Raw genomic sequence first — 56,907 nt, forward strand, 5'->3', positions numbered from 1 at the left:
CACGACGGCCTGAGCCGCCACGAACCGGACGGAACGACTGCGATGGATCTGAACTTCACCCCCGAAGAAGAAGCGTTTCGCGCCAGCGTGCTGGCGTTTCTGCGCGACAAGCTGCCGCGACGTCTCGCCGACAAGGTGCATGGCGGCCGGCGTCTGACGCGCAACGACATGGCCGAGTGGCACGCGATTCTGAACGCGCAAGGCTGGCTCGCGAATCATTGGCCCGAAGAGTACGGCGGCCCGGGCTGGAACCCGGTGCAGAAGTTCATCTTCGAAAATGAATGCGCGCTGGCCGGCGCGCCGCGCGTCGTACCGTTCGGCGTCAACATGCTCGGGCCGGTGCTGATCAGGTACGGCAGCGAAGCGCAGAAGCGTCACTGGCTGCCGCGCATTCTCGATGGTTCGGACTGGTGGTGCCAGGGCTATTCGGAGCCGGGCGCGGGCTCCGATCTCGCGTCGGTCAGGACGACCGCGGTACGCGGCACGGACGCGCAGGGTGAGCATTACATTGTCAACGGCCAGAAGACGTGGACCACGCTCGCGCATTACGCGAACATGATCTTCTGCCTCGTGCGCACCGCGACTGACGTGCGCAAACAGGAAGGCATCAGCTTTCTGCTGATCGACATGAATACGCCGGGCGTCGAAGTCCGGCCGATCATCACGCTCGATGGCGAGCACGAAGTCAATGAAGTGTTTTTCACCGACGTGCGCGTGCCGGCCGACAATCTCGTCGGCGAAGAGAACAAGGGCTGGACCTACGCGAAGTATCTGCTGACCTACGAGCGCACCAATATCGCGGGCGTCGGATTTTCGGTCGCCGCGTTCAACCGTCTGCGCAAGATCGCCGCGCAACAGCGGCGCAATGGCCGGCCGCTCGCCGAGGATCCCGCGTTCGCGGCACGCATGGCGCGCGTCGAGATCGATCTAGAGAACATGAAGACGACCAACCTGCGCGTGATCGCGGCCGTGGCGGGCGGCGGCGTGCCCGGTGCCGAGAGTTCGATGCTGAAGATTCGCGGCACCGAGATCCGTCAGGAGATCTCGTCGCTGACCCGGCGCGCGATGGGCGCTTATGCCCAGCCATTCGTCGAGGACGCGCTGCACGAAGGCTTCGACGGCGTGCCGGTCGGCCCCGCCGAAGCCGCGAGTGCCGCGTCGCAGTACTTCAATAATCGCAAGCTGTCGATCTTCGGCGGCTCGAACGAAATCCAGAAGAACATCATTTCCAAAATGATCCTCGGACTGTAAGAGGCGCACGTCATGAATTTCCAGCACACCGAAGATCGCCGCATGCTGGCGCAAACGCTGAACCGGTTTATCAGCGAGCAGTACGGCTTCGCGACGCGGGACGAGATCCCGCGCTCGACGCAAGGCTTCAGCACCGAATCGTGGGCGCGCTTCGCGGAGCTTGGCGTGATCGGCGCATTGTTCGACGAAGCGAGCGGCGGTTTTGGCGGTGGCGGGTTCGATATTTCCGTGGTGTTCGAGAGTATCGGCCGGGGGCTCGTCGTCGAGCCGTTTCTCGATACGCTGATCGTCGGCCGGGCGATCGCTCGCAGCGGCAGCGACGCGCAAAAAGCGGCGCTCGGTTCGTTGATCGACGGCTCGCGGATCGTCGCGCTCGCGCATGGCGAACCGGACAGTCATTACGAACCGGCTCGGGTCGCAGCGACGCGCGCGCGACGCAGCGTAAATGGCAGCAACGGCACTTGGACTTTGCATGGCGCAAAGGCCGTCGTTCAGCATGGCGAGCATGCTCAGGTGCTCCTCGTCTCGGCGCGCACGAGCGGCGCGGACGATGCCGAAGCCGGCATCACGCTGTTTCTGGTGCCGACGGGCGCGGCCGGTGTGAGCGTGCGCGGCTATCGGAAGATCGACGGAGGACGCGCGGCCGAAGTGAGGTTCGACAATGTCACGCTTGACGACGACTCCGTGCTCGGCTCAGTGGACCAGGGCTTTGCGACGCTTGAATATGCGGTGAGCTGCGGCGTGCTCGCGCTGTGCGCGGAAGCGGTCGGCGCCATGGACGTCGCGAAAGACTACACGCTCGACTATCTGCGCACGCGCAAGCAGTTTGGCGTGCCGATTGGCAGCTTCCAGGCGTTGCAGCATCGCATGGCCGATTTGCTGCTCGAAATCGAGCAGGCGCGCTCAGCGGTGATCAATGCGGCGGCGGCGCTCGAAGGCGAACGCAACGTGCGCGAGCGCGCGGTGTCGGCGGCGAAGTACAGCATCGGCCGGATCGGCACGCGGGTCGCGGAGGAATGCATCCAATTGCATGGCGGGATCGGCATGACGTGGGAGTTGCCGCTTGCGCACTACGCGAAGCGGCTCGTGATGATCGATCATCAGCTTGGGGATGAGGATCATCATTTGGAGCGGTTTGTGGCGTTGGGGGCTCGAAGGCGGTGATCCGCGTGCGCTTGCGAGTGCGAAAGCTACACGCTGGAAGGCTGCTTTTGGAAGTAATCAGGAGCGTCAATCTTTGTGTGGGTTCAGTCTTTTTTGTTTGTCGCTGGGGTCAGCTCTGAACCGTTAGATAGGCGAATGCCCAAAATCATGTTTGAAATGCCTTTTCCGGCGACAGGTCTGCTAGATTGCACTCACCTATTTTTGAGGAGGTGATCGTGCCAAACGAATCAAAAAAGTTGAGCGATGCCGGATGGACTGCATTGCGGATGCGCGAGGGCGCTGTCCTTCACTACTACGACGACGTAGCGGACAACTGCACCTTCGGGATAGGCACGCTCGCGCACTTTGGCCGATGCACCACCGACGAACTGCGGCAACCGGTGACTCTGGCAGAGGTTAACTCCCAACTCGCAGAAGGGATTCGCACCGCGCAAGGTGCCGTCAAAGCCGCGTTAGGGACCATGAGCTAACGCAGGAGCAGTTCGACGCTCTCGTGAGCTATACCTACAACACGGGCGCAACCGGCGCCCGACAGGCGTTAGCGGAAGCAAATCGTGGGCAAAACAGGGAAGTCGCAAACGAAATGGCACGCAACGTCTATGTACATCCTCGCGATGCCCACGGGCGACGGTTACCGGCAGTGAGAGTGCCTGGCTTGGTAACTCGCCGCCGCGAAGAAGCGGCGCCGTTCCTGATGCAGGGCCAACAATGAGGCGTCTGTTTGTCGCGCTTGCGCTTGTTAGCAGTTCCGCACTGGCAACTGCATCCAACCCAGCGGACGTCATCGCAACCCGAAGTGGACTGCCCGCCAGCGAGGTCGACGCGGCTCTGTCGCATTGCAACGCGAATCAGACGAGCATGAATCTGTGCGCTTGGCGCGATCAGATCGTCGCGGAGCAAAAGCTTGAGCGGGTTGTCGAGGGCAAGGCCGCGGTATCGCCGACTTGCAAAGCTGCGATCGAAAAGAGAATCACGGCGTGGAAAAGACGCCGTGACGCCAACTGCGAAAAATCGGCTTCGCGCGAATGGGGCGGCGGGTCGATGTTGCCCACTGCCGTTGCGATGTGCAAAACGGCCGAGACCGAGCGGATGAGTAAAGCGATCCAGACTGCGGGATGCAGATAGACGCGAGGCGGAGCAGTCAGACGCGACAGGCAAGAAAAAAGGACTTACGGCTTTCACCGTAAGTCCTTTTTGATCTTGGTCGGGGCGAGAGGATTTGAACCTCCGACCACCTGCACCCCATGCAGGTACGCTACCAGGCTGCGCTACGCCCCGAACAGAAGAAAAATTATAACAGACACTTCATTCGATTAGAACTGCCCGACACGAACAAAGCGCACAAGCCCATGAACTAGTGGCTCAGCAGATCGATTACGCTCTGCAGTTCCTCGCGCAACTTCTCGACATCGACAGCAACCGTTGCCGCCGATGCCTGCTCCCGCCCCGCGACTGCGGCGGCAACCTCACCCTCTTCGACCACCGCATCCGGCCCACCGCCGCCATGCGAATCGAGCCGGTTGCGCGCCCCATTGATCGTAAACCCCTGCTCGTACAGCAACTCTCGAATCCGCCTGATCAGCAGCACCTCGTGATGCTGATAATACCGACGATTGCCGCGCCGCTTGACCGGCCTCAACTGGGTGAACTCCTGCTCCCAGTAACGCAGCACGTGGGGCTTCACCCCGCAAAGTTCGCTGACCTCACCAATCGTGAAGTAGCGCTTCGCCGGAATCGGAGGCAAGACGACTTTTTCGATCGTCGCTGTCATCGTCAGTTAGCCGTGATGGGTTGCCCGAAAGCGCGCCAGTCGATCAGCGCGCGAAGCTCGCTTCGGCGCCGTTTTCGACGAGCGCCTTCAGCTTTTGACTTGCATGAAACGTCACCACGCGACGCGCCGCGATCGGAATCGCCTCGCCGGTCTTCGGATTTCTGCCGGGACGCTGCGGCTTGTCGCGCAACTGGAAGTTGCCGAAGCCCGACAGCTTGACGCTGTCGCCGCTCTCCAGCGCATCGCGGATCACCTCGAAGAACGCCTCGACCATGTCCTTCGCTTCCCGCTTGTTGAGCCCGACATTGTCGAACAGCAACTCGGCAAGTTCCGCCTTGGTGAGCGTCGGCGTTTCATTGGAAACGACGGCGGGTGATGTCGGAATATCTCGAATCATGGCGCTGCGTTGCGCCGTAAGAAGGGCTTCGAAATCACTCGAGTTCATTTCATTCATATCTATCAAATGGCGCGCCAAGCGTAAAACAATGGATGCGGAAACAGCCGTGCAATTGTTAAATGCGGGTTATCCGCGCAACCGTGCGCCATATACTCGAGCCAGACGTTCCACCAGAGTTTGAATAGCCAGATCGACCGTTTCATCCTGAAGGGTTCCGCCAGTATCTTGCAAGGTCACCCGGAACGCAAGGCTTTTCTCGTGCGCGGCCAGACCACCGGAAGTGTTTGATTTTGGACGAAATTCGTCGAAAAGCGCAACCTTCTGGACAGCCTTGCAGGCCGGTTCGGACAGCGCCTTCTGAAGCTCGTCGAGCAGCGCCTGAACCTCGATTTTCTGATCGACGACAACCGCAATGTCTCGTCGTACCGGCGGGAATTTTGAAACTTCCGACGGAATCGGCAATACGCGGTGCATTAATGCTTCCGCTTCGATTTCAAACAGAATCGGCGCATGCGGCAAATCATATTTTTGCATCCAGCGCGGGTGCAATTCGCCAATCCAGCCCACTGCGCGACCATTCAATTCGATACGCGCGCTGCGTCCTGGATGCAGCGCCGGATGCTCGGCCTTTGCGAACCGCGCGACCGCCGGTGCCACCAGCGCTTCGATGTCGCCCTTGACGTCGAAGAAGTCGACGGCACGCGTCGGTGCGCCCCACTGCTCATCGAGCGCGGGACCATAGGCGAGCGCGCCGATCATCTTCGGCTGGGCGAAGCCTTCGACGGTCAACTCGCCAGCCTTGATCGACGGATCGTGCAGGAACACGCGGCCTGCTTCGAACACACGTACGCGGTCCGCCGCACGACGGTTCAGGTTTGTGCGCAGAACATGAATCAGGCTGCCGAACAGCGTGGTGCGCATCACCGACAGCTGGCTCGCGATCGGGTTGATCAGACGCACCGGGTTGCTGTTGCCCGCGAAGTCCTGCTCCCACTCGGCGTCGACGAAGCTGAAGTTCACCGTTTCTGCGTAGTCGCGCGCGGCGAGCGCATGACGGATCGCGTGGATCGAGCGTTGCGTCTCGTTGGTCGCGCGCATTTCGCTGGTCGCGATCGGCGGGCGCGCCGGAATCTTTTCGAAGCCGTAGATACGCGCGACTTCTTCGATCAGGTCTTCTTCGATTTCGATATCGAAGCGGTACGAGGGCGGCATTACCGAGAACGTGTCGCCGTCACGCTCGAACGACAGGCCGAGGCGCGTGAAGATCTGCGCGATTTCATCGGCGCCGATCGCCACGCCGATGATGCGGTTCGCGCGCGAAACGCGCATCTTCACGGGCGCGCGCTTGGGTACGTTGACGATCTGGTCGTCGACCGGACCCGCTTCGCCGCCGCAGATGTCGAGGATCAACTGCGTGATGCGCTCGATATGATCGACGGTCGTCGCGTAGTCGACGCCGCGCTCGAAGCGATGGCCTGCATCGGTAGAGAAGTTGTATTTGCGCGAGCGGCCACGAATGCTATCGGGCCACCAGAAAGCCGCTTCGAGATAGATGTTGGTGGTGTCGAGCGTGACCGCGGTGCTGTCGCCGCCCATGATGCCCGCGAGGCTTTCGATATGCTGCTCGTCGGCGATCACGCCGACCGTTTCGTCGAGCTCGACCGTGTTGCCGTTCAGCAGCTTCAACGTTTCGCCCTTGCGGCCCCAGCGCACGTCCATGCCGCCGTGGATCTTGTCGAGATCGAACACGTGCGACGGACGCCCCAGTTCGAGCATCACGTAGTTCGAGATGTCGACGAGCGCGGAGATACTGCGCTGGCCGGAGCGCTCGAGACGCTCGACCATCCATTGCGGCGACTTCGCGCGCGCATTGACGCCGCGGATCACGCGGCCCGAGAAACGGCCGCACAGATCGGGCGCCGAGATTTTCACGGGCAGCGTTTCATTGAGCTTGACCGGGGCTGACTTGATGTCGAGCGGGCGCAACGGCGCGCCGGTAATCGCCGACGTTTCGCGTGCGACGCCGAATACCGACAAACAGTCGGCCTTGTTCGGCGTCAGCTTGATTTCAAAAACGGTGTCATCGAGGTTCAGCGTCTCGCGGATGTCCTGGCCGATCGGCGTATCTTCCGGCAGAATCATCAGACCGCTGTGATCTTCAGAGAGCTTCAGCTCGCGCGCCGAGCACAGCATGCCCTGACTTTCGACGCCGCGCAGCTTCGACAGCTTGATCACGAACGGTGCGCCGCCCTCTTCGGCCGGCGGCAGTTGCGCGCCGACCAGCGCGACCGGCACCTTGATGCCGGGTGCAACGTTCGGTGCGCCGCACACGATGTTCAGCGTCGCGCCGGTGCCGGCGTTGACCTGACACACGTTGAGCTTGTCCGCATCCGGGTGCTTGACGACTTCCAGCACCTGGCCGACGACGATCTTCGAGGTCGGTGGCGCGGCCGGCCGCAGGTCTTCGACTTCGAGACCCGCCATCGTCAACGCGTGCGACAGCTCGTCGGTGGTCAGTCGCGGATCGACAAAAGTTCTGAGCCAGGATTCCGGAAATTGCATGGTTCTGTGTACGTTCTGATCAGGTTAGGTCCACGTCCGCCAGATGCTTCGTAGAGCCAGTGGTCTTGCGCCGGTTCAGCGAGCTCTGCCGGGGACGCTCGCGGCGCGCATCAGGTGCGCTACCGCGTTCTATGCTTTGTCGCGCTCGCGCGCGCCGGCTCACGCGAATTGACGCAGGAAACGCAGGTCGTTTTCGAAGAACAGGCGCAGGTCCTGCACGCCGTAACGCAGCATCGTGAGACGCTCGAGGCCGCTGCCGAAAGCGAAGCCGATGTAGCGCTCCGGGTCGAGACCCATGTTACGGATCACGGTCGGATGCACCTGGCCGGAACCCGAAATTTCGAGCCATTTGCCCGCGTTCTTGCCCGTTTCGAACTGCATGTCGATCTCGGCCGACGGTTCGGTAAACGGGAAATACGACGGACGGAAGCGCACGAGAATGTCGTCGCGCTCGAAGAATTTCTTCAGGAAGTCGGTATAGACGCCCTTCAGGTCCGCGAAGCTGACGTTCTCGTCGATCCACAGGCCTTCGACCTGGTTGAACATCGGCGAATGCGTGGCGTCGCTATCCACCCGATACGTGCGGCCCGGCACGATCACCTTGATCGGCGGCGTGTTGGTGCGCGCGTAGCGCACCTGCATCGGGCTCGTATGCGTACGCAGCAGCAGCGGGCGGCCATCGGCATCCTTGCCGTCGACGTAGAAGGTGTCCTGCATCGAACGCGCCGGATGGTTTTCCGGGCTGTTCAGCGAGGTGAAGTTGTACCAGTCGGTTTCGATCTCGGGGCCGTCGGCCACGTCGAATCCGATCGTACGGAAAATCTGCTCGACGCGCTCCCAGGTGCGCATCACTGGGTGCAAGCTGCCTACATTGGCGCCGCGGCCCGGTAGCGTGACGTCGATCGCTTCAGCGGCGAGGCGCTGGTTAAGAAGCGCGTCGGCGAGCGACTGACGACGTGCCGTCAGCGCGGCTTCGACCTGGTGCTTGACGAGGTTGATCCGAGCGCCTTCTGTCTTGCGCGTTTCGGGATCGAGTTTGCCAAGGCCCTTCAACAGCTCGGTCAGCGCACCCGCCTTACCGAGAAAGCGCGCTTTCTCGTTCTCGAGGGTGGTGACGTCGGGGGCTTCTGCGAAGGCTTTTTGCGCGTCGGCGACAATCTGGTCCAGATCCATTGATCCCATCATTTCAACGTCAGTGTTCTATCGAAACAAAACTGGTTCTACCAACAAAAACGGGGCTCGGTGAGGAGCCCCGTTTTTGTTGCAGCGTCACCGAGACTACCGGATGTTCGCTGCAACGAACCACGCAGTTTTAATTGCCAGAAGCGCAATCAGGCTGCAACGGCGGCTTTCACCTGCTGAACGATCGCAGCAAAAGCAGCCTTGTCGAACACAGCCATGTCGGCCAGCACCTTGCGGTCCAGTTCGATCGACGCCTTCTTCAGGCCGTTGATGAACACGCTGTACGTCATGTCGTGCTGACGCACCGCCGCGTTGATACGCGTGATCCACAGTGCGCGGAACACACGCTTCTTGTTGCGGCGATCGCGGTAGGCGTACTGGCCTGCGCGCATGACCGCCTGCTTGGCGATGCGATAGACGTTATTGCGACGGCCGCGGTAACCCTTGGCCAGCTTGATGATCTTCTTGTGACGGGCCCGTGCGGTAACCCCACGTTTTACTCGAGGCATGTTTCGCTCCTATGAGTGTCGGTTAAGGGTTAAGCGAACGGCAGCATTGCGCGAACGGAGTTCAGATCGGAATCATGAACTGCCGTGGAGCCGCGCAGATGGCGTTTGTTCTTGGTGGTCTTCTTGGTAAGAATGTGACGCTTGAAGGCCTGACCGCGCTTGACGGTACCGCCCGGACGCACCACGAAGCGCTTTGCAGCGCTCTTCTTGGTCTTCATCTTCGGCATGACAACTCCATTATTAGATGGATATGGGTGTGCGGTCGGCCAGATGGCCATTTCCCGCCCTTCGAAACCCATTCCACTTGGTATGCAGACCACCGATACCGCCAGCGGCCGCTTTCGGGAACGACTGCGCACTTTCATGCACGACGTTCCGAAACTTTCTAACACCATGCCGGACACGCAGCACAGCATCAAACAACCTTGCGCCACCGGAGCGCGTGCCACATGACACGCCGCCGCTCCGGTCAACTGCTTCGCGCTTACTTCTTTTTCTTCGGAGCGAGCACCATGATCATCTGGCGCCCTTCCATTTTCGGCATCTGCTCGACCTGGCCGACTTCGTCGAGGTCGGTCCGCAGACGTTCGAGCATGCGCATGCCGATTTCCTGGTGAGCCATTTCGCGGCCACGGAAACGCAACGTGATTTTCGTCTTGTCGCCGTCTTCGAGGAAGCGGACGAGATTGCGCAGCTTGACGTTGTAATCACCGTCGTCGGTACCCGGGCGGAACTTGACTTCCTTGACCTGGATGACCTTCTGCTTGAGCTTGGCCTCGTGTTGCTTCTTCGCTTCCTGGTACTTGAACTTGCCGTAGTCCATCAAGCGGCAAACCGGCGGAACCGCTTGCGGGGCGATTTCGACCAGATCCACGTCCTGCTGTTCCGACATGCGGAACGCATCAGCGAGTTTCACGATGCCGAGCGGTTCGTTCTCGACGCCGACCAGTCGCACCTCGGGTGCTGTAATTTCACCGTTGATGCGGTGCGCAGACTTATCAGTAGCGATGTTACGTTTCCTCTAAAAATTAAAAAAAAACGAGCCGGGTACCAAGTGGTTTAGTTGAACGACTGCACGTCCTGGCGCAGACGCTCAATGAAGGCGTCAACAGGCATCACACCCATATCGACACCACCACGGGCACGCACGGCTACCGTTTGCGCTTCACGCTCCTTGTCACCGACCACCAGTAGGTACGGCACCTTTTCCAGCGTGTGCTCGCGTATTTTATAGCTAATCTTCTCATTGCGCAAATCCGCCTCGACTCTAACCCCTTGTTTTTGCAACGATTGGGCTAGCGACTGCGCATATTCGGCCTGACTTTCCGCGATATTCATCACGACGACCTGCATCGGCGCGAGCCAGGCGGGCATTGCACCAGCATGGTGCTCGATCAGAATCCCGAGGAAGCGTTCCATCGATCCGACAATTGCCCGGTGCAGCATGATCGGGCGACGCCGACTGTTGTCTTCAGCGACGTATTCGGCACCCAGACGCTCCGGCAATACCATGTCGAGCTGCAACGTACCGCACTGCCACGAGCGACCGAGCGCGTCCTTGATGTGATACTCGACCTTCGGGCCGTAGAACGCGCCCTCGCCGGGCAGTTCCTCCCAGGTGACGCCGCAGGCGGTCAGCGCCTCGCGCAGCCCCTGCTCCGCGCGATCCCACGTTTCGTCGGTGCCGGCGCGCGCATCTGGACGCAGCGACAGCTTGATCTCGACGTTGTCAAAGCCGAAGTCGCGGTAGACGCTCATCGCCAGCGTGTTGAACGCGATCGATTCGCCGATGAACTGATCTTCGGTACAAAAAATGTGGGCGTCGTCCTGCACGAAGCCGCGCACGCGCATTAGACCATGCAGCGCGCCCGACGATTCGTTGCGATGGCACGAACCGAACTCCGCGTAACGCAGCGGCAGATCGCGATACGAGCGCAGACCGTGGTTAAACACCTGCACGTGACCAGGACAGTTCATCGGCTTGATCGCGTAGTCGCGCTTTTCCGATTCCGTCGTGAACATATTTTCACGATAGTTCTGCCAGTGTCCCGACGCCTCCCACAGCGAACGGTCCATGATCAACGGTGTTTTGATTTCAAGGTAGCCGGCGTCGTTCACGCGACGGCGCATGTACTGCTCCACCTGCTGCCATAGCGTCCAGCCGCGCGGATGCCAGAACACCATACCCGGCGACTCGTCCTGCATGTGGAACAGGTCGAGCTGCTTGCCCAGCTTGCGATGGTCGCGCTTCTCGGCTTCTTCGAGCATGTGCAAATACGCTTCCTGGTCTTCCTTCTTCGTCCAGGCCGTGCCGTAAATGCGCTGCAGCTGCTCGTTCTTCGAGTCGCCACGCCAGTAGGCGCCCGCGACTTTCATCAGCTTGAAGACCTTCAGCTTGCCGGTGGAAGGCACGTGCGGGCCGCGGCACAGGTCCGTGAAGCCGCCATGCGAGTAAAGCTTGATTTCGTCGCCGGCGGGGATCGATTCGATGATCTCGGCCTTGTACTTTTCGCCGATGCCCTTGAAGTACTCGACCGCTTCGTCGCGCGAAACCACGCGACGCGACACTGGCTCGTCTTTCTTCGCGAGCTCCTGCATGCGCTTTTCGATCTTTTCGAGGTCTTCCGGCGTGAAAGGACGGTTGTACGAGAAGTCGTAATAGAAGCCGTTGTCAATGACAGGGCCGATCGTGACCTGCGCCTCCGGGTACAGATCCTTCACCGCATACGCGAGCAGGTGCGCCGTCGAGTGGCGGATGATATCGAGACCGTCTGCGTCCTTCTCCGTGACGATGGCGAGCGCCACGTCGCGATCGATCAGCGCGGACGTATCGACTAACTCCCCGTCGATCTTGCCGCCGAGCGCGGCTTTCGCGAGGCCGGGGCCGATCGAGGCGGCCACTTCGGCGACGGTCACCGGATGCTCGTACTGTCGAACAGAACCGTCAGGCAAACGTATCGAAACCATTGCGTTCTCCGTGGTGCCGACCGGCGGCGGCACATACAACCAGGGTCAAAAAGACAAAAAAAATGCGGCCCCGCTTTCGAGGGGCCGCATTCACATTTTATGCAAACATCACTGGCGAAAGTGGTCCTCGACTAGCGTCGTTCCGAAGTGGTTTCGGTCAACGTTCGCGGTGTCATAACCGTATTCGCCTTTTTGCGCTCAAAGCGCTTACTGCAGCTTGCGAAACGCCGGCGAGGCCGGAATTTCATTTCGTTGGTAGGCTCGATTGGACTCGAACCAACGACCCCCACCATGTCAAGGTGGTGCTCTAACCAGCTGAGCTACGAGCCTGAAGAAACGAGAGTATATGGGGTATAGCGCGGCTTGGCAAGTACTTTTATGCAGTGGCTTTAATTCGCCGCACCGCCAGCAGGTCTTTTCCCAACCGCCCGCGCCTCAATTCTTGCGCGTCGCCCGCACCACACCCGTGATTTCGCCCAGCAGCGTACACGCGCGCTGGATCTGCGCAGAGCTGGACACCTCGACGGTAAATTGCATGAACGCGGCATTGCGGCGCGATTGCGTCTTCACGCCGATCACGTTCATCTTTTCCCGCGCGAACACTTCGGAGATATCGCGTAGCAAGCCTTGTCGGTCCGTCGCCTCGATGCTGAGGTCGACCGGGTAGACGGACTGGCCGCGGCCGCTCATCACGTCCGCCGACCAGGCGGTCTGCAGCACGCGCTCCGGCGCGCGCTCTGCCATCCGGCGGAACGTCGCGCAGTCGCTGCGATGCACCGACATACCCTTGCCGCGCGTGACGAAGCCGCAGATATCGTCGGGCGGTGCGGGCCGGCAGCAGCGCGCGAGTTGCGTGAGCAATGCATCGACGCCGACCACCAGCACGCCGGTCGACGCGCCGCGCGCGACGCTCGCACCGCTGCTGCGTTTCTCGAATTTCTCGGGCGCCTCGACCTCGGGCTCGGGCGGCGGCGCGTCCTGCAGCGCCTGCTCGACGAGCCTCAGACTGAATTCCTCCTTGCCGACCACGGAGAAGAGGTCGTCGGTGCTCTTGAAACCAAGCCGCGCGGCCAGCTGATCGAGATTGACCGAGGTCTTGCCTTCGCGCTGCAGAGTTTTTTCAACCATCGCGCGACCGTTCGCGATGTGTTCCTGCAACTCGACCGCGTTGAACCATGCGCGCACCTTCTGCCGCGCGCGCGGGCTTTGCAGATAGCCAAGCTGCGGATTGAGCCAGTCGCGCGACGGACCGCCCTCCTTCACTGCCACGATCTCGACCGTCTGACCGTTCTGCAATGCGGTATTGAGCGGCACCATCACGCCGTCGACCCGCGCGCCGCGGCAACGATGCCCAAGCTCGCTGTGCAGGTGATAAGCGAAGTCGATCGGCGTCGCGCCGTGCGGCAACGGAATCACGCGCGCCTTCGGCGTCAGCACGTAGATGTGATCGTCGTCGAGCGTCGCCTGGCGCAATTGCTCCCACGGCTGCGCCGCGCCCGCTTCGCCATGCTCGCCTTCGGACACCTCGTCCTTCCACGCCAGCAGTTGCCGTAGCCAGGCGATCTTCTCGTCGTATTTCTCGCTCGCGGTGAACGTGCCGCCGTAGCCGCGGGCACCCGCTTCCTTGTAGCGCCAGTGCGCGGCCACGCCGTATTCGGCGAAGCGATGCATCTCCTGCGTGCGGATCTGCACTTCGAACGCGCGGCCGTCATCGCCGATCACGACCGTGTGCAGCGACTTGTAGCCATTCGGCTTCGGCCGGGAGATGTAATCGTCGAACTCCTTCCGCACCGGCTGCCACAGGTTGTGCACGATGCCGAGCACAGTGTAGCAGTCCTTGATGTCCGGTACGATCACCCGAAACGCGCGCACGTCATACAGCTCGGCAAAGTCGAGTTGCTTGCCGCGCATCTTGCGCCAGATGCTGTAGATATGCTTCGGCCGACCGCTTACTTCCGCGCGGATATGCGCGGCGGCCAGTTCCTGCTGCAGGCGTTCGATCGCCTGCGCGACATAGCTCTCACGCTCGACGCGCTTCTCGTCCAGCAGTTTCGCGATGCGCTTGTAGGTGTCCGGCTCCTCGAAACGGAACGCGAGGTCCTCGAGCTCCCACTTCAATTGCCAGATGCCGAGGCGGTTCGCGAGCGGCGCGTAGATATCGAGCGTTTCGCGCGCGACGTCGGGCGACGGCGTGATCTTCGCGGCCGCGTAGTAACGCAGCGATTGCAGCCGCGACGCGAGGCGGATCAGCACGACGCGAATGTCCTGCGCGAACGCGAGCAGCATTTTGCGCAGCGCCTCGACCTGCGCGCGGCGCGCAGCTTGCGCGTCACGCCCGGCCTCGGGCATCGCGTTTTGCGCCGCTCGCAAACTGACCGTGCCGAGCCGCAGCAGCTTGCGTACGTCGCCGACCAGTTGCGCGACTTCTTCGCCAAAGTTGTCGGCGATCACGCGCTCCGGATCGTGCAGATGCGGTGTCAGCGCGAACAGCGCCGCGGCCAGCACCGCTGGCGGATCGACGTTGAGCTTGCGCATGATCGACGCGGTGCCCGCCGCGTGATCCGCGAGCAATTCGCCCGACGACAGCCGCACCTCGCCCGCATGTTCGCGCACGAACGCCATCGCTTCGTCGAAGGAACGATGGGGATGAGGCGCGTTCGTAACGGTTTCGGTATTCATGGTGCGACGGCCCGCCGGGCCAGACGATTCAATGGAAAATCAAAACAGTGCGGCCTCGCAACCGCAAATCAGCTGCGCTGCGCCGCGATCACGACGATTTCGACGAGGCACTTCGGATTCGCGAGCTTTGCCTCGACGGTCGCGCGCGGCGGCGTGTCACCCTGCGCGACCCACTCGTCCCACACGGCGTTCATACCGGCGAAATGCGCCATGTCCGAGATATAGATCTGCACCGACAGCAGCAGCGACTTGTCGCTGTCCGCTTCAGCTAGCAGACGGTCGATGTGGCCGAGCACTTCGCGCGTCTGGCCGGTGATGTCCTGATCGTCGTCCTCGGCGATCTGACCCGCGAGGTACACGGTGCCGTTGTGCACGGCCATTTCCGAGAGACGCTTGCCGACGTGATAACGAATGACTGCCATGAAATGTCCTGAGCTGAGGGGTTGATCGAACTACATACCGCACGACACTGCTAATAAAAGCTTCATGCGGAACTCAATATTATGACCCGTTCGCGGCCGAACCGATGAAGAACTCCCTCGCGAGCGCGATCTGGTCCGCCGCGAGAAACGCCGGCGCGTGCCCGACGCCCGCGATCTCCACGCTCGATACGGCACGCCCGGCCGACACCATCTTCGTGACCGTTTCACGCGACAGCAAATCCGACTGTTCGCCGCGCACCACGAGCACCGGGCCCTGGAACGATGCGAGCGAATGCCACAGCGCCGCTTCGCCGAGCTTCGCCGCTTCCTCGGTGACCGCCGCGAACGGCTGGGCGATGCGCGGGTCATAGCGCAGCACCCACGCGCCGTCGTCCTCGCGCAGCAACGGCGTATTGATTTCGCGCCATTCGTCCGGCGTCAGCGGGCCGAAGCCCTGCGCGAGTTGCGCCGCGTAGTCGACACCCTGCTGCAGCGTATCGAAGCGTGCGGGCTTGCCCAGGTAATCGCCGATGCGCTTGACCGCGACCGGCTCCAGGTGCGGCCCGACGTCGTTCAGCAGCAGCTTGCGGATCGGTGTTTCCGGCAGACCGGCGAGTCCCATGCCGATCAGGCCGCCCATCGAAGTGCCGAACCAGTCGACGGCGTCGACGTCGAGCCGCGCGATCAGCGTGACCATGTCGGCGACGTATTGCGGCACCGCGTATAAGTTGGGGTTGGCGAGCCACGACGACAAGCCCCGGCCAACCACGTCCGGGCACACGACGCGATAGGTGTCCGCGAAGTTGGCGGCGAGTCGGTCGAAATCGCGCCCCGATCGCGTCAGTCCGTGCACGCACAGCAACACGCGCGGATTGGCCGGATCGCCCCATTCGGTGTAGGCGACGCGATGCAGGCCGGCAGCGCTCGCGCACTGCACGTAACGTTGACGCGGCTCGGGCCGCCCGGTGATGGAAGCGGAAGTCGTTGCGGTCATCTGGTGTCCTTGCAAAGAGGCTGCGGATTGGGCTGCGAACGATTGTAAACCGCTTCGTCGCGCGGCAAGCATCGGCCAGAAGGCTTAGGAAGATAGAGCAAACCGTCCGGCGCATCCGGCGCCGCGCGCCAAAAATAGAACGGGCGAGACTCGCGTCTCGCCCGTCCGGAAAACATCGTTGCCGCCGCGTGGTCGCATCGACGCGCGCAGCGGCGTTTCAACCCGCGTCAGCTCACCGCGCTCACGTCGAGCGGCGCGCCGGTCTTCGCCTTGATTTCGTCGACGCTCACGCCCGGAGCAAGTTCGGTCACTTTCAAGCCGTTTTCGGTCACTTCGATCACGCCGAGATCGGTGATGATCTCGTCGACCACACCCACGCCCGTCAGCGGCAGCGTGCATTCTTCGAGGATCTTGTGCTGATCGCCCTTGGCGACGTGCTCCATCAGCACGACCACGCGCTTGACGCCCGCGACCAGGTCCATCGCGCCGCCCATGCCCTTGATCATCTTGCCCGGGATCATCCAGTTCGCGAGATCGCCCTTCTTGCTGATCTGCATCGCGCCGAGAATCGCCAGATTGATGTGGCCGCCGCGAATCATCGCAAACGAATCCGCCGACGAGAAAATCGACGACCCCGGCAGCGTCGTCACCGTCTGCTTGCCTGCGTTGATCAGATCCGCGTCGACTTCGTCTTCGGTCGGCGATGGGCCGATGCCGAGCAGACCGTTTTCCGACTGCAGCCACACTTCGACGCCCGCCGGCACGTGGTTGGCAACCAGCGTCGGCAAGCCGATGCCAAGGTTCACGTAAAAGCCGTCCTGCAGTTCCTTCGCCGCGCGCGCGGCCATTTCGTCACGAGTCCATGCCATGATCAGTCTCCTTTCGCGCGGACGACGCGTTGTTCGATGCGTTTTTCCGGATGCGCATTCAGTACGATGCGCTGCACGAAGATGCCAGGCGTGTGGATCGCGTCCGGATCGAGCTCGCCCACTTCGACGATCTCTTCGACTTCCGCGACGGTGATGCGGCCAGCCATCGCGCACATCGGATTGAAGTTGCGCGCGGTGCGGCGATAGATCAGGTTGCCGGCCTTGTCGGCCTTCCATGCCTTGACGAGCGCGATATCGGCGGTCAGCGAATGTTCGAGGACATAGTGATTCTCGCCGAACTGGCGGGTTTCCTTGCCCTCGGCGATCTGCGTGCCATAGCCGGTGTTCGTGAAAAACGCCGGGATGCCCGAGCCGCCCGCGCGCAGCTTCTCGGCAAGCGTGCCTTGCGGCGTGAATTCGAGCTCGAGTTCGCCGGCAAGGTACTGGCGCTCGAACTCCTTGTTCTCACCGACGTACGACGAGATCATCTTCTTGATCTGACGCGTCTCGAGCAGCAGGCCGAGGCCGAAACCGTCGACGCCCGCATTGTTGCTGATGCAGGTGATGCCCTGCACCTTCGAATCGCGCAGCGCCGCGATCAGCGCCTCAGGAATGCCGCACAACCCGAAGCCGCCGACGGCGAACGTCTGCCCGTCCTTGACGATGTCCTTCAGCGCCTCGGCGGCGCCTGGATAGACTTTGTTCATCTGTATGTCCCTTCCTCTATGGAAACCCAAAACCTGTACGCAGGCCGCCGGATCATTGCGGCTGATATCGCAACTGGCGAACTTCACGTCGCCTCACGATACCGCTACGTCATTCTAGTAGTCATCCGCGGCATGCGCCGCGTCGCCATCTGCCCGAAAGAGTACGCTGGGCCCGCCATGCGGCACAATACGCAAAAATACATAAGTACTTGCCGCCCCGCCCATGCCCGCCCTGGATTACCGCACCGCGTTTCACCTCGCGCCGATCGGACTCGTGCTGTCGCGCGAGCGGACCATCGAAGACTGCAACGACGAACTCGCGTCGATTTTCGGCTACGCGCGCGACGCGCTGATCGGTCAGTCGTTCCAGGTGTTGTATCCATCGGCGGATGAGTTCGAGCGGATCGGCGCGCGCATTCCGCCGATCATGACCGCACAAGGCAGCTACGCGGACGACCGCATCATGAAGCGCGCGAACGGCGAGCTGTTCTGGTGTCACGTGACGGGCCGTGCGCAGCAGCGCACCGACCCGCACGCCGCGGGTGTCTGGACCTTCGAGGATCTGAGCGCGACCCGCCGGGTCGCGGTGGAACTGACGCCGCGCGAGCGCGAGATCGCCGCGCAACTGGTGACGGGCAAGACCAGTAAGCAGATCGGCCGCGTGCTCGACATCAGTCCGCGCACGGTCGACGTCTACCGTGCGCGGCTCATGCGTAAATACGATACGGCCAATGCGACCGAGCTGTTGCAGCGGCTGCTCGGGGATTGACAGAGAAAGGGAGTATGAGGCGCGCGATCGCGCGCTCAGACAGCGCCGTCAGGCCGCCTTGACGAGCGCCGCGCTCTCGATGGCCGCGCGCAGCACGTCGGGCACCGGCATCGATTTGCCTGCCGCATAATCGATCCACACGCATCGCGCGGCGCCCCGCGCATAGAGCGTATGCGGCTCATCGGCACGCAGGAGCTCGAAAGCCGTATCGAAGCTGCTGCGCCCCGGCGTGGCCACCGACATCCGGCCGATCACGTCACCCGGATAGTGCAGTTGCTTCAGAAACTCCATCGACGCATTGACGATCACCGGCCCCTGCCCGTCCGGGCGTTGGCCGAGAAAGTCCATCTGTTCGAACCAGGAAATCCGCACCTGCTCCATGTAGCGGAAATAAACCGTGTTGTTGACGTGACCGAAGGCGTCCATGTCGCCCCAGCGGATCGGCATCGTCATTTCGAAAACTGCGTGAAAATCGCTCATGCTTTACTTCCGTTCTTCCTTTGCTGCCTGACTGTTGAAACGTTTGACTGTGCGCTCACGCGAGCCCAAAACCGTCGTCGGCGGCGATCACCGAGCCGTTGATGAATTGCGATTCGTCCGCCGCGAGCAGCAGGAGCAGCCCGTCGAGGTCCTCCGGCTTGCCGACCCGATGACGCGGCAGCATCGCAATCAGTTTCTGCCCCTGATCGGTCGACCAGTGGTGATGATTGATCTCGGTGTCGATATACCCGGGGCAGATCGCGTTCACATTGATGCCGTGCTTGCCCCACTCGAGCGCCATCGCCTTCGTCATGTGGACGACCGCGGCCTTGCTCATCGAATACAGGCCGATCTGCGGCAGCACGCGCAAGCCCGCCATCGACGCGATGTTGATGATCCGGTACGACGGCTTCTGCGCGTTGTTGCCGCGCATGATCATGCGCTTGGCGACTTCCTGCGCGACGAAAAAAGCACCGCGCGTATTGGTGTCGAACACGTATTCGAAGTCCGCCGGCGTGACCTCGGACAGCTTCTGCGTAGTCGACACGCCCGAATTATTGACGAGGATATCGATGGTGCCGGCCTCGGTCTCCGCATGCGCGACCGCCGACTTGATGCTCTGGTAGTCGGTCACGTCGAGCGACACGACGTGCGCGGCGCCGCCGGACGCCTCGATTTCCGCGCGCAGTTCCTTGAGCCGCTCGGTACGTCGGCTCGCCAGCACGACCTTCGCGCCCGCCTGCGACAGCACCTGCGCGAAGCGCTTGCCCAACCCGCTCGAAGCGCCAGTAATCAGCGCGACCTTACCTTCCAGATTGATCGAACGGCCCATTGTCTTTCCTTGTTCGGTTGTAGTGACAACTGCGGTTGACGGGGTTTGGTACGACCGCGACTAAGGGTCTTTACCGTATCATGAAATAGTACGCTCGTGCTAATCTGTGGCTTTTGGGTTGCGGCGTGGGGATCGATCGCCCACAATACGAACCCGAAAAAAGCATTCTAACGGTAAGAGGAGCATCAATGACCCCCGCAAGTCTCATTGAGCAGTACGGCCCGCGCGAGTCGATGGAGTATGACGTCGTCATCGTCGGCGGCGGCCCTGCGGGCCTGTCGGCTGCCATTCGTCTGAAGCAGCGCGCCGCCGAACAAGGCGTCGAGCTTGGCGTCTGCGTACTCGAAAAAGGCTCTGAGATCGGGGCTCATATCCTGTCGGGCGCGGTGATGGATCCGCGCGCGCTGACCGAGCTGATCCCGGACTGGAAGGAGAAAGGCGCGCCGCTGACGGTCGACGTGACCGAAGACCGCTTCCTGTTCCTGTCGGCGACGGGCGCGAAGAGCGTGCCGAACTGGGCGCTTCCGGACAATTTCAAGAACCATGGCAACTACGTGATCAGCCTCGCGAACGTAACGCGCTGGCTGGGTCAGCAGGCCGAGGCGCTCGGCGTCGAGATTTTCCCGGGCTTTCCGGCGGCTGAAGTGCTGTACAACGACGACGGCTCGGTCAAGGGCGTCGCGACCGGCAATCTCGGCATCGGCAAGGACGGCGAGCCGACCGAGAACTTCCAGCTCGGCATGGAGCTGCACGCGAAGTACACGCTGTTCTGCGAAGGCGCGCGCGGCCACCTCGGCCGCCAGCTGAACGAGAAGTTCAAGCTGCGCGACGGCGTCGATCCTCAGGTGTACGGCATCGGTATCAAGGAGCTGTGGGAGATCGATCCCGCGAAGCACAAGCCGGGTCTGGTAATGCACACGGCCGGCTGGCCGCTCGAAAACGACACCTACGGCGGCTCGTTCCTGTATCACATGGACAACAACCAGGTCGTGGTCGGCTTCGTGGTCGGCCTCGGCTACTCGAATCCGTATCTGTCGCCGTTCGAGGAATTCCAGCGCTATAAGACGCACCCGGCGATCCGCGCGATTCTCGAAGGCGGCAAGCGGGTGTCGTACGGTGCGCGCGCGATCACCGCGGGCGGCCTGATGTCGCTGCCGAAGCTGGTGTTCCCGGGCGGTGCGCTGGTCGGCGACGACGCGGGCTTCCTGAACGCGTCGCGCATCAAGGGTTCGCACGCCGCGATCAAGACCGGCATGCTCGCCGCCGACGCCGCATTCGCCGCCGTGCAGGCCGGCCGTCAGTCAGACGAACTGACCGCTTACCCGGAAGCCTTCAAGACGTCGTGGCTCTACACCGAGCTGTATCGCGCGCGTAACTTCAAACAGTGGATGAGCAAGGGTCTCTACCTCGGTACGCTGATGGTCGGCGTCGAACAAAAGCTGCTCGGCGGCAACGTGCCCTGGACGCTGCATCATCAGCATTCCGATCATGAGATGCTGAAGCCGGCTTCGCAGTGCAAGCCGATCACGTATCCGAAGCCGGACGGCAAGCTGACGTTCGACCGGCTGTCTTCGGTATTCATCTCGAACACGAATCACGAGGAAAATCAGCCTGCGCATCTGACGCTGAAGGATCCGACCGTGCCGGTCAACGTGAACTGGCAGACCTACGCCGGGCCGGAGTCGCGTTATTGCCCGGCTGGCGTCTACGAGTTCGTGAAGAACGAAGAAGGCAACGAGCGGCTCGTCATCAATGCGCAGAACTGCGTGCACTGCAAGACCTGCGATATCAAGGACCCGACGCAGAATATCGTGTGGGTCACGCCGGAAGGCGGTGGCGGTCCGAACTATCCGAATATGTGATCGTTGTGCTATTTGCCTTTGCGGCGCTGTGCGATAAGCGGTAGCCTCGCGAAGGCAAATTCCGATAGCGCGCTCGCGCTTTCGTCTGCTCGCATTCTTGCGCGTTTCGTTGATCCCCTTCCCTATTCTTTTTATGGCGGCCGGTGCGCCGCCAATCTCTGGGCCGCGTAAGCGTTAGGGCGCGCTCGCCGCGATCTTCGGCGTGCTCACGGCCACGTCGCCGCATTGCGCGCGATGCCGCAGCGCGTGATCGATCAGCACGAGCGCAAGCATCGACTCCGCGATCGGCGTCGCGCGAATGCCGACGCACGGGTCGTGCCGCCCGAAGGTTTCGACGACCACCGGCTGCCCCGCCTTGTCGATCGAACGGCGCGGTGTGCGAATGCTCGAGGTCGGCTTGATCGCGATCGACACCGTGATGTCCTGCCCCGTCGAAATGCCGCCGAGCACGCCGCCCGCGTGATTGCCGACGAACCCCTCCGGCGTCAGCTCGTCGCCATGCACCGAGCCGCGTTGCGCGACGCTCGCGAAGCCCGCACCGATCTCGACGCCCTTCACCGCGTTGATGCCCATCATCGCGTGCGCGATGTCGGCGTCGAGGCGGTCGAACAGCGGCTCGCCGAGGCCGACCGGCACACCGGAGGCGACCACGTTGATGCGCGCGCCGATCGAATCACCGTCCTTGCGTAGCGCGTCCATATACGCCTCGAGCTGCGGAACGATCTCCGCATTCGGCACGAAGAACGGGTTTTCGCGCACCTGCGCCCAATCGACGAACGGCACCTCGATCTCGCCGAGCGCGGCCATATAGCCGCGAATCTCGGTGCCGAACTTCTCCCGCAGCCACTTTTTCGCCACCGCACCCGCCGCGACCGTCGGCGCCGTCAGCCGTGCCGACGAGCGGCCGCCACCGCGGTAATCGCGGATGCCGTACTTTTGCCAGTAGGTGTAGTCGGCGTGGCCGGGGCGGAACGTCTCGGCGATGTTGCCGTAGTCCTTGCTGCGCTGGTCGGTGTTGCGGATCAACAGCGCGATCGGCGCGCCGGTAGTTTGACCTTCGAACACGCCCGACAGGATCTCGACCTTGTCCTCTTCCTGGCGCTGCGTCACGTGGCGCGACGTGCCCGGCTTGCGGCGATCGAGTTCGAACTGGATATCGGCTTCGTTGAGCGCCATGCCCGGCGGGCAGCCGTCGATCACGCAGCCGATAGCGGGGCCGTGCGATTCGCCGAAGGTCGTGACAGTGAAAAGCGTACCGATCGTGTTGCCGGACATGAGCGTCGTCCAAAGAAATTCGGGGAGAACGCTATTATGCCAGCCCGCTCGCCTCGAAGACGGGCCTGGCGACAGCGCCGGCCGAATGCGCGCGAGCGGGCGAACTCGCCACCTCGGCATCCGGGCACCGGCCCAAGGCTATTTGCGCGCGCCGCGCAGCTCGGTCACGATCTGCTGCAGTGTCTCCGGTGTCGCGAGCGCCGGGTCGATCGGCTCGCCGACCGCGAGGCTCAACCGGCTCATCACGCCTTTTCTGAGCGGACGCGGCCAGTGGGCATCGACCGCGCGCGAAAACACGCTGCCCCACAGACCGCGCAGCGCCATCGGAATAACCGGCGCCGGCGTGCGCCTGACGATCTCGGCGACGCCGTGGCGAAACGGGTTCAGCTCACCGGTCCGCGTCAGCTTGCCTTCGGGAAAGATGCAGACGAGTTCGCCATCCGCGAGCGCCTGCGCGCACAGCTCGTACGCACGCGCGAGCAGCGCCGCGTCCTGATGCGCGGGTGCGATCGGAATCGCCTTCGCGTGCCGGAACAGCCAGCCGACGAACGGCGAGCGGAAGATCTGATAGTCCATCACGAAGCGGATCGGCCGCGGGCTTTCGGCCATGATGACGATCGCATCGACGAAACTGACGTGGTTGCACACGAGCACCGCCGCGCCGCGCTCCGGAATCCGCTCCGCGTGCACGAGCCGGATCCGGTAAAACGTATGCACGAGCAGCCACGCAACGAAGCGCAGCAGGAACTCGGGCACGAGCGAATAGATGTAGCCCGCGACCACCACGTTCAGCAGCGCCGTGACGAGAAAAATTGCCGGAATGCCGAAGCCGGCGGCGGTCAGACCCATCGCCATCAGCGCCGACACGATCATGAACAGCGAGTTGAGGATATTGTTCGCGGCGATGATGCGCGCGCGATGACTCGGCTGACTACGGCTCTGGATCAGCGCATACAGCGGCACGCTGTAAAAGCCGCCGAACATCGCGAGCAGGAACAGATCGGCGAGCACGCGCCAATGCGCGGGCCGCGCCAGAAACTCGCCGACGCTGAGCAAATGCCCCGCCGGCGGCAGCGCGTGGCTCGCGAGAAAAAGATCGATCGCGAACACGCTCATGCCGATCGAGCCGAGCGGCACGAGGCCGACTTCGATCCTCCGCTTCGACAGCCGTTCGCACAGCAACGAGCCGATGCCGATGCCGATCGAAAACGTGGCGAGCAGCGCGGTTACGACGTCGGGATCGGCGGACAGCACGTCCTTCGCAAAATTGAAAAACGATGCGAGGAACGTCGCGCCGACGAACCACAGCCACGAAATGCCGAGCAGGCTCAGAAACACGGTGAGGTTCTCGTGCGCGAGCTTCAGATTGCGCCACGTTTCGCTGACCGGGTTCCAGTTGATGCGCAAGCCGGGCTGCGGCGCGGGCGTAGCCGGCACGAAGCCGGACACGGCGCGCCCGATCAGCGCGATCGCGATACACACGCCAGCGAGCACCACCGCGCCATGCTCGGCGAACCCCGCGCCCGCTCCGCCGACGATCGTGCCGACCAGGATCGCGACGAAGGTGCCCATCTCGATCATGCCGTTGCCGCCGACCAGCTCCGCCTTCGACAGATGCTGCGGCAGATACGAGTACTTGACCGGCCCGAATACGGTCGAATGCACGCCCATCAGGAACGTGCACAGATACAGCAACGGCGCGCTATGCAGCCAGAAGCCCGCACCGCCGACCAGCATCACCGCGATCTCGAAAGTCTTGACGAGGCGCGTGAGCAACGCCTTGTCGTACTTGTCCGCGATCTGGCCGGAAGTGGCCGAGAACAGCACAAACGGCAGAATGAAAATCGCGGAAATCAGGAACGCCGCGGTTTTTGGGTCGACGCCCGAAAACCGCGCCGCCTGATACGTGACGAGCGACGTGAAGCCGATCTTGAACACGTTGTCGTTCATCGCGCCGAGAAACTGTGTCCAGAAGAACGGCGCGAAACGGCGCTGGCGAAGCAGGCGGAACTGGGATTCGTGCGCTTCGTGCGCGCGAGCGGCGCGACGGGCGGCAGGCAACGGACGATCGTTCATGAAGTCAGAACAACGGCGCGGAAAATGGCAAGGAAACGCACGGAACGGCGGACAAACGGGCCGGTGCGACGCGCGCCAGATCCGGACACCGGCCCGGATACAAAAAAAGCGCCCGCTTGCGCGCGCGCCCTGTCGGCAGATTCGCGCTCGCGGCAACTGCCGGAGCGCGACGTTCGAGCCACGCGCATCAACGCGCCGGCTGCCGGTCCTGTCCTTCCTGCTCTTCCGGCCAGTCGCGGATATAGGCCTTCAACATGCGATTCTCGAACCCCTGCTCCTCGACCACCGCCTTCGCGACATCGTAAAACGAGATGACGCCCATCAGCGTGCGGCTTTCCATGACGGGCAGATAACGCACGTGATGCTCGAGCATCATGCGGCGCACTTCGTTGACGTCGGTTTCGGGCGTGCAGGTGAGCGGATGGTCGTCCATCACTTTGCGGATCGTCGACGTACCGACGCTGCCGCCGTTTTCCTTCAAGGTCAGAATGATTTCGCGAAACGTCAGCATGCCGACGAGGTCGCCGTACTCCATCACGACGAGCGAGCCGATGTCGTGCTCGGCCATGGTAATGACGGCGTCATGCAGCGTGGTATCCGGCGTGACCGTAAAAAGGGTGTTGCCCTTGACTTTAAGAATGTCGCTGACTCGCATCATCTATCTCCTGGTACCGCCAATCTTGCAATGCATTAAATGGTTGTTTCGATCCTATCGGAAAGGCCCATAAAAGGAAAGCGGCCCGCCAGCCAAGGCTCGGCGGGCTTTCGGGGGCTCCAATTCATCTGACTTCCAGATACCGAGCATGCCCCGCTCCCGGCACGAACCGCACAAATCCGCGGTCCACCCCACGGGAAAACCGCGCTTGAAGCGGCGCGCGCCAATGATAGGATGGCCGGCCTACCCTGATCATTCGCGTGGCCCCTCGCGGCCCGCCGCACACGATGTCCGCCAACCGTTTCGATACGCTTGCGCTGCACGCCGGCGCTGCCCCCGACCCCGCGACCGGCGCGCGCGCGACGCCGATCTACCAGACCACGTCGTTTTCGTTCCGCGACTCGGACCACGCCGCCGCGCTGTTCAACATGGAGCGCGCCGGCCACGTCTACTCGCGCATCTCGAATCCGACCGTGGCCGTGTTCGAAGAGCGCGTCGCCGCGCTCGAAAACGGCGCCGGCGCGATCGGCACCGCGAGCGGCCAGGCCGCGCTGCATCTGGCGATCGCGACGCTGATGGGCGCCGGCTCGCACATCGTCGCGTCGAGCGCGCTGTACGGCGGCTCGCACAATCTGCTGCATTACACGCTGCGGCGCTTCGGTATCGAGACGACCTTCGTGAAGCCCGGCGACCTCGACGCGTGGCGCGCCGCGCTGCGCCCCAACACGCGCCTGCTATTTGGCGAAACGCTCGGCAATCCGGGCCTCGAGGTGCTCGACATCGCCGCGCTCGCGCAGATCGCGCGCGCGCACCGCGTGCCGTTGCTGGTCGATTCGACTTTCACGACGCCCTACCTGCTGCGCCCCTTCGAGCACGGCGCCGACTTCGTCTACCACTCGGCGACCAAGTTTCTCGGCGGCCACGGCACGACGATCGGCGGCGTGCTGGTCGACGGCGGCAGGTTCGACTTCGAGGCTTCCGGCCTCTTTCTCGAATTCACCGAGCCATACGACGGTTTCCACGGCATGGTGTTCGCCGAGGAAAGCACGGTCGCGCCGTTCCTGCTGCGCGCGCGGCGCGAAGGCTTGCGCGACTTCGGCGCGTGCCTGCATCCGCAGGCCGCGTGGCAACTGCTGCAAGGCATCGAGACGCTGCCGTTGCGCATGGAGCGTCATGTCGCCAACACCCGGCGCGTGGTCGACTTTCTCGCCGGTCATGCGGCGGTCGAATCGGTTGCCTATCCCGAGTTGCCGACCCATCCCGACCACGCGCTCGCGAAGCGACTGCTACCGCGCGGCGCCGGCGCGGTGTTCAGCTTCAACCTGCGCGGCGACCGCGCGGCCGGGCGCGCCTTCATCGAAGCGCTGACACTGTTCTCGCACCTGGCGAACGTCGGCGACGCGCGCTCGCTGGTGATCCACCCGGCATCGACGACGCACTTCCGCATGGATGCCGCCGCGCTCGCCGCGGCCGGCATCACCGAAGGCACGATCCGTCTGTCGATCGGCCTCGAAGATCCCGATGACCTGATCGACGATCTCAAGCGCGCGCTGAAGGCCGCGCAAAGAACCGCCGCTGTGGCGCCCACCGCCACGAACGCCCCCGCCCGCCCGGAGTCCCCATGATCGTCACCGTTCAAGGCAAACCGGCCTACGCCTACACCGGCGGCAAACCCTTCGACGCGAGCCTGCCGACCGCCGTGTTCATCCACGGCGCCGAGCACGATCACAGCGTGTGGGCGCTGCAAAGCCGCTATTTCGCGCATCACGGCTTCGGCGTGCTCGCGGTCGATCTGCCCGGCCATCGGCGCAGCGCCGGCCCCGCGCTCGCCAGCATCGCCGCGCTGGCCGACTGGCTCGCCGCGCTGCTCGACGCCGTGGGCGTTACGCGCGCGTTCGTCGCCGGCCACAGCATGGGCTCGCTGATCGCGCTCGACTTGGCCGGCCGCTATCCGCAGCGCACCACGCATCTCGCGCTGCTCGCGACCGCGCTGCCGATGACGGTCTCCGACGCGCTGCTCGACGCCGCGCTCAATCGCGAGCCCGAGGCGATCGACATGGTCAACCAGTGGTCGCATTCGACGCTCGCCGCGAAGCCCTCGTGCCCCGGCCCCGGCTTCTGGCTGCACGGTATGAACCAGCGGCTGATGGAGCACGTTTCCGCCAGTGGCGAACCGCATCTGTTCCACACCGATTTCACGGCCTGCCATACCTATGCGGATGGCCTCGCCCGTGCAGCGCAGGTGCGTTGCGCGACGCGGCTGATCGTCGGCCGGCGCGATGCGATGACGCCGCCGCGCGCGGCGAAAGCGCTTGCCGATGCGCTCGCGCAGGCGGGCACGCCAGTCGATACCGTCACGCTCGATGCCGGCCACGCGTTGATGACCGAGCAACCCGACGCGACGCTCGATGCGTTGTACAGCTTCGCTTCGCGGGCACCGCACGAAGCGCGCTGAATCACGACGATACCCACGCCGAACCCGCCGCGCCATCTGCCGAATGGCCAGGTTGCGTTAGGCAGGCGATCGCCGGAGAATGATCGAAGCTGTCTTTTTCAGCCTCCGGAGGCCGTTATGGCTCATACAGCACATACCGATCACTTCGCGAGCTTCGCGGAGTTTTATCCGTACTACCTGAGCGAACATCGCAACATCGCGTCGCGTCGGCTGCATTTCGTCGGCTCGCTCGGCGTTATTGGCTTTCTCGCGATGGCGCTTGCCACCGGCAACTGGCTATGGCTGCCGGCGGCCGTCGTGTGCGGCTATGGCTTCGCGTGGCTCGGCCATTTTTTCTTCGAAAAGAACAGGCCGGCCACCTTCCGTCATCCGCTTTACAGCCTGATGGGCGACTGGGTGATGTTCAAGGACATCTGCGTGGGGAAGATTTCGTTGTAGTTTTCCTAAGGCGGCTCGAAGTCGAGCCGCCCTGTCACGCCGCCTGGTGCGGCATCGAAGCGGCCGCGCGCTCATCTCCGGGTCGCGCCGCTCTGGCCGCCGCGCGCGAGGCAAGCAACGCGGCGAGCGTCACCTTCAATTGGTCGTTGTCGAGCGCGGCGAGCAGCATGCCGCCGTCCACGCGCGTGGAGTCGAGTTCGAGCTGATACGACAGCTCCGCGCGGTCGATCACGAACAGGTCGTACAGCCGCTGCACGGTCACCTGCGCCGGGTTAGCAAGCAGCACATAGTGCGGGCCGGTATGGTCCTCCTCCAGCCGCGCGATCCACTCGATCTCCTCAAGACGCTGTAACAGCATCAGCGTCGTATCCTTGTCGCGGCGAAGCATGCGTGCAAGCTCGGGCATCGTGTAGCCGCGTCTGCCGCCCTCACGCGCTTCGCACAGCCGCGCGAGCAATTCGAGCGAATCGAACAGATTACTGCCATAGAACACCGGGCGGTGAAACTGACCGATGCGAATCGCCGGCAACGCCGATGCGATCATCGCGCCAGTCAGCGTGATGAACCAGCACAGGTACATCCATACAAGGAACAGCGGCACCGCGGCGAACGCGCCGTACACTGCCGTATAGGTCGGAATACGGCGTACGTAGTAGCCGAAGCCGCGCTTGGCGAGCTCGAACGCGACTGCGGCGATCACGCCGCCGACCACCGCGTCACGCCATTCGACACGGCAGTTCGGCAAATAAACGTAAAGAATCGTGAACGCAAGCATCGTGAACGGCAGCGTGGCGCTCGCGAGCGCCCATTCGATCAGCGGTGTGATGCGCTGCGCGGCGCTAAACGACATCGACTGCGTGAACAGATACGACGAGATCGACAGGCTCACGCCGATCAGGATCGGACCGAGCGTGATGATCGCCCAGTACACGAGAATGCGCTGCGCGACGGGCCGCGCCTTGCGCACGCGCCAGATCACGTTGAACGCGGACTCGACGGTCATCATCGTCATCACTGCGGTGACGAACAGGATGATCATGCCGATCGTGGTCAACCCTTTGGCCTTCGACGCGAACTGGTTCAGATACTTGAAGATCTGGTCGTTCAGTTGCGCGGGCATCAGGTGATCGGCAAGAAAAAACTGCAGCGACGCCTGGAACGAGCTGAAGATCGGAAACGCGGTGAACAGCGCAAACGCGACGGTGGCGAGCGGCACGAGCGCGAGCATCGTGGTGAACGTCAGGCTGCCCGCGACCTGCGGAATCCGATCCTCGCCGATACGTTGCGCGGCGAATTGCGCGAGCCGTTTGAGCGTGTCGAGATCGAAACGCACCCTAACCAACAAACCTGCCTCCTTGCCTGCTGAACCCTGAGAATGGAACTGCGGGAACCCCGTTCGGCACCTGGCCGAACGGCTATGAATGGCCTGTGCAACGGACCGAACCCCTATAATACCTGTTCAATGATGAGGCCTATGAAAGACATTCTCGTGCTTTATTACAGCCGTCACGGCGCCACGCGCGAGCTCGCGCTGGCAATCGCGCACGGCGTCGACAGCGTCCCCGGCATGCAGGCGCGTGTGCGCACCGTGCCGGCGGTTTCCACGGTCTGCGAGGCGAGCGAGCCGGACATCCCCGCCGAAGGACCACCGTACGTCGAGCTGCGTGACCTCGAAGAATGCGCGGGCCTCGCGCTCGGTTCACCGACCCGCTTCGGCAACATGGCGGCCGCGCTCAAATACTTTCTCGACGGCACCACGCCGCAGTGGCTATCCGGCGCGCTGGCGGGCAAGCCAGCCTGCGTGTTCACGTCGACCGGCAGCCTGCACGGCGGCCAGGAATCCACGCTGCTGTCGATGATGCTGCCGCTGCTCCATCACGGCATGCTGATCGTCGGCATTCCGTACACCGAGAGCACGCTGACCACCACGCAGACCGGCGGCACGCCGTACGGCGCGTCGCATTTCGCGCGCGCGGGCACGGCCGGCCATGGCATCTCCGCCGACGAACGGACGCTGGCCATTGCGCTGGGTGCGCGCGTTGCGCGCACGGCGGCGTCGATGTCCGAAAGGCCGTGAGCGAAAAACCGTGAACGTCCCGCATCCGCAACCAACCGAACGCGACGACGCCCGTCGCGACGCCAGTGGCGCGGAATTCGGCAACACGTCGGCAGCCGCAACCGTCGTACCCGTGCAGCCCAAAGCCGCCGCCGCGCTCGTCGCCGCGTTCACACTGGTCGCGATGATCTTGCTTGCGGTCGCATGGGAATGGTGGCTCGCACCGTTGCGGCCTGGCGGCTCGCTGCTCGTGCTGAAGGCGTTGCCGTTGATCTCCGCGTTGCCGGGAGTGTGGCGACGTCGGCTCTATACGATGCAATGGGCGTCGATGCTGATTCTGCTGTATTTCGCAGAAGGCATCGTGCGCGGCTGGAGCGATCATGGCCTGGGCGCGCGGCTCGGCTGGCTGCAGGCGGCGCTTGCCATGATCTTCTTCGTTTGCGCGCTCGCGTATGTCGGGCCGTTCAAGCGCGCGGCGAAACGAGCCGCAAAGCAGGCTGCAAAGCAGGCTGCTAAGCAAACCCCCAGCGAACCAACCCCGCCCGCCTGACGTCCAAGCTTCAAAACCGTCAACCGATCCACATGAACCACACCGCTTTTCTCGCCGCCTGCCGCGACGCCATCGGCGCGGCTCACGTACTGACCGATCCGCACGACACCGCCCCCTTTCTGACCGACTGGCGCCGCCGCTACACCGGCGCGGCCTGCGCGGTGCTATGCCCCGCCACGTCTGCGGAAGCCGCCGCGCTCGTCAGGCTCGCGGTCGAACATCGCGTCGCGCTGGTGCCGCAGGGCGGCAACACCGGTCTCGCGGGCGGCGCCACACCCGACGCGAGCGGCGCGCAGGCGGTGATCAGCCTGCGCCGCCTGAATCGGGTGCGCGACATCGACCCGCACAACAACACGGTCACCGTCGAAGCGGGCGTGATCCTCGCCGACGTGCAGAAGCACGCCGAAGCGGCCGGACGTCTGTTTCCGCTGAGCCTCGCCGCCGAAGGCAGCTGCACGATCGGCGGCAATCTGTCGACCAACGCGGGCGGCACCGGCGTGCTGCGCTATGGCACCACGCGCGAGCTATGCCTCGGCCTCGAAGTGGTGACGCCGCAAGGCGAACTGTGGGACGGCTTGCGCGGGCTGCGCAAGGACAACACCGGCTACGATCTGCGCGATCTGTTCATCGGCGCGGAAGGTACGCTCGGCCTGATCACCGTGGCGGTGATGAAGCTGCATCCGCAGCCGGCCGCGCGTGTCACCGCGCTCGCCGCGCTCGCGTCGCCGCATGCGGCGCTCGATTTTCTCGCGCTCACGCAACGCGTCGCCGGGCCGCTCCTGACCGGCTTCGAGCTGATGTCGGATTTCTGCCTGCGGCTCGTCGGCCGCCATTTCGAGCAGATGCGTTATCCGTTCGCCGAACCGCATGCGCAAGTCGTGCTGCTCGAACTGTCGGACAGCGAAAGCGAAGAGCACGCGCGCACGCTATTCGAGGGGCTGATGGAAACCGCGCTCGAACAGGGTCTCGTCGAAGACGCCGTGGTCGCGGAAAACCTCGCGCAGTCACGCGCGTTCTGGAATCTGCGCGAACACATTCCGCTTGCGCAGGCCGAGGAAGGGCTGAACATCAAGCACGACATCGCGGTGCCGATCTCACGCATCGGCCACTTCATCGAGACAACCGACAAAGCGATCGCGCAAGCCGCGCCGGGCGCGCGCATGGTCACGTTCGGCCATCTCGGCGACGGCAATCTGCACTACAACGTGCAGGCGCCCGAGGGCGTCGATGCAAAGGCGTTTCTGCGGCAGTACCAGAGCCCGATCAACCGGATCGTCTACGACAGCGTGAATGCGCATCGCGGCAGCATCAGCGCGGAACACGGACTCGGCCAGCTGAAGATCGACGAAGCCGCGCACTACAAACAGGACGTCGAAGTGCGGATGATGCGCGCGATCAAGCAGGCGCTCGATCCGCTGAACCTGATGAATCCGGGCAAGGTGCTACGCTAATGTCAGAAGCCTCCGCGACCCGACGCGGTGGCGTTTAGCAGGAGTCGCATCCGTGAAGATTCGCGTGCTGTCCGATCTGCATCTGGAAAACGACGAGCCTGAACTGATCCCGCATGCGCGGGCGGATCTGGTCGTGCTGGCGGGCGACATTCACAACCACGCGGCCGGGCCGCGCTGGGCCGCGCAGGCGTTCGACGACACAGTGCCGGTCGTCTACGTGCCGGGCAATCACGAGTACTACGACGGCGAGTTCGGCGCGCTGGAGAGCGCGACGCTCGACGCGGCCGCGCAGGTCGATAACGTGCACGTGCTGAACAACGCCACGCTCGTCGATAGCCAGGGGCGCTGGCGCGTGCTCGGCACGACGTTGTGGACCGACTTCGCGCTGTACGGCACGACGCCCGAAGCAATCGAGGAATCGATCGGCGCCGCGCGCCGCGTCATGCTCGACTATCGCGGGTTGATCCAGATGAACTGGCCGCACGACCCGCGCGACGCCGCCCGCGACTTTACGCCCGCCGATTCGCTCGCGCTGCACCAGCATGCGCGCGCGTGGCTCGCAAGCGAGCTGGCCAAACCGTTTGCCGGCCAAACGATCGTGGTCACGCACCATGCGCCGCATCGGCTGAGTCTGGCCGAGCGCTTTGCCGAGGACCGCGCGTCGGCAGGCTTCGTCAATCACTTGCCGGAGCTCGTGCGCGCGCCTGTTGCGTTGTGGATTCACGGCCACACGCATACGTCGTTCGACTATGTAGTGGACGGCACGCGTGTCGTGTGCAATCCGCGCGGCTATTTCGACCGGCGCACGCGCGAGTGGGAGAATCCGCTGTTTGCTTGGGACAAGGTCGTCGAGATTTAAATGGTTCTAGCGGGCCTGCTCACCGCTCTCGCCGCGGCGCATCCTGTGACTCGACTTCGACCGGCACGAGCCGCGGCTGCTGTACACGCATGCGGCGCAGCAGATCGCGCGACGCGGCGACGCCGATCAATCCGAACATGACGGCCAAGCCGATCATCAGGTGCGTATCCATGGATGTGTCGTCCTTCAGTGGTTGCGAGGTGCCGAACGGCGGCGAATCCAGCGCGTCCGGCCAGAGCGGCGGCGCGTGAACGACACGTTAACAAATCGACTGCGCGGCAGAAGTAAAGAAATGTTGCGACGCGGCGCGTGTGTAACAGGCTGTCACGCCGCGCGCCCGTCGAACGTCAACGCATGACGAACAGGCCGTTCAGGTCCTCGCGAACTGCCGCAACTCTTCCTGATCCGCCGCCAGCGTCGAGGGCAACTCGTCGCGCAGGAATTCGACCCACGTGCGGATCTTCGCATCGAGATACTGCCGCGACGGATACAGCGCATACAGATTCATCTGCTGCGACGTGTACTCGGGCAGCAGCCACTCCAGTTCACCGCTGCGCAAACGGCTGATCGCCGAGTAGATCGGAATCAGCGCGATGCCCATGCCCTGAGCGACAGCCACGACCATCGCCTCGGCCACGTTCACTTGGAACGTGGCCGAGCCGAGCGAGACGACTTCTTCGCCGTTCGGGCCGTCGAAGGTCCATCTGTCGGGCGGGTGCACCGGCGTCACCATTTGCAGGCAGTTGTGCTGCGCGAGGTCTGCGGGCGTTTGCGGCACGCCGTGCCGCTCGAGATACGCAGGCGACGCGCACGCAATGCTGAACGCGCTGCCAATGCGCTGCGACACGAGCCCAGAATCGGGCAGGCCGGTGGCGAGTGTCAGCGACACGTCGAAGCCTTCGTCGAGCAGATCGGGCATGCGCTGCGCGAGCGTCAGTTCGACATGCACGTCCGGGTAGCGCTGCTGGTAGCGGCTCACGGCCGGCACCACGTAGTGCTGGCCGAAGCTCGTCATCGCGTGGACCTTCAGCTTGCCGGACGGGCGCGCGTGCGCGTCGCTCGCCTCGGCCTCCGCCTGATCCACGTACGCGAGAATCTGCTCGCAGCGCTGCAGATAGCGCTCCCCCGCCTCGGTCAGCGCAATGCGGCGCGTGGTCCGGTTCAGAAGCCGCGTGCGCAGATGCGCCTCCAGATCGGAAACCGCGCGCGACGCATAGGCCGTCGTCGTATTCAGATGTTGCGCGGCGCCCGTGAAGCTGCCCGCTTCGACGACGCGGACGAATACGCGCATGTTTTGAAGCGTGTCCATACCTATCCTCTGTCGACCGGAGTTGGCGCTCTAGCCCTTGCACCGGTCCCATGCAACACAGTTGCGAAAAATCGGCAGCGATTGTTACACGATCAGCAATGGCCATTATCTCATGACTTGTAAAAATGCCTTGCATCATTACCGGTTATTCCGCAATTGATCGAAAAATATAATTGCGCACAAGGTTCTATAGTCAAATTTGGAGGAAATGGTGCAGTCTCCGGTACGCAAAGGGATCGCCGCAGCCTCGGTTCTTACGATCCTATTAACAATCGCCGGATGCGCAAGTACCGGGGGCGTGGCGCCGCAAACGCGCACGATCAATGCTTCGTCGCTCGACGTGGGCAACGCGATTCGCGCCGCCAACGCCGATGCGCAGTGGCCCGCCGCCGACTGGTGGCGTGCCTATAACGATCCGCAGCTAAACCAGTGGATCGCGGACGCAGAAGCCGGCAATCCGAGTCTCGCGGTCGCCCAGGCGCGCGTGCGCGAGGCGGCGTCGATGGCCGGCGTCGCGCGCGCGGCGCTCGCGCCGCACGTCAACGGCAGCCTGTCGATCCAGCGCGAGCAGTGGCCCGACAACGTGTTCTACGGTCCGGGGCCGCTCGCCGGCGAGCAGTCGTGGAACAACACCGGCACGCTCGCCCTCGCCTATCACCTCGACTTCTGGGGCAAGGACAAGAATGCCGCCGAGCGCGCGCTCGACCTCGCGCACGCGAGCGCTGCCGACGCGCGCGCCGCGCAGCTCGAACTGCAGGCGAATGTGGTGCGCACCTATATCGAGATGTCGCTGAGCTACGCGCGGCTGGACATTGCGAAGGCCACACTGCAACAACAGCAGCAAATCGTCGACCTGGCGAACCGGCGCCTGAAGGGCGGCATCGGCACGCAGCTCGAAGTGAGCCAGGCCGAAACGCCGATGCCCGAGTACGAGCGCCAGATCGACGCGATCGAGGAAAACATCGCGCTCGGCCGCAATCAATTGGCCGCGCTTGCGGGCAAGGGGCCGGGCGCCGGCGACGCGATCCAGCGCCCGACACTGTCGCTCGCCGCGCCCGCCGGTCTGCCGGCCGCTCTGCCCGCGGAACTGATCGGCCACCGCCCCGACGTGGTCGCGGCGCGCTGGACGGTCGCCGCGCAGGCGCGCGGCATCGACGTCGCGAAGGCCGGGTTCTATCCGGACATCAACCTGCTCGCGTCGATTGGCGGCTATGCGGCGATGGGGCCGCTGTTCCAGTTCCTGAAGAGTCCGTCGCATAGCTGGAGCGTGGGTCCCGCGCTGACGCTGCCGATCTTCGACGGCGGCAGGCTGCGCTCGCAGCTCGGCGCCGCGTCGGCGGGCTATGACGAAGCGGTCGAGCGCTACAACCAGTCGATCGTGACCGCGCTGAAGGACATTTCCGACCAGGTGATCCGCATCCGTTCGTTGACCACCCAGGCCGACGACGCCGACCGCTCGGTCGCCGCCGCGCGCAGGAACTACGATCTGTCGCGCGAGGGCTTCCGGCGCGGCCTGACCGACTATCTGAACGTGCTGGTCGCGCAAAACCAGTTGCTGCGCGCGCAGGAAGGCGTCGCCAAGGTGCAGGCCGAGCGGCTCGGCGCGCATGCGTCGCTGATGACGGCGCTCGGCGGCGGTCTCGACGATCCGGCCAACGGTCCGCGGGATAACGAAACGCTGCCGGCGCATGGCAAGGGCAACAACGAAGGCAAGAGCGGCTCGGCGGATAACGGCACGGCGAAGGCGGATGCGAATGCCAACGCCAGGACAAACGCAGTCACCACCGCCACCACCGCCTCGCGCGCCCCGAACGCGCCCGCGTCCGAGTAAGAAAGGCCATGTCCTCCTCGTCTTCCCCGTCGACCGCGCGCCCCGCGTCGTTCGCCGCGCTCTACGAAGCCGCCGCCCACTGGGCGCGCACCGACGGCCTCGTGTGGATGTATCTGTTCAAGTCGCTCGCCGCGTGTTTCCTCGCGCTCGGCATCGCGATGAAGCTCGATCTGCCGCAGCCGCGCACCGCGATGACCACCGTGTTCATCGTGATGCAGCCGCAAAGCGGCGCGGTGTTCGCGAAGAGCTTCTACCGGATCTGCGGCACGCTGGTCGGCCTGGTCGTGATGCTCGCGCTGATCGGTCTGTTCGCGCAGCAGCCGGAGCTGTTCCTGATCACGACCGCGATCTGGGTCGGCATCTGCACCGCCGGCGCCGCGCGCAATCGCAACTTCCGTTCGTACGGCTTCGTGCTGGCGGGCTACACAGCCGCGCTGATCGGTATTCCCGCGTGGCAGCATCCCGACGGCGCGTTTCTCAGCGCGCTCACGCGGGTCGCGGAAGTCGTGATCGGTATCATCTGCGCGGGCGCGGTCAGCGGCCTCGTGTTTCCGCAGTTCGCCGGCCAGCAGATGCGCAGCACCGTGCGCGCGCGCTTCTCGTCCTTCGTCGAATACGTGTCGGCGTCGCTCGCCGGGCGCAACGACCGCGCGCAGATCGAGGCGACCAATGCGCGCTTCGTCGCCGACATCGTCGGCTTCGAGGCTGCGCGTAGCATGGCCATGTTCGAAGGGCCCGATTCGCGGATGCGCGGCGGGCGCCTCGCCCGTCTGAACAGCGAGTTCATGACCGCGTCGACGCGCTTTCATGCGCTGCATCAGCTGATGAACCGTCTGCGCGAGAACGGCACGCACGGCGCGGCGATCGCGATCGCCGCGCTCGAGCCGTACTTCAAGGAGATTGCGCCGTTGCTAGCGAAGTCGGGCGAGCCGGTGCTGAGTGCGGCCGACGCCGCGCACGCCGCGGCGCAGCTCGACACCTACAAGAGCGAATTGCCGAAGCGCGTGCGCGCGACGCGCGACGAGCTCGAAACGCACCCTGACGCGCCGCTGCTCGATTTCGACACCGGCGCCGAGTTGCTGTACCGCTTCATCGACGACCTGCACGCGTATGCGGCGACCTACGCGTCGCTCGCGGTCGACACGCACGCGCGCGAACGCTGGATCGAGCGCTACGAGCCGAAGACCAACGGGATCGCGGCTGGCGTCGCGGGCCTGCGCGCGGCCATCGTGATGCTGGTGCTCGGCGCGTTCTGGATCGCGACCGCGTGGCCGAGCGGCTCGACGCTGACGCTGGACGCGGCGGCCGTGTGCGCGCTCGCGTCGTCGTCGCCGGACCCGAAGCGCACGGCGTTTCAGATGGCCGGCGGCACGGTGCTCGCGACGCTGATGGGCATGACCGCGGTATTCGGCGTGTATCCGCACATCGACGGCTTCGTGATGCTGTGCGTCGCGCTCACGCCGTTCCTGCTGCTCGGCGTATTCATGACCACGCGTGCGAAGCTCGCGGGATACGGCGTCGGCTACTGCATCTTTTTCTGCTTCCTCGCCGGCCCCGACAACGTGATCCACTACGACCCGAGCTCGTTCATGAACGACGCGCTCGCGCTGGTGCTGTCGATGCTGGTGGCGTCGATCGCGTTCGCGGTGCTGCTGCCACCGTCCACGCCGTGGCTGCGCAACCGCCTGCTCGTCGACTTGCGCCGCCAGGTGGTGCTGGCTGGCCGCGCCGGTCTTGCGCGGGTGCGCTCACGCTTCGAGAGCGGCGCGCGCGATCTGATGTTCCAGATCAACTCGCTGTCGCAGAACGAGCCCGATACGAAGCGCGACACGCTGCGCTGGCTGTTTTCGGTGCTGGAGGTCGGCAACGCGGTGATCGACCTGCGCCGCGAAATCGCGACGTTGCCCAACGAGCCGCGCTACCACAAGGCGGCGCCGTGGCGCGTCGCACTGCGCTCGCTGCGCGATGCGCTCGCGGCGCTGTTCGAGCGGCCGCGGGAGCGGCACTTCGAACGCGCGCTCGCGGCGACCGCCGATGCGATCGCGCAAGTACAGCAGCTGATGGCCGGCTTCACGCCATCGCGCGAAGAACGCCATCAGCTGCTGCGCATCCTCAGTCAATTGCATTTCATCCGTACCGCGCTACTCGATCCGCAGTCGCCGCTCGCGTCGGCGATCGGCACGCGCGCGGACACATCAGAAGAAGAAGGAACTCCTCATGCCGCGTGATATCGCCGTGCTCGATGCCTATGTGCCGGCCATTTTGCTGCTGTTCATCGCGGGCGCCGCGCTGACTTGGCTACTCGATCGCGTGATCGCCTATACGGGCCTGTATCGCGTGGTGTGGCACCCCTCCCTGTTCCGGGCCAGCTTGCTCGTGTCCGTGTGCGGCCTTCTCGGCCTCGCCGTTTATCGTTGATCAGAGTCGAAACATGACCATCCGAAATCTTGTGGGCTTCATCGCGACAGTCGTCATTTTCATCGTCGCGATCCTGATTGGCCGCGTGCTGTGGGTCCATTACATGGACGAACCGTGGACGCGCGACGGCCGCGTACGCGCCGAGATCGTCAACGTCGCGCCGGACGTGTCGGGCGCGATCGTCGATCTGCCGGTCAAGGACAATCAGTTCGTCAAGAAGGGCGACCTGCTGATGCAGATCGATCCGTCGCACTACCAGATCGCAGTCGAGCAGGCGCAAGCCGCAGTGGCCGCGCGCAAGGCTGAATTGCAGATGAAGCGCGACGACGCGCAACGGCGTGCGGACATGGACTCGCAGGTGGTGTCGAAGGAAAGCCGCGAAAACGCGACGCATACCGCGTCCGCTGCCGGTGCCGCCTATCAGCAGGCGCTCGCCGCGCTCGACGCCGCGAAGCTGAACCTGGAGCGCACGCGCGTCGTGTCGCCGGTCGATGGCTATGTGACGAACCTCTCGGTGTTCCGCGGCGACTATGCGACCGCCGGCGCCGCGAAACTCGCGATCGTCGATAGTCATTCGTTCTGGGTGTATGGCTATTTCGAGGAAACCAAGCTGCCGCACGTGCGCATCGGCGATCAGGCCGAAGTGCGGCTGATGAGCGGCGGCGTGCTGCAAGGCCATGTGGAGAGCATCTCGCGCGGCATCTACGACCGCGACAATCCGCAAAGCCACGAACTGCTCGCGGACGTGAATCCGACCTTCAACTGGGTGCGCCTCGCGCAGCGCGTGCCGGTGCGCGTGAAGATCGACTCGGTGCCGGCCGATGTGATGCTGGCGGCGGGCACGACCTGCACGGTGGTCGTGCGGCCGGGGACGGGGTCCGGCTCCCACCCTCCGTCGGCTAATGCGAGCTGATGACCGCGTCGCTTTTTATCGGCGGAACTGCCACATCATCGCCTTCAGCCCGCGTGCCTGATCGTCGGGCGAGCCGGGCGCGTCGGGGGCTTCCTCCACCAGCGCGGAGTTCTGTTGCGTGCCCGGATTCTATCCGCCTTCTCGTGTGCGGGGCGGTTACCATCTCGCCAGCGTGAAGCTGCATCAAGGCAGCGGAAGCTTGCTGTCATCGAGCCGGCGCGGAGGATTGGCTCCCCAACGTGCTTTGATCTGTTCCGGAGTCTCGGGAGGCCATTTCACGCCCATCCTGATGATGCGATCCCGGATTTCGACCAGCTTCCTGTATGCCGGTGAATCAGGCGCAGAGGCGTTTCTGTTGATGTCATGTGAAAGCGCGAATGGGAACGATACGCCGTTGATGTTGTAAGTGGACGGGTTTGCGCCGTGATCGAGAAGGTAGTCGATCTGATCGAGCGCGTTGTTCATTAATGCTTCAAATAGCACTGAATTACGCAACGAATCGCGCCGGTTCACATTCGCGCCACGCTCCACCAGCAGCTTGAGTGAGCCGGATGTCGACTCCTTTGCAACCTCAAAAATTATCGGGGTGCCTTCTGAAATCAAATTTGGATCAACACCGCCGTCCAGCATGGCACGCAGGAATTCCGGGTGAGAGCTGTTGAGCATGACTCCGAGCGGGTCACCAAAATCCGGCACTTCCTGCAAGGGATCGGCTCCGGCCTTCACCACCTCCGACGCAACCGCGAGCCGATGCGGGTCGCGCTGCAACGCCTCCTGAAACGCAAAAAACAGCATCGTCATGTTCTTGCGTCCGGGCGTGTTCAGGTCCGTCTTCGGTGCCAGTCGCCGGACCTGCGCCATGTCGCCGCGTTCGATGGCCTGCGCCAGTTCGAGTTGCGGGCCGCTAAAGAAATCAGTGGCGGGAAATTTTTTCATTGGATGAACCACAGGGGATAGCGCCAGTAACAGCACCGGCATGATAAAGATTCGGCTGAGTCTTTTCATCGCTTTCAGCCTCGTTATGACAGTGTTTCAAGTACGGTGATGTCCTCCGCCTTCTGCTGCTCGATGCCGTCAATTGCCTGCGTGATGAAGTGCCGCGACACGGGCGAGCCGCTGCCGGGAAGGAGATAGGGAGTACCGGCTGCACCGGGCAGCGGCATCCAGGTCTGTGCGACGGTCAGAATGTCGCCGTTCACATGGTAGGCATTGATGTTCGATGGCGCGACCTGCCCGCCGTAGTGTTCGACCGTCTTCGGGTGCAGACCGGCGGCGTTGAAGCTCCAGCATTCCTTGCCGCTGGCGACGGATGCAGCCGAACACAGGCCACCGCCCAGCGAGTGACCTGTGATGTCGATAGGTTCTGTTGAGAAGGCTAAATTCTTACCTATATTGACGGCTCTCTTGTAATAGGGCGATTCCATATCCACGCTCTGGCTGAAGTTGTTCGACCAGTCGGCCAGACTCGTCATTTCTGTTCCCTTGAACGCGAGGGCGGGCTTCATATCGTTACCGAAGACCGCCGCATCCGGTTCGTATAGCTGCGCCCTGAAGTCCGAGCCCTTGATCTTCAGGTCTTTTGGCTTCAAGCCATACCGATCCAGAAACTCCCTATCCCCGCTGCGGTTCGCCCACCCTTCGGGCACCGGCCCGGACGGCTCGTAGACATGATCGGAGAGTCTGGCCTTCTCCACCGCGACATTGTTGCGCGCGAGCCGTTCAGCCGCCGCCCGCACGCGCCCGGACATGGCCGCATTGCCCGCCGCAATCAGCGCCTTGCGCGTCTGCCACCGCTGCGCCTTGGTCAGTGCCTGTGGTATCTCGATGTGTGGCGGTGTGGCCCTGGCTGCGCGCGCAGCGGCTAACTGGGCTTGCCGGGTGGCCGGATCATATTGGACGGACAGAATGGGTTCGGCGTCCGGGTGACTGCCGGTCCTCGCTACGGGATTCCTTAACGGCGTGCTGCTGTAGCGTGACGGAAACAGGCCATCACGCGGACCTTTAATGGCAAGCAGGTTACCCCGGCGAACCTCTTCGAGAAGACCAAGGATGACCCACCAGCCATCGGTGTCAGGGCTACGGTGCCGCGCGCTATGGAAGAACAGCCAGCCACTCTTCTGGATGCGCCTGACCAGCTTCCGGTCCTCCTCCCACTTCCTGTGATCCAGTTCGGCAATCTCGAGAAATTCCCGGGTCTCCGCCCCGGCCTTCTGACGGTCTGCTGCCTTGCCGAGGCACGCTTTATAGTGCCACTCGTCACAGATGACATAACAGGCACCCGGTGGCCGCTGGCAGAACAGCTCCACGGAGTGCATCTCAAATACGGACAGGGACATAGGTGTGTCGTTGGTCTATCTGAAGTCGCTGCCGGAGTTGACAGCAGTCAGATAATTGCCGTGCGACAGGCAGTCCGTACATGGGCGACCGCCCAAAATCGGCTTTCGATGAACCTCGCGGTGTTCGGCTGCGACTATGCGACCGCCGGCGCCGCGAAGCTCGCGATCGTCGATAGTCACTCGTTCTGGGTGTATGGCTATTTCGAGGAAGCAGGCTGCCGCACGTGCGCGTCAGCGATCCGGCCGAAGTACCTCGCCCAGCGCGTGCCTGTGCGCGTGAAGATCGACTCGATGCCGGCTGATGTGATGCCGGCGACGGGCATGACCTGCACGGTGGTCGTGCGGCCGGGAACGGGCCTCGGCTCCCACCGCGCCGCTTTTTACAGCCGGAACTGCCCCACCATCGCCTTCAGCCCGCGCGCCTGATCGTCGAGCGAGCGGGCCGCGGCGGTGGCCTCCTCCACCAGCGCGGCGTTCTGCTGCGTGCCCGCGTCCATCTGCGTGACCGCGAGATTGATCGCCTCGATGCCGGCGCTCTGCTCGGACGACGCCGCCGAAATCTCGCCGATGATGTCGGTCACGCGCTTCACGGCCTTCACGACTTCGTCCATCGTCTGACCGGCGTCCGCGGCGAGCGTCGAGCCGTTGCCGACGCGCTCGACCGACGTCTGAATCAAGCCCTTGATCTCCTTCGCGGCCGCAGCACTCCGTTGCGCCAGATTGCGCACTTCCGCCGCGACCACCGAAAAGCCGCGCCCCTCCTCGCCCGCGCGCGCCGCCTCGACGGCCGCGTTCAGCGCGAGGATGTTGGTCTGAAACGCGATCCCCTCGATCACGCCGATGATGTCGCCGATGCTGCGCGCGCTGTCGTTGATGTCGTTCATCGTCGCGACCACGCGGCTCACGACCGCGCCGCCCTGCTCGGCGATCTCCGACGCGTTGTTCGCGAGCGTGCTCGCCTGCTTCGCGTTGTCGGCGTTCTGACGCACCGTCGACGTCAGCTGTTCCATGCTGCTCGCGGTGCGCTCGAGCGCGAGCGCCTGCTGCTCGGTACGCTGCGACAGGTCCAGGTTGCCCATCGAAATCTGCCCGGACGCGGTCGCGATCGCATCGGCGCTCGATGCGATGTCGGCGACCGTCGTCGCGAGTCCGCTTTGCATGTCGGACAGCGCGAACAGCATGCTCGACCGGTCCTTGCCGCCGAGCGCGATGCGATTCGACAGATCGCCTGCGGCGATGCGGCGCGCGATCTCCTTCGCGTACGCCGGCTCGCCGCCTAGCTGCGAGGTGAGCCGCCGCACGACCCACGCGGCGATGCCGAACGCGAGCACGATCAGCGCGAGCGTCATCACCGCGATCATCACGAACGACGACTGGTAGATGAAGCCGGACGCGTCGATCGTTGCCTTCGCGGCGGTGCCGCGCTGGGTGACGAGTTCGTCGACGAGCTTTTCGAGCTTGCCGGTTTCGACGAGCAGCGACACGTCCTGGGTGCCGACCTGCCAGTTCATCTGCGACAGATCGAGCGGCTGCGCTTTGACCAGCGTGACGAAGTCGCGCAGATGGGTGCTCCAGATCCCGATCGCCGCGGCAAACACCTTCTGCGCGCCGACCGCCTTCGCGTCGGACGGATCGACGTACTGCTGCAGCGTGCGCAGTTGCTCGTTAAGACCGGCGAGGCCGCGTTCGATGTCGGCGCCGAGCTCGTCGCGCTCCTTCGCGGTGGTTGCGGTCAGCAACATCTTCTGCGCGCGGCTCGCGCGCAGCATGTAGCCGCGCGCTTCCTCGGCGGCGCGACTCGCGACGTGACCCTGGTCGTAGATCGATTGCGCGGACGCGTTCAGCCGGCCGATCTGCAGCAGCGAAAACACGCCGATCAGCAACGTGCCGGCGAGCAGGATCGCAAACGCGATCCGCAGCGTCGCCTTTACCGAAAGGCCGTCGAACTTCGTTGCCGCCGCGCTCTGTGCCACTGCTTCCATAGTCCCCAACCCCCACGTGTCGACGCGCCGGAAAGGTCGGTTCCGGCGTCCCCGCTTGTCTCTCCGGGTCTACGGCAGCCAGCCGCGCGATCTTGAATGTCGCGCGATCAGACGGCGGCGGGTCGTGCGCCGCTTGCCGTTCCCGGTCCGATGTTCGACGCGCCGCTTCGTGAGCTCGCGCAGTCGCGAGCGCTTTATACCGCAGACAAAAACCCGCCAAAAAATGCCGCGACAGGCGGGACAAGGTAATTCGCCCTTAAGTACCGAAAGCAAAGCCATCCGGCCCCATGTCCGATTCGCGACAAAACTTGTCCTTACAATTCGCAACGGCCACATTAAACTTCGGCTACATAGTCAAAACGCCGGTTGCGGCGACGAAATGCCGCGAAGCTTCGCGAAACGCGCCTACGAAGCGCGCTGCCCGCGCCGGTTCTGCACCCATTTTTTCCTCTCACCGTTTGCCCGATCCTTTTCTACTAGCGTATGGAAACGAGCCTCGATAAAAGCGCCCTCGCCGGCGCATCCGCCACGGGGGCGAGCGCGTCCCCGGCCGTCGCCACGCCGGCGGCCGCCAAGGTGCAGCGCACCGTGTATTCCGTGCTCGGTGCGATCAGCTTTTCACACCTGCTCAACGACATGATCCAGTCACTGATCCTCGCCATCTACCCGATGTTCAAGGACAACTTCTCGTTGTCGTTCGGGCAGATCGGTCTGATCACGCTGACTTACCAGATCACCGCGTCGCTGCTGCAGCCGCTCGTCGGCAGCTATACCGACAAGCATCCGAAGCCGTACTCGCTGCCGGTCGGCATGGGCTTCACGCTTGCTGGCCTGCTGCTGATGTCGGTTGCGCCGAACTTCAGCGTGCTGCTGGTCGCGGCGGCGCTGGTCGGCTGCGGGTCGTCGGTGTTTCATCCGGAGTCGTCGCGGGTCGCGCGGATGGCGTCGGGCGGCCGTCACGGTCTTGCGCAGTCGCTGTTCCAGGTCGGCGGCAATGCGGGTTCGTCGCTCGGGCCGCTGCTTGCCGCGCTGATCGTGATTCCACATGGCCAGCGCAGCATTGCGTGGTTCTCGGCGGCGGCGCTCGTCGCGATCGTCGTGCTCACGCAGATCGGCCGCTGGTACAAGCGGCATCCGTCGGTCAAGAAGGCGCGCGGCCACGCGGCGCATGCGGCGCTGCCGCGTAACAAGATCATCCTGGCGATGAGCGTGCTGGTGCTGCTGGTGTTCTCCAAGTACTTCTACCTCGCGAGCCTCAACAGCTACTTCACGTTCTATCTGATCGACAAGTTCCATCTGTCGGTGCAGGCCGCGCAGATTCATCTGTTCATGTTCCTCGCGGCGGTTGCGGCGGGGACAGTGATCGGCGGGCCGATCGGCGACAAGATCGGGCGTAAGTATGTGATCTGGGTGTCGATTCTTGGGGTCGCGCCTTTTACGCTGCTGCTGCCGTATGCGAATCTGTTCTGGACTGGGGTGCTGACTGTTGTGATCGGGGTGGTGCTCGCTTCGGCGTTCTCGGCGATTCTCGTTTATGCGCAGGAGTTGATTCCTGGGAAGGTGGGGATGGTTGCCGGGTTGTTTTTTGGTTTTGCGTTTGGCTTGGGCGGCGTTGGCGCCGCGGTGCTTGGGCAGCTGGCTGACGCTACCAGTATTGCGTTTGTTTATAAGGTTTGTTCGTTCTTGCCGTTGATTGGGGTATTGACTGTGTTGTTGCCGGATGTTGAAGAGAAGCGCGTGAAGGGATGATGTTCCTGCGGGAGGGTGCCTTCTTTCGTTGTTCTTGCAACACCGCAAAGAAGACCACCCTCTCCTTACACCCGCATACGTCTCCACAGAAAAACCCCCGCCGCAACCACGGCAGCTGCAACACCGTCGACAACGCCCAGCATTGGCAAAGGATCAGTCCACTTATCCATGTTCGTCGTACGCGAGTAATAGGGCTCGCCACTCCCATACGTTTCGTTCAAGTTAATCACGTTGAACGCAGCAACCGAGACGACAAGGGCGAGCAAAACCATGCCAGCGAAAACACGGACAAACCTGGTTTTCCGCATGTCAGTACCTGACCGTTAGTGGGATGTAGCAATCCGGCGACGGCGTCGCAGCCTCGTTCAGGTCGCGCACGAAAGTTTCCATCCCAGCATGCAGGTTGATACAACCCGCGCTCCCCGCATGCGTGCCACCGTGAATAAAGAACCCTCCGCGTCGAAACGTCTGGGTTCCCGGATAGACATGAATCGTGATCCGATGATCGCCCCATGCGGCACGCGGAGCAAGGTTGTACCAATGGTTCTCCCACATCTGCGTAGGATCGATCCAGTATTGACCGGGCGGAATCGGACCCACACCCTCTTCGCGCTGACGCATCGACGAATAATCGAATTTGCCCCTGCTATCTGTTCTACCGGACACTGCCGCATAGTTGCGGGAAACCTGACCACTCATGGTCAAAAAACGACCATCAAAGCGTAGAAACACCTGAGACCTCGCGCAGGCCGGAACACGCGGACTACCACGCTCGGAAGCGTATCGATTGGGCAAGCAAACCTCCATATTTCGGTAAAAGCGATGTGCCACATTGGCCGTCTCCACCCTACCTGGCATCGAGAAACCTGCATATGGGCGACGGATGAATCTGAGGAACAACGACTTTTTCCTGTTGCCCTTCGCCCTCGCGGCGAACCCGCTTGCCGACCCTCCCACCCGTGGCTATGCTTGTGCGGATAGCCCGCGCCGCGTCGGGCGACCAAATTGCACGGCCGTCTCATACCCCCGTCCACTCCCGCCGCACGAGGATCGCCGCCGATGACCCGCTACCGCGATTTCCACCGCCGCTCGATCGAAAACCCCGAAGCCTTCTGGCGCGAAGAAGCCCAGCGCATTCACTGGCACACGCCATTCGGCACCGTGCTCGACCGCTCGAAGCCGCCATTCGCGCGCTGGTTCGTCGGCGGCCGCACGAACCTATGTCACAACGCGGTCGACCGCCATCTGGCCGAACGCGCACAGCAAAACGCGATTGTCTACGTATCGACCGAAACCGGCATCGAGCGGCACTACACGTATGCCGAGCTGTACGCCGAAACCAACCGCATGGCCGCGGTCATGCGCTCGCTCGGCGTGAAGCGCGGCGACGTCGTGCTGATCTATCTGCCGATGATCCCCGAGGCGCTGTTCGCGATGCTCGCATGCGCGCGGCTCGGCGCGATCCACTCGGTCGTGTTCGGCGGCTTCGCGGCGCCGAACCTCGCCGCGCGCATCGACGACGCGAAGCCCGTGCTGATCGTGACTGCCGACGCCGGCGCGCGCGGCGGCAAGGTGGTCGACTACACGCCGCTCGTCGACGAAGCGCTCTCACGCGCGAAGCACAAGACACCGCACGTGCTGCTGATCGACCGGCAGCTCGCGCCCGAGCGCCTGAATGCGCCCTACCTCGTCGCCTACGAGCCGCTGCGCGAACAGTTCTTCGACGCCCACGTCCCGTGCGAATGGCTCGAATCGAACGAGCCGTCGTACGTGCTGTACACGTCGGGCACGACCGGCAAGCCGAAGGGCGTGCAGCGCGATGTGGGCGGCTATGCGGTCGCGCTCGCGGCATCGATGGAATACATCTTCGAGGGCAAGGCCGGCGACACGATGTTCACCGCGTCCGACGTCGGCTGGGTGGTCGGCCACAGCTACATCGTGTATGCGCCGCTGATCGCGGGGCTGACCACGGTGATGTACGAAGGCACGCCGATTCGCCCGGACGGCGGCATCTGGTGGCGCCTCGTCGAACAGCACAAGATCAACCTGATGTTCACCGCGCCGACCGCGATACGCGTGCTGAAGAAGCAGGACCCGGCGCTGATGAAGGCAGCCGATCTGTCGAGCCTGCGCACGCTGTTTCTCGCCGGCGAACCGCTCGACGAACCGACCGCCGAATGGATCTCGACCGCGCTGAACAAGCCGGTGATCGACAACTACTGGCAGACCGAAACCGGCTGGCCGATGCTCGCGATTCCGCGTGGCATCGAGGTACTGCCGACCAAGCTCGGCTCGCCGGGCGTACCGTCGGTCGGCTATAGCCTGACCGTGCGCGACGAGTTGACCGGCGAGCCGTGCGCGCCCGGCGAAAAAGGCGTGCTGACGCTCGACTATCCGCTGCCGCCGGGTTGCATGTCGACGGTGTGGGGCGACGACAAGCGCTTCGTCAGCACCTACTGGTCGAGCGTGCCGAACCAGCAGGTCTATTCGACGTTCGATTGGGGCGTGCAGGACGAGGACGGCTACGTGACGATCCTCGGCCGCACCGACGATGTGATCAACGTTGCGGGACATCGACTCGGCACGCGCGAGATAGAGGAGGCGCTGTCGAGCCACGCGGCCGTCGCGGAAGTCGCGGTGGTCGGGGTGAACGATCCGGTCAAGGGTCAGGCGGCGATGGCCTTCGTCGTGCTGCGCGGCGCGCAAAGTGAAGGCGACCCGAGCGAGCGAGCGCGGCTCGCAGCCGAGCTGACGATGACGGTCGACCGCCATCTCGGCTCGATTGCGCGGCCCGCGCGCGTGGTGATGGTATCGATGCTGCCGAAGACGCGCTCCGGCAAGCTATTGCGCCGCGCTATCGCGGCGCTCGCCGAGGGGCGCGAGCCCGGCGATCTGCCGACGATCGAAGATCCGGCCGCGCTACAGCAGGTGCGCGACGCGCTCGGCGACGGCACGAAGAAATAAGCCAGCGGGCGCTCAGCCAGCGGCGCCGCGCGTGCCTAAAAAGCGCGCCAGGATCGCGTTCGAATACGTGCCCGCGATGCCGGTCAGGAACGACATGAACGATCCGGGCGCGTGGTCGTCGGCGGTATCGGAGATCGTGCGCACGACCGCGCACAGCACGCCGTACTCGTAGCAGACCTGCGCGATCGCGGCGCCTTCCATCTCGACCGCGAGCGCGTCGGGCAGCGCGTTGCGCAGCGCCGCGACGGCCGTCGCGCTCGCGACGAATTGATCGCCGCTGACGATCAAGCCGCGATGCACGCGCGGCTCGCGCGTGCCGAACCGGGCCGCGCAGGCTGCGCCTTCCTCGGCGACGAACTGCTCGCATGCGAGCGTCAGACGATCGGCGAGCGCCGCATCGGCGGCGAAGCGCGACATGCCGAGCAGCGGTACCTCGAAACGCGGAAACAGCGGCGACGCGTCGACATCGTGCTGCATCAGCGTGCTCGCGACGACGATATCGCCGACATGCACATCGACGCCGACCCCGCCCGCGACACCGGTGAACACAACGGCTTCGACATCGAACGCGTGGATCAGCGCGCTGACCGTCGCGGCCGCCGCGACCTTGCCGACGCGCGCGAGCGTGACGACACACGGCGTGCCGTGCACGCTGCCGACGTGGTAGTCACGCTGGCCGTACTTGACCGTGCGCACGCCGGACTCGGCGCGCATCGCTTCGATCAGGTCGCCGAGTTCCTGCGGCAACGCCGCCAGAATGCCGAGCGGCCGTCGTGCACCGTGGCTGACGTTCAAGGGCATGCTCATTCGACCGCCTGCAATTTGGCTACCGCCAGCGCCAGCCACTTTTCGCCGTGTCGCTTGAAGCGGACCTGCGCTTTCGCGTCGGTGCCGTTGCCTTCGAGTGCGGTAATCGTGCCTTCGCCGAACTTCGTGTGGAACACCTGCTGGCCGACGCGAAAGCCCGTTTCGGCCGCGCGCTGCTCGTTCGCGAAGGCGGGCGCCGGTGCGGAGGTCACCGCCGCCGCCGAACCGCCGCCATAGCCCGGCCGCGCAAACCAGTCGCGCCCGTAACCGGCGTTGTCCGAGCGGCCGCCCCAGCGCGAGCCCGCCTCGACCTTCGGCGTGAGCCACTTCAGCGTTTCCTGCGGCAATTCGTCGAAGAAACGCGAGCGGATGTTGTAGCGGGTCTGGCCGTGCAGCATCCGGCTCTGCGCGAACGACAGATACAACCGCTCCTTCGCGCGCGTGATCGCGACATACATCAGGCGTCGCTCTTCTTCGAGGCCGTCCGCCTCCATCGCGCTGTTCTCGTGCGGGAACAGCCCCTCTTCGAGACCGGTGATGAACACCGCGGTGAATTCGAGCCCCTTTGCCGCGTGCACGGTCATCAACTGCACCGCTTCCTGCCCGGCCTGCGCCTGGTTGTCGCCCGCTTCGAGCGATGCGTGCGACAGGAAGCCGGCGAGCGGCGTCATCGTGTCGGGGTTTTGCGCGGGATCGGCGATGCTCGGGGCATCGAGGACCACCGTGTTCGGATCGTCGGTCGCGACCGCGAGTTCGGGCGCCGCGCTCGCTCCCGGGCGCAGCGGGATCGAGCGCGCGGGCGTATCGAGCCCGTAGCCTTCCTCGCTGACGAACGCGGCGGCCGCGTTGACGAGTTCCTGCAAGTTCTCCAGCCGCTCCTGGCCTTCGCGCTCGTTCTGATAGAAGTCGGCGAGCCCGCTCGCGCGGACCACGTACTCGACGGTCTCCGGCAGGCTCATCTGCTGCGTGTCGGCGCGCATCTTGCCGATCAGGTTCGCGAACGCGGCGAGGCTCGAGCCCGCCTTGCCGGCGACGTATGGAATCGCCGCGGCCATCGAGCAGTTGTACAGACGCGCCGCGTCGGCGAGTTGTTCGATCGAACGCGCGCCGATGCCACGGGTCGGGAAATTGACGACGCGGCCGAACGCGGTGTCGTCGTTCGGGTTGTCGATCAGCCGCAGATAGGCGAGCGCGTGCTTGACTTCCTGACGCTCGAAAAAGCGCAGGCCGCCATACACTCGGTAGGCGATGCCCGCGTTGACGAGCGTGTGCTCGATCGTGCGCGACTGCGCGTTGCTGCGGTAGAGCACGGCGATTTCGCTGCGCGACAGGCCGGTGTTGATCAGCGCGCGGATCTCTTCGACGATCCAGCCGGCCTCCTGCGAATCGGTCGCCGATTCGTAGACGCGCACCGGTTCGCCGTGGCCCGCGTCAGTGCGCAGATTCTTACCCAAGCGCCGCGAATTGTTCGCGATCAGCTGGTTCGCGGCATCGAGAATATGGCCGTGCGAGCGATAGTTCTGCTCGAGCTTGATCAGATTGCGCACGTTGAACTCGTGCTCGAAGTCGCGCATGTTGCCGACGTTCGCGCCGCGGAACGCATAGATCGACTGGTCGTCGTCACCGACCGCGAAGATTGCGTTGTGCTGACCCGCGAGCAGCTTGAGCCATGCGTATTGCAGCTTGTTGGTGTCCTGAAACTCGTCGACGAGGATGTGCCTGAAGCGCGCCTGGTAATGCGCGCGCAGCGGCGGATTGTGCGCGAGCAGCTCGTAGCAGCGCAGCAGCAGTTCGGGAAAGTCGACGACGCCTTCGCGCTGGCATTGCTGATCGTAGGCTTCGTAGAGCTCGACGAACTTGCGGTTGAAGTTGTCGGTAGCGTCGACGTCTTTGGGGCGCAGGCCCTGCTCTTTCGCGTTGTTGATGAAGTACTGGAGATTTTTCGCCGGGTACTTTTCGTCGTCGATGTTGAGGCCCTTCATCAGGCGCTTGATCGCCGACAGCTGGTCCGCGGTATCGAGGATCTGGAACGTGGCGGGCAGCCCGGCGTCGCGGTGATGCGCGCGCAGCATCCGGTTGCACAGGCCGTGGAACGTGCCGATCCACATGCCGCGCGTGTCGATCGGCAATAGCGCCGAGAGACGCGCCATCATTTCGCGGGCGGCTTTGTTGGTGAAGGTCACCGCGAGGACGGTCGCGGGGGACGCGAGGCCTTGCTGGATCAGCCACGCGATGCGGGTGATCAGGACGCGGGTTTTGCCGCTGCCGGCGCCCGCCAGGATCAGGGCGGGCTCATTCGGGAGCGTTACGGCGGCGTGTTGTTCGGGGTTTAGATTGGAGAGGAGGTCAGGCATTTTTTTCGCGGAGCGCAGTTCGGGGGACATTATATGCCCCGGCGGGGGCGGCGCTTTTTTTGTCTTTGTTCTGGCTTTGTTGGCCTTTCCTTGCTTTGTTATTGGTCTATTGGCGTTGCCCCTGTGCGGGGGGCAACGCCAATAGACCAATAAGCCAGCAAGGCCAGAACAACGAAAAAGCCGCCGGCCGGCAAAAAACCTCGGCCAGCTATAATCAACCATTCTCCGCCTCCAAAATCCTGCCTTTAACCAGAAACATGAGCGACACCCCGAGCGACCCGATCTCGACGCTTGCAAAAAGCTTCGAACCCCACACCATCGAAGCCCACTGGGGCCCTGAATGGGAAAAGCGCGCCTACGCCGCGCCCTCCTTCGACGCAAACCGCAAGGATTTCTCGATCCAGCTGCCGCCGCCGAACGTCACGGGCACGCTGCACATGGGCCACGCGTTCAACCAGACCATCATGGACGGTCTCACCCGCTATCACCGCATGCTCGGCGAAAACACGCTGTGGGTGCCGGGTACCGACCACGCGGGCATCGCCACGCAGATCGTCGTCGAACGGCAGCTCGACGCGCAGGGCGTGTCGCGCCACGACCTCGGCCGCGAAAAATTCGTCGAGCGCGTGTGGGAGTGGAAGCAGCAGTCCGGCTCGACCATCACGAATCAGGTGCGTCGTCTCGGTGCGTCGATCGACTGGTCGCGCGAATACTTCACGATGGACGACAAGATGTCGGCCGCCGTGCGCGACGTGTTCGTGCGTCTGTATGAACAGGGCCTGATCTATCGCGGCAAGCGCCTCGTGAACTGGGACCCGGTGCTGCTCACCGCCGTGTCCGACCTCGAAGTGGTCAGCGAAGAAGAAAACGGCCACCTGTGGCACATCCACTATCCGTTGACCGACGGCTCGGGCCATCTGACCGTCGCGACCACCCGTCCGGAAACCATGCTCGGCGACACCGCCGTGATGGTCCACCCGGAAGACGAACGCTACGCGCACCTGATCGGCAAGACCGTCACGCTGCCGCTGTCGAACCGCGAAGTGCCGATCATCGCCGACGATTACGTCGACCGCGAATTCGGCACCGGCGTCGTCAAGGTCACGCCCGCGCACGATTTCAACGACTACCAGGTCGGCCTGCGCCACAAGCTGCCGCAAATTGAAATCCTCACGCTCGACGCGCGGATCAACGACAACGCGCCCGAAAAATACCGCGGCCTTGACCGTTTCGAAGCCCGCAAGCTGGTGGTCACCGATCTCGAAGCGTTCGGCGCGCTCGAATCGGTCAAGCCGCACAAGCTGATGGTGCCGCGCGGCGACCGCACCGGCGTCGTGATCGAGCCGATGCTGACCGACCAGTGGTTCGTCGCGATGAGCAAGCCGGCGCCCGAAGGCACGTTCAATCCGGGCAAGTCGATCGCCGAAACCGCGCTCGACGTCGTGCGTGACGGCCAGATCAAATTCGTGCCGGAGAACTGGACCACCACGTACTACCAGTGGCTCGAAAACATCCAGGACTGGTGCATCTCGCGTCAGCTGTGGTGGGGTCATCAGATTCCGGCGTGGTACGGCGAGAACGGCGAAGTGTTCGTCGCGAAGACCGAAGAAGATGCACGCGCGAAGGCCGCCGCTGCCGGCTACACGGGCGCGTTGAAGCGCGACGAAGACGTGCTCGACACGTGGTTCTCGTCCGCTCTGGTGCCGTTCTCGTCGCTCGGCTGGCCGAACGAAACGCAAGAACTGAAGCACTTCATGCCGTCGTCGGTGCTCGTCACCGGCTTCGACATCATCTTCTTCTGGGTCGCGCGCATGGTCATGATGACCACGCACTTCACCGGCAAGGTGCCGTTCGACACGGTCTACGTGCACGGCCTCGTGCGCGACGCCGAAGGCCAGAAGATGTCGAAGAGCAAGGGCAACACGCTCGACCCGATCGACATCGTCGATGGCATCGACCTCGACGCGCTCGTCGCGAAACGCACCACCGGCCTGATGAATCCGAAGCAGGCCGCGTCGATCGAGAAGAAGACCCGCAAGGAGTTCCCGGACGGCATTCCGGCGTTCGGCACCGACGCGCTGCGCTTCACGATGGCGTCGATGGCCACGCTCGGCCGCAACGTCAACTTCGACCTCGCCCGCTGCGAAGGCTATCGCAACTTCTGCAACAAGCTGTGGAACGCCACGCGCTTCGTACTGATGAACTGCGAAGGCCATGACTGCGGTTTCGGCCAACCGGCGCAATGTGGCGAATGCGGGCCAGAAGGCCACCTGCATTTCTCGCAGGCCGACCGCTGGATCGTGTCGCAACTGCAGCGCGTCGAAGCGGAAGTCGCCAAGGGTTTTTCGGACTATCGTTTTGATAATGTGGCCAACGCCATATACAAGTTCGTCTGGGACGAATATTGTGACTGGTACGTCGAGCTCGCCAAGGTGCAGATCCAGACGGGGCTGCCGAACCAGCAGCGTGCCACGCGTCGCACGCTTTTGCGTGTGCTCGAAACGGTGCTGCGCCTCGCGCATCCGGTGATCCCGTTCATCACCGAAGCGCTGTGGCAGAAAGTAGCGCCGCTCGCGGGACGCTACCCGGAAGGCAAGGCCGAGGGCGAGGCGTCCATCATGGTGCAGCAGTACCCCATCGCGGAGCCATCGAAGCTCGATGAAGACGCCGAGCAGTGGGCGAGCGACCTCAAAGCGGTGATCGACGCATGCCGGAATCTGCGCGGCGAAATGAACTTGTCGCCGGCGGTGAAGGTGCCGTTGCTCGCCACCGGCAACGCGGAGCGTCTGCGTACATTCGCGCCTTATGCTCAGGCACTTGCGCGTCTGTCCGAGGTGCAGATCATCGCCGACGAGGCCGCGCTCGACGCCCAGGCGGATGGCGCGCCAATTGCTATCGTAGGAACGGACAAGCTCGTATTGAAGGTCGAAATCGATGCGGCGGTCGAACGCGAACGCCTGTCGAAAGAGATCACGCGATTGAGCGCAGAGATAGTGAAATGCAACGGTAAGCTGCAGAATCAGGCCTTCGTCGCGAAGGCGCCGGCGGCGGTCGTGGAACAGGAGCAGAAGCGGCTGGCCGATTTCGAAGCCACCGTCGGCAAGCTGAAGGCCCAACTGGCCCGCTTGCCGGCCTGATCGACGCGCCCGCCGTCCTCAACGGCGGGCAAGGATTTAACCAGAGGACTCAGGGTATTCACATGCTAAAAGTTACGAAGGCGGTTTTTCCGGTAGCAGGTCTTGGCACCCGCTTCCTCCCCGCCACGAAGGCTAGCCCGAAAGAGATGTTGCCGATCGTCGACAAGCCGCTGATTCAGTACGCGGTCGAAGAGGCCATGGCGGCCGGCATCACCGAAATGATCTTCGTCACGGGCCGCAGCAAGCGCGCGATCGAAGACCATTTCGACAAGTCCTATGAGATCGAGGCCGAACTCGAAGCACGCGGCAAGGACAAGCTGCTCGAACTCGTGCGTAGCATCAAGCCGAGCCACGTCGACTGCTTCTACGTGCGTCAGGCCGAAGCGCTGGGCCTCGGCCATGCGGTGCTGTGCGCCGAGAAGCTGGTCGGCGACAACCCGTTTGCCGTGATTCTCGCGGACGACCTGTTGTACGGAACGCCGCCCGTGATGACGCAGATGATCGAGGTGTTCGATCACTATCACAGCTCGGTGATCGGCGTCGAAGAGATCCCGCCGCAAGACACGAAGTCGTACGGCATCGTCGATGGCAAGGAATGGGAAGACTCGATCATCAAGATGTCTGGCATCGTCGAAAAGCCGGAGCCGAGCGTGGCACCGTCGAACCTCGGCGTTGTGGGCCGTTATGTGCTGAAGCCGCGCATCTTCGATCACCTGCGCTCGATCAAGCCGGGCGCCGGCGGTGAATTGCAACTGACGGATGCGATCCAGTCGCTGCTCGCCGATGAACAGGTGCTCGCGTACAAGTATCACGGCACACGTTTCGACTGCGGCAGCAAGCTCGGCTACCTGAAGGCGACCGTCGAGTTCGCGCTGCGTCACCCGGAAGTGGCCTCCGATTTCGAAGAATATCTGCGTACCCGCTCGCCGGTTCTCGAAGGCTGACGCCAAGGTCAGGCTGAAACGAAGAAGGCGCTGTACCCCGAATAATGGGGACAGCGCCTTCTTTTTTACATCGGACGGACAGTTTTACCGAATGCCGCTCAACGGCGCCGCATCAGAAACGTAAACACCTTGTCATGCGCCGAGCTTTCGACGATCTCGTTGCCGGTCTGCTTCGCGAACGCGGCGAAATCGCGCTGCGAGCCGGGATCGGTGGCGAGCACCTTGAGAATCTGGCCGCTTTCCATGTCGGCGAGCGCTTTTTTGGCGCGCAGGATGGGCAGCGGGCACATGAGCCCGCGCGCATCGACTTCCTTGTGAATCTGAATTTGCATCGACGATGACCTTCGGGACGGGGCGTCGCTGACGACGCCGGACAGAGGGTCAAATTCTACAGCAGGCGGCGCGGCGGCGCCGGGCAGCATACCGCTACAGCGTCACCGCCTCGCCGCTTTGCAGCGACTCGCGCAGCGCCACGCCGATACGCGTCGCTTCGAGCGCATCGGCGAGCGTCGCGCCACGCTGTGCCGCACCGCCCTTCCCCGGCCCGTTTTGCACCGACGCGACGAACGCGCGTGCCTCGTGCAGAAACGCGTCCTCGAACCGGTCGAAGAAGTTCGGCGTGCATTCGTTGCGAATGCCGGTCGCATCGTAGATCTCGACGCGGTTCGCGCGCGGATTGCGGCCGATCGTCAGCGCGCCTGCCGTACCGATGACTTCGCTATGCGTATCGTTGCCGTGCGCCTGCGTGCGCGACGCGTAGAACATCGCGAGCTTGCCGCCCTCGAATTCGCAGATCGCCACGCCGTTGTCGACGTCGCCGAATTCGCGCAGACCCTCGTGCAGCGCGATCGTGCCCGCCGCGAACACGCGCGTCGCGCGCGGCTTGCCGAGCAGCCAGCGGGCGACGTCGATGTCGTGCACCGTGCAGTCG

The 56,907-nt window shown here is 63.6% G+C and carries 52 protein-coding genes, 2 tRNA genes and 1 pseudogene (2 of these 55 only partly in view); 24 read left to right on the top strand and 31 right to left on the bottom strand.

What is annotated here, in order from left to right; genetic code table 11:
• The 6 genes from BC1002_RS09925 to BC1002_RS09945 form a co-directional block, all read left to right on the top strand.
• Positions 1-13: the 3' portion of a 3-hydroxyacyl-CoA dehydrogenase NAD-binding domain-containing protein gene (locus BC1002_RS09925; RefSeq protein ID WP_013089911.1), read on the top strand. 2,108 nt of this gene lie to the left of the window's left edge; only the last 13 of its 2,121 coding nucleotides appear in the window; its start codon lies off the left edge, out of view; the stop codon is at positions 11-13.
• Between the two features lie 29 nt (positions 14-42).
• A complete protein-coding gene (locus BC1002_RS09930) occupies positions 43-1,251 on the top strand; it encodes an acyl-CoA dehydrogenase family protein (protein WP_013089912.1) in 1,209 nt (402 codons plus the stop codon).
• A gap of 12 nt (positions 1,252-1,263) precedes the next feature.
• On the top strand, positions 1,264-2,415 hold the full coding sequence (locus BC1002_RS09935; RefSeq protein WP_013089913.1) for an acyl-CoA dehydrogenase family protein: 1,152 nt from the start codon (positions 1,264-1,266) through the stop codon (positions 2,413-2,415).
• A 215-nt stretch (positions 2,416-2,630) separates the two neighbouring features.
• Positions 2,631-2,885, top strand: coding sequence for a lysozyme family protein (locus BC1002_RS38805; RefSeq protein WP_013089914.1), 255 nt, complete (start codon positions 2,631-2,633; stop codon positions 2,883-2,885).
• Between the two features lie 23 nt (positions 2,886-2,908).
• Entirely contained in the window at positions 2,909-3,127 is a 219-nt protein-coding gene (locus tag BC1002_RS38810; RefSeq protein WP_420798737.1) for a lysozyme family protein, read from the top strand.
• Positions 3,124-3,540, top strand: a complete 417-nt coding sequence (locus BC1002_RS09945; RefSeq protein ID WP_041734385.1) for a lysozyme inhibitor LprI family protein — start codon at positions 3,124-3,126, stop codon at positions 3,538-3,540. The genes BC1002_RS38810 and BC1002_RS09945 overlap by 4 nt, the downstream gene beginning before the upstream one ends.
• A gap of 76 nt (positions 3,541-3,616) precedes the next feature.
• Here BC1002_RS09945 and BC1002_RS09950 read toward each other — a convergent pair.
• The 15 genes from BC1002_RS09950 to BC1002_RS10020 all read right to left on the bottom strand — a co-directional run bounded on the left by BC1002_RS09950 (position 3,617) and on the right by BC1002_RS10020 (position 17,474).
• Positions 3,617-3,693: transfer RNA gene (locus BC1002_RS09950), tRNA-Pro, on the bottom strand.
• 76 nt (positions 3,694-3,769) lie between these two features.
• Positions 3,770-4,186 carry a MerR family transcriptional regulator gene (locus BC1002_RS09955; protein WP_013089916.1) on the bottom strand — a complete coding sequence of 139 codons (417 nt, stop codon included), beginning with the start codon at positions 4,184-4,186 and terminating at the stop codon, positions 3,770-3,772.
• Positions 4,187-4,229: 43 nt separating this feature from the next.
• The gene (locus BC1002_RS09960; protein ID WP_008918798.1) at positions 4,230-4,640 is read right to left on the bottom strand and encodes an integration host factor subunit alpha; all 411 of its coding nucleotides are present in this window, start codon (positions 4,638-4,640) and stop codon (positions 4,230-4,232) included.
• 69 nt (positions 4,641-4,709) lie between these two features.
• On the bottom strand, positions 4,710-7,145 hold the full coding sequence (pheT, locus tag BC1002_RS09965; RefSeq protein ID WP_013089917.1) for a phenylalanine--tRNA ligase subunit beta: 2,436 nt from the start codon (positions 7,143-7,145) through the stop codon (positions 4,710-4,712).
• Positions 7,146-7,304: 159 nt separating this feature from the next.
• On the bottom strand, positions 7,305-8,318 hold the full coding sequence (gene pheS, locus BC1002_RS09970) for a phenylalanine--tRNA ligase subunit alpha (RefSeq protein WP_013089918.1): 1,014 nt from the start codon (positions 8,316-8,318) through the stop codon (positions 7,305-7,307).
• A 158-nt stretch (positions 8,319-8,476) separates the two neighbouring features.
• Positions 8,477-8,836, bottom strand: a complete 360-nt coding sequence (rplT, locus tag BC1002_RS09975; protein ID WP_006052502.1) for a 50S ribosomal protein L20 — start codon at positions 8,834-8,836, stop codon at positions 8,477-8,479.
• Between the two features lie 29 nt (positions 8,837-8,865).
• On the bottom strand, positions 8,866-9,063 hold the full coding sequence (rpmI, locus tag BC1002_RS09980; protein ID WP_006052501.1) for a 50S ribosomal protein L35: 198 nt from the start codon (positions 9,061-9,063) through the stop codon (positions 8,866-8,868).
• A gap of 257 nt (positions 9,064-9,320) precedes the next feature.
• On the bottom strand, positions 9,321-9,845 hold the full coding sequence (infC, locus tag BC1002_RS09985; protein WP_075643713.1) for a translation initiation factor IF-3: 525 nt from the start codon (positions 9,843-9,845) through the stop codon (positions 9,321-9,323).
• A gap of 50 nt (positions 9,846-9,895) precedes the next feature.
• Positions 9,896-11,803: a threonine--tRNA ligase gene (gene thrS, locus BC1002_RS09990; RefSeq protein WP_013089919.1), complete on the bottom strand. Its 1,908-nt coding sequence runs from the start codon at positions 11,801-11,803 to the stop codon at positions 9,896-9,898.
• A gap of 253 nt (positions 11,804-12,056) precedes the next feature.
• Positions 12,057-12,133, bottom strand: a tRNA-Val gene (locus BC1002_RS09995).
• A 105-nt stretch (positions 12,134-12,238) separates the two neighbouring features.
• Positions 12,239-14,482 (bottom strand): RelA/SpoT family protein, encoded by a 2,244-nt coding sequence (locus BC1002_RS10000; protein WP_013089920.1) that lies wholly within the window; start codon positions 14,480-14,482, stop codon positions 12,239-12,241.
• A gap of 68 nt (positions 14,483-14,550) precedes the next feature.
• Positions 14,551-14,904 (bottom strand): RidA family protein, encoded by a 354-nt coding sequence (locus BC1002_RS10005; RefSeq protein ID WP_013089921.1) that lies wholly within the window; start codon positions 14,902-14,904, stop codon positions 14,551-14,553.
• 79 nt (positions 14,905-14,983) lie between these two features.
• Entirely contained in the window at positions 14,984-15,898 is a 915-nt protein-coding gene (locus tag BC1002_RS10010) for an alpha/beta fold hydrolase (protein WP_013089922.1), read from the bottom strand.
• Between the two features lie 227 nt (positions 15,899-16,125).
• On the bottom strand, positions 16,126-16,767 hold the full coding sequence (locus tag BC1002_RS10015; RefSeq protein ID WP_013089923.1) for a CoA transferase subunit B: 642 nt from the start codon (positions 16,765-16,767) through the stop codon (positions 16,126-16,128).
• Between the two features lie 2 nt (positions 16,768-16,769).
• Positions 16,770-17,474, bottom strand: a complete 705-nt coding sequence (locus BC1002_RS10020) for a CoA transferase subunit A (RefSeq protein WP_013089924.1) — start codon at positions 17,472-17,474, stop codon at positions 16,770-16,772.
• A gap of 223 nt (positions 17,475-17,697) precedes the next feature.
• On the opposite strand from BC1002_RS10020, the gene BC1002_RS10025 reads away from it, so the two are divergent.
• Positions 17,698-18,243 (top strand): LuxR C-terminal-related transcriptional regulator, encoded by a 546-nt coding sequence (locus tag BC1002_RS10025; RefSeq protein WP_013089925.1) that lies wholly within the window; start codon positions 17,698-17,700, stop codon positions 18,241-18,243.
• A 48-nt stretch (positions 18,244-18,291) separates the two neighbouring features.
• Here the strand turns inward: BC1002_RS10025 and BC1002_RS10030 are convergent, their stop codons facing one another.
• Positions 18,292-18,723: an acyl-CoA thioesterase gene (locus BC1002_RS10030; RefSeq protein ID WP_013089926.1), complete on the bottom strand. Its 432-nt coding sequence runs from the start codon at positions 18,721-18,723 to the stop codon at positions 18,292-18,294.
• Between the two features lie 55 nt (positions 18,724-18,778).
• The gene (locus BC1002_RS10035; protein WP_013089927.1) at positions 18,779-19,555 is read right to left on the bottom strand and encodes an SDR family oxidoreductase; all 777 of its coding nucleotides are present in this window, start codon (positions 19,553-19,555) and stop codon (positions 18,779-18,781) included.
• Positions 19,556-19,743: 188 nt separating this feature from the next.
• Here BC1002_RS10035 and BC1002_RS10040 point away from each other — a divergent pair, with 188 nt between their 5' ends.
• On the top strand, positions 19,744-21,417 hold the full coding sequence (locus BC1002_RS10040) for an electron transfer flavoprotein-ubiquinone oxidoreductase (RefSeq protein ID WP_013089928.1): 1,674 nt from the start codon (positions 19,744-19,746) through the stop codon (positions 21,415-21,417).
• Positions 21,418-21,591: 174 nt separating this feature from the next.
• Here the strand turns inward: BC1002_RS10040 and aroC are convergent, their stop codons facing one another.
• The 3 genes from aroC to BC1002_RS10055 form a co-directional block, all read right to left on the bottom strand.
• A complete protein-coding gene (gene aroC / locus BC1002_RS10045) occupies positions 21,592-22,692 on the bottom strand; it encodes a chorismate synthase (RefSeq protein ID WP_013089929.1) in 1,101 nt (366 codons plus the stop codon).
• A gap of 138 nt (positions 22,693-22,830) precedes the next feature.
• On the bottom strand, positions 22,831-24,768 hold the full coding sequence (locus BC1002_RS10050) for an MFS transporter (protein WP_013089930.1): 1,938 nt from the start codon (positions 24,766-24,768) through the stop codon (positions 22,831-22,833).
• A gap of 187 nt (positions 24,769-24,955) precedes the next feature.
• Complete coding sequence (locus tag BC1002_RS10055; RefSeq protein WP_013089931.1) at positions 24,956-25,423, bottom strand: CBS domain-containing protein; 468 nt, start codon at positions 25,421-25,423, stop codon at positions 24,956-24,958.
• Between the two features lie 287 nt (positions 25,424-25,710).
• Between BC1002_RS10055 and BC1002_RS10060 the strand changes: the two genes are divergently transcribed.
• From BC1002_RS10060 to BC1002_RS10070, 3 genes are all read left to right on the top strand, one after another.
• Entirely contained in the window at positions 25,711-27,048 is a 1,338-nt protein-coding gene (locus BC1002_RS10060) for an O-acetylhomoserine aminocarboxypropyltransferase (protein ID WP_013089932.1), read from the top strand.
• Positions 27,045-27,878 (top strand): alpha/beta fold hydrolase, encoded by an 834-nt coding sequence (locus tag BC1002_RS10065; RefSeq protein ID WP_013089933.1) that lies wholly within the window; start codon positions 27,045-27,047, stop codon positions 27,876-27,878. Before BC1002_RS10060 ends, BC1002_RS10065 begins: the two co-directional genes overlap by 4 nt.
• A 117-nt stretch (positions 27,879-27,995) precedes the next feature.
• The gene (locus BC1002_RS10070; protein WP_013089934.1) at positions 27,996-28,316 is read left to right on the top strand and encodes an Mpo1-like protein; all 321 of its coding nucleotides are present in this window, start codon (positions 27,996-27,998) and stop codon (positions 28,314-28,316) included.
• 34 nt (positions 28,317-28,350) lie between these two features.
• On the opposite strand, the gene BC1002_RS10075 is transcribed toward BC1002_RS10070, so the two are convergent.
• Positions 28,351-29,661, bottom strand: coding sequence for a YihY family inner membrane protein (locus BC1002_RS10075; protein ID WP_083788681.1), 1,311 nt, complete (start codon positions 29,659-29,661; stop codon positions 28,351-28,353).
• Between the two features lie 129 nt (positions 29,662-29,790).
• Between BC1002_RS10075 and wrbA the strand changes: the two genes are divergently transcribed.
• Genes wrbA through BC1002_RS10095 form a run of 4 tightly spaced genes read left to right on the top strand, consistent with a single transcriptional unit; the run spans position 29,791 to position 33,232 of the window.
• Positions 29,791-30,393 carry an NAD(P)H:quinone oxidoreductase gene (gene wrbA, locus BC1002_RS10080; protein ID WP_013089936.1) on the top strand — a complete coding sequence of 201 codons (603 nt, stop codon included), beginning with the start codon at positions 29,791-29,793 and terminating at the stop codon, positions 30,391-30,393.
• A 10-nt stretch (positions 30,394-30,403) separates the two neighbouring features.
• The gene (locus BC1002_RS10085; RefSeq protein WP_013089937.1) at positions 30,404-30,922 is read left to right on the top strand and encodes a DUF2069 domain-containing protein; all 519 of its coding nucleotides are present in this window, start codon (positions 30,404-30,406) and stop codon (positions 30,920-30,922) included.
• 32 nt (positions 30,923-30,954) lie between these two features.
• Complete coding sequence (locus BC1002_RS10090) at positions 30,955-32,373, top strand: FAD-binding oxidoreductase (RefSeq protein WP_013089938.1); 1,419 nt, start codon at positions 30,955-30,957, stop codon at positions 32,371-32,373.
• 52 nt (positions 32,374-32,425) lie between these two features.
• Positions 32,426-33,232: a metallophosphoesterase gene (locus BC1002_RS10095; protein ID WP_013089939.1), complete on the top strand. Its 807-nt coding sequence runs from the start codon at positions 32,426-32,428 to the stop codon at positions 33,230-33,232.
• A gap of 19 nt (positions 33,233-33,251) precedes the next feature.
• Here the strand turns inward: BC1002_RS10095 and BC1002_RS38405 are convergent, their stop codons facing one another.
• Both BC1002_RS38405 and BC1002_RS10100 read right to left on the bottom strand, forming a co-directional pair.
• Positions 33,252-33,404 (bottom strand): hypothetical protein, encoded by a 153-nt coding sequence (locus BC1002_RS38405; RefSeq protein ID WP_013089940.1) that lies wholly within the window; start codon positions 33,402-33,404, stop codon positions 33,252-33,254.
• Positions 33,405-33,602: 198 nt separating this feature from the next.
• Positions 33,603-34,541 (bottom strand): LysR family transcriptional regulator, encoded by a 939-nt coding sequence (locus tag BC1002_RS10100; protein ID WP_013089941.1) that lies wholly within the window; start codon positions 34,539-34,541, stop codon positions 33,603-33,605.
• Between the two features lie 211 nt (positions 34,542-34,752).
• Here BC1002_RS10100 and BC1002_RS10105 point away from each other — a divergent pair, with 211 nt between their 5' ends.
• The 4 genes from BC1002_RS10105 to BC1002_RS10120 are packed head-to-tail and all read left to right on the top strand — an operon-like array spanning position 34,753 to position 39,703.
• Complete coding sequence (locus BC1002_RS10105) at positions 34,753-36,372, top strand: efflux transporter outer membrane subunit (RefSeq protein ID WP_013089942.1); 1,620 nt, start codon at positions 34,753-34,755, stop codon at positions 36,370-36,372.
• An 8-nt stretch (positions 36,373-36,380) separates the two neighbouring features.
• Complete coding sequence (locus BC1002_RS10110) at positions 36,381-38,600, top strand: FUSC family protein (RefSeq protein ID WP_013089943.1); 2,220 nt, start codon at positions 36,381-36,383, stop codon at positions 38,598-38,600.
• A complete protein-coding gene (locus BC1002_RS10115) occupies positions 38,590-38,790 on the top strand; it encodes a DUF1656 domain-containing protein (protein ID WP_013089944.1) in 201 nt (66 codons plus the stop codon). Before BC1002_RS10110 ends, BC1002_RS10115 begins: the two co-directional genes overlap by 11 nt.
• 13 nt (positions 38,791-38,803) lie before the next feature.
• Positions 38,804-39,703 carry an efflux RND transporter periplasmic adaptor subunit gene (locus BC1002_RS10120; protein ID WP_013089945.1) on the top strand — a complete coding sequence of 300 codons (900 nt, stop codon included), beginning with the start codon at positions 38,804-38,806 and terminating at the stop codon, positions 39,701-39,703.
• A 183-nt stretch (positions 39,704-39,886) separates the two neighbouring features.
• Here BC1002_RS10120 and BC1002_RS10125 read toward each other — a convergent pair whose 3' ends face one another.
• Positions 39,887-40,708 (bottom strand): ankyrin repeat domain-containing protein, encoded by an 822-nt coding sequence (locus BC1002_RS10125; RefSeq protein ID WP_013089946.1) that lies wholly within the window; start codon positions 40,706-40,708, stop codon positions 39,887-39,889.
• 14 nt (positions 40,709-40,722) lie between these two features.
• Positions 40,723-42,039: a Tle-like phospholipase domain-containing protein gene (locus BC1002_RS10130; RefSeq protein WP_013089947.1), complete on the bottom strand. Its 1,317-nt coding sequence runs from the start codon at positions 42,037-42,039 to the stop codon at positions 40,723-40,725.
• 111 nt (positions 42,040-42,150) lie between these two features.
• Here BC1002_RS10130 and BC1002_RS10135 point away from each other — a divergent pair.
• Positions 42,151-42,465, top strand: a pseudogene (locus BC1002_RS10135) (hypothetical protein); the annotation flags it as partial.
• On the opposite strand, the gene BC1002_RS10140 reads toward BC1002_RS10135, so the two are convergent.
• Positions 42,420-44,021 (bottom strand): methyl-accepting chemotaxis protein, encoded by a 1,602-nt coding sequence (locus BC1002_RS10140; protein ID WP_013089948.1) that lies wholly within the window; start codon positions 44,019-44,021, stop codon positions 42,420-42,422. The pseudogene BC1002_RS10135 and the gene BC1002_RS10140 sit on opposite strands and share 46 nt — an antisense overlap.
• A gap of 483 nt (positions 44,022-44,504) precedes the next feature.
• On the opposite strand from BC1002_RS10140, the gene BC1002_RS10145 reads away from it, so the two are divergent.
• A complete protein-coding gene (locus BC1002_RS10145; protein WP_013089949.1) occupies positions 44,505-45,770 on the top strand; it encodes an MFS transporter in 1,266 nt (421 codons plus the stop codon).
• A 309-nt stretch (positions 45,771-46,079) separates the two neighbouring features.
• On the opposite strand, the gene BC1002_RS10155 is transcribed toward BC1002_RS10145, so the two are convergent.
• Positions 46,080-46,502, bottom strand: coding sequence for a tlde1 domain-containing protein (locus BC1002_RS10155; protein ID WP_238537888.1), 423 nt, complete (start codon positions 46,500-46,502; stop codon positions 46,080-46,082).
• 327 nt (positions 46,503-46,829) lie between these two features.
• Here BC1002_RS10155 and BC1002_RS10160 point away from each other — a divergent pair, with 327 nt between their 5' ends.
• Positions 46,830-48,734, top strand: coding sequence for a propionate--CoA ligase (locus BC1002_RS10160; RefSeq protein WP_013089952.1), 1,905 nt, complete (start codon positions 46,830-46,832; stop codon positions 48,732-48,734).
• A 12-nt stretch (positions 48,735-48,746) separates the two neighbouring features.
• Here the strand turns inward: BC1002_RS10160 and BC1002_RS10165 are convergent, their stop codons facing one another.
• Both BC1002_RS10165 and BC1002_RS10170 read right to left on the bottom strand, forming a co-directional pair.
• A complete protein-coding gene (locus BC1002_RS10165) occupies positions 48,747-49,541 on the bottom strand; it encodes a 5'-methylthioadenosine/adenosylhomocysteine nucleosidase (protein WP_013089953.1) in 795 nt (264 codons plus the stop codon).
• Positions 49,538-51,895: a UvrD-helicase domain-containing protein gene (locus BC1002_RS10170; protein ID WP_041734666.1), complete on the bottom strand. Its 2,358-nt coding sequence runs from the start codon at positions 51,893-51,895 to the stop codon at positions 49,538-49,540. The genes BC1002_RS10165 and BC1002_RS10170 overlap by 4 nt, the downstream gene beginning before the upstream one ends.
• A 257-nt stretch (positions 51,896-52,152) precedes the next feature.
• Here BC1002_RS10170 and BC1002_RS10175 point away from each other — a divergent pair, with 257 nt between their 5' ends.
• Both BC1002_RS10175 and galU read left to right on the top strand, forming a co-directional pair.
• Entirely contained in the window at positions 52,153-55,032 is a 2,880-nt protein-coding gene (locus BC1002_RS10175; RefSeq protein ID WP_013089955.1) for a valine--tRNA ligase, read from the top strand.
• Between the two features lie 62 nt (positions 55,033-55,094).
• Positions 55,095-55,976, top strand: a complete 882-nt coding sequence (galU, locus tag BC1002_RS10180) for a UTP--glucose-1-phosphate uridylyltransferase GalU (protein WP_013089956.1) — start codon at positions 55,095-55,097, stop codon at positions 55,974-55,976.
• A 98-nt stretch (positions 55,977-56,074) separates the two neighbouring features.
• Here the strand turns inward: galU and BC1002_RS10185 are convergent, their stop codons facing one another.
• Together BC1002_RS10185 and BC1002_RS10190 are read right to left on the bottom strand one after the other, a co-directional pair.
• Positions 56,075-56,302 carry a sulfurtransferase TusA family protein gene (locus tag BC1002_RS10185; protein ID WP_026225937.1) on the bottom strand — a complete coding sequence of 76 codons (228 nt, stop codon included), beginning with the start codon at positions 56,300-56,302 and terminating at the stop codon, positions 56,075-56,077.
• Between the two features lie 100 nt (positions 56,303-56,402).
• Positions 56,403-56,907, bottom strand: partial view of a Gfo/Idh/MocA family oxidoreductase gene (locus tag BC1002_RS10190; RefSeq protein ID WP_013089958.1) — the final stretch only. 542 nt of this gene lie beyond the right edge of the window; 505 of the gene's 1,047 nt are visible here — the last part of the coding sequence; its start codon lies beyond the right edge, outside the window; the stop codon is at positions 56,403-56,405.

The organism is Paraburkholderia atlantica (assembly GCF_000092885.1).
Classification (GTDB): Bacteria; Pseudomonadota; Gammaproteobacteria; order Burkholderiales; family Burkholderiaceae; genus Paraburkholderia; species Paraburkholderia atlantica.

Excerpts from the sequence above, each read along its gene's own strand:
- BC1002_RS09930 (WP_013089912.1), top strand. The coding sequence starts at position 43 with ATGGATCTGAACTTCACCCCCGAAGAAGAAGCGTTTCGCGCCAGCGTG.
- BC1002_RS09935 (WP_013089913.1), top strand. The coding sequence starts at position 1,264 with ATGAATTTCCAGCACACCGAAGATCGCCGCATGCTGGCGCAAACGCTG.
- BC1002_RS09945 (WP_041734385.1), top strand. The coding sequence starts at position 3,124 with ATGAGGCGTCTGTTTGTCGCGCTTGCGCTTGTTAGCAGTTCCGCACTG.
- BC1002_RS09955 (WP_013089916.1), bottom strand. The coding sequence starts at position 4,186 with ATGACAGCGACGATCGAAAAAGTCGTCTTGCCTCCGATTCCGGCGAAG.
- BC1002_RS09960 (WP_008918798.1), bottom strand. The coding sequence starts at position 4,640 with ATGAATGAAATGAACTCGAGTGATTTCGAAGCCCTTCTTACGGCGCAA.
- pheT (WP_013089917.1), bottom strand. The coding sequence starts at position 7,145 with ATGCAATTTCCGGAATCCTGGCTCAGAACTTTTGTCGATCCGCGACTG.
- pheS (WP_013089918.1), bottom strand. The coding sequence starts at position 8,318 with ATGGATCTGGACCAGATTGTCGCCGACGCGCAAAAAGCCTTCGCAGAA.
- rplT (WP_006052502.1), bottom strand. The coding sequence starts at position 8,836 with ATGCCTCGAGTAAAACGTGGGGTTACCGCACGGGCCCGTCACAAGAAG.
- rpmI (WP_006052501.1), bottom strand. The coding sequence starts at position 9,063 with ATGCCGAAGATGAAGACCAAGAAGAGCGCTGCAAAGCGCTTCGTGGTG.
- thrS (WP_013089919.1), bottom strand. The coding sequence starts at position 11,803 with ATGGTTTCGATACGTTTGCCTGACGGTTCTGTTCGACAGTACGAGCAT.
- BC1002_RS10000 (WP_013089920.1), bottom strand. The coding sequence starts at position 14,482 with ATGAATACCGAAACCGTTACGAACGCGCCTCATCCCCATCGTTCCTTC.
- BC1002_RS10005 (WP_013089921.1), bottom strand. The coding sequence starts at position 14,904 with ATGGCAGTCATTCGTTATCACGTCGGCAAGCGTCTCTCGGAAATGGCC.
- BC1002_RS10010 (WP_013089922.1), bottom strand. The coding sequence starts at position 15,898 with ATGACCGCAACGACTTCCGCTTCCATCACCGGGCGGCCCGAGCCGCGT.
- BC1002_RS10015 (WP_013089923.1), bottom strand. The coding sequence starts at position 16,767 with ATGGCATGGACTCGTGACGAAATGGCCGCGCGCGCGGCGAAGGAACTG.
- BC1002_RS10020 (WP_013089924.1), bottom strand. The coding sequence starts at position 17,474 with ATGAACAAAGTCTATCCAGGCGCCGCCGAGGCGCTGAAGGACATCGTC.
- BC1002_RS10025 (WP_013089925.1), top strand. The coding sequence starts at position 17,698 with ATGCCCGCCCTGGATTACCGCACCGCGTTTCACCTCGCGCCGATCGGA.
- BC1002_RS10030 (WP_013089926.1), bottom strand. The coding sequence starts at position 18,723 with ATGAGCGATTTTCACGCAGTTTTCGAAATGACGATGCCGATCCGCTGG.
- BC1002_RS10035 (WP_013089927.1), bottom strand. The coding sequence starts at position 19,555 with ATGGGCCGTTCGATCAATCTGGAAGGTAAGGTCGCGCTGATTACTGGC.
- BC1002_RS10040 (WP_013089928.1), top strand. The coding sequence starts at position 19,744 with ATGACCCCCGCAAGTCTCATTGAGCAGTACGGCCCGCGCGAGTCGATG.
- aroC (WP_013089929.1), bottom strand. The coding sequence starts at position 22,692 with ATGTCCGGCAACACGATCGGTACGCTTTTCACTGTCACGACCTTCGGC.
- BC1002_RS10050 (WP_013089930.1), bottom strand. The coding sequence starts at position 24,768 with ATGAACGATCGTCCGTTGCCTGCCGCCCGTCGCGCCGCTCGCGCGCAC.
- BC1002_RS10055 (WP_013089931.1), bottom strand. The coding sequence starts at position 25,423 with ATGCGAGTCAGCGACATTCTTAAAGTCAAGGGCAACACCCTTTTTACG.
- BC1002_RS10060 (WP_013089932.1), top strand. The coding sequence starts at position 25,711 with ATGTCCGCCAACCGTTTCGATACGCTTGCGCTGCACGCCGGCGCTGCC.
- BC1002_RS10065 (WP_013089933.1), top strand. The coding sequence starts at position 27,045 with ATGATCGTCACCGTTCAAGGCAAACCGGCCTACGCCTACACCGGCGGC.
- BC1002_RS10070 (WP_013089934.1), top strand. The coding sequence starts at position 27,996 with ATGGCTCATACAGCACATACCGATCACTTCGCGAGCTTCGCGGAGTTT.
- wrbA (WP_013089936.1), top strand. The coding sequence starts at position 29,791 with ATGAAAGACATTCTCGTGCTTTATTACAGCCGTCACGGCGCCACGCGC.
- BC1002_RS10090 (WP_013089938.1), top strand. The coding sequence starts at position 30,955 with ATGAACCACACCGCTTTTCTCGCCGCCTGCCGCGACGCCATCGGCGCG.
- BC1002_RS38405 (WP_013089940.1), bottom strand. The coding sequence starts at position 33,404 with ATGGATACGCACCTGATGATCGGCTTGGCCGTCATGTTCGGATTGATC.
- BC1002_RS10100 (WP_013089941.1), bottom strand. The coding sequence starts at position 34,541 with ATGGACACGCTTCAAAACATGCGCGTATTCGTCCGCGTCGTCGAAGCG.
- BC1002_RS10110 (WP_013089943.1), top strand. The coding sequence starts at position 36,381 with ATGTCCTCCTCGTCTTCCCCGTCGACCGCGCGCCCCGCGTCGTTCGCC.
- BC1002_RS10115 (WP_013089944.1), top strand. The coding sequence starts at position 38,590 with ATGCCGCGTGATATCGCCGTGCTCGATGCCTATGTGCCGGCCATTTTG.
- BC1002_RS10120 (WP_013089945.1), top strand. The coding sequence starts at position 38,804 with ATGACCATCCGAAATCTTGTGGGCTTCATCGCGACAGTCGTCATTTTC.
- BC1002_RS10125 (WP_013089946.1), bottom strand. The coding sequence starts at position 40,708 with ATGAAAAGACTCAGCCGAATCTTTATCATGCCGGTGCTGTTACTGGCG.
- BC1002_RS10130 (WP_013089947.1), bottom strand. The coding sequence starts at position 42,039 with ATGTCCCTGTCCGTATTTGAGATGCACTCCGTGGAGCTGTTCTGCCAG.
- BC1002_RS10140 (WP_013089948.1), bottom strand. The coding sequence starts at position 44,021 with ATGGAAGCAGTGGCACAGAGCGCGGCGGCAACGAAGTTCGACGGCCTT.
- BC1002_RS10145 (WP_013089949.1), top strand. The coding sequence starts at position 44,505 with ATGGAAACGAGCCTCGATAAAAGCGCCCTCGCCGGCGCATCCGCCACG.
- BC1002_RS10160 (WP_013089952.1), top strand. The coding sequence starts at position 46,830 with ATGACCCGCTACCGCGATTTCCACCGCCGCTCGATCGAAAACCCCGAA.
- BC1002_RS10165 (WP_013089953.1), bottom strand. The coding sequence starts at position 49,541 with ATGAGCATGCCCTTGAACGTCAGCCACGGTGCACGACGGCCGCTCGGC.
- BC1002_RS10170 (WP_041734666.1), bottom strand. The coding sequence starts at position 51,895 with ATGCCTGACCTCCTCTCCAATCTAAACCCCGAACAACACGCCGCCGTA.
- BC1002_RS10175 (WP_013089955.1), top strand. The coding sequence starts at position 52,153 with ATGAGCGACACCCCGAGCGACCCGATCTCGACGCTTGCAAAAAGCTTC.
- galU (WP_013089956.1), top strand. The coding sequence starts at position 55,095 with ATGCTAAAAGTTACGAAGGCGGTTTTTCCGGTAGCAGGTCTTGGCACC.